The sequence below is a fragment of the Streptomyces fulvoviolaceus genome (genome assembly GCF_000718165.1).
Taxonomy (GTDB): Bacteria; Actinomycetota; Actinomycetes; order Streptomycetales; family Streptomycetaceae; genus Streptomyces; species Streptomyces fulvoviolaceus.
Genome location: NZ_JOEY01000034.1, coordinates 1 through 57,671, shown reverse-complemented (window position 1 = coordinate 57,671; position 57,671 = coordinate 1). Strand labels below are relative to the sequence as shown.

The following is a 57,671-nucleotide window of genomic DNA, read 5'->3' as shown; positions in this document are numbered from 1 at the left end:
ATCGCACGACCCGGCTGCCGGAAGGCACTCAACTCGTCGCGCCGGACGTCTCCTTGGAGACGGTGCCGGTGCCGATGCTCGGCCACGTCACCTCCAGCTACCACAGCCCGGCCCTCGGCCGCCCCTTCGCCCTCGCCCTCGTGGCCGGCGGGCGGGCCAGGATCGGCGAGACCCTGCTCGCCCCGGTGGGCGAGGACCTGGTGCCCGTCGAGGTGGCCGACTTCGTCCTCTACGACCCCGAAGGGACCAAGCGAGATGGCTGAGCCGATCACCGCACTGCGCACCAGCCCCCTGGCGCACCTGGAAGAGCGGATGCGCTCCGCCACGGTCACGGGCGCCCGCGGCGTCACGCTGACCGAGTGGCCGTTCGTCACCATGGTGAACCTGCGCGTCGACCCCGCTTCCGAAGCGGCCGACCGTGTCGAGAAGGCCCTGGGGGCGCCGCTCCCGCGGCAGTGCGGCGACACCGCCGCATCCGGCCCCCACACGGTCGTCTGGCTCGGCCCCGACGAATGGCTCGTGCTGTCCCAGGCCGAAGAGACCGCTGTCGCCGCCGAGTTGCGGGAGGCACTCGGCGGCGACCCGGGCTCGGTCGTGGACGTCTCGGCGAACCGCACCACGCTGGAGCTGAGCGGCCCGGCCGCCCGGCAGGTGCTGGAGAAGGGCTGCCCGCTGGACCTGCACCCCCGGGTCTTCGGTCCCGGCCGGGCGGTGTCGACCACGGTGGGCCCCATCGCGGTGCTGCTCTGGCAGGTCGACGAGACACCGACGTACCGGCTGTTCCCACGGTCCTCGTTCGCCGACCACCTGGCGCGCTGGCTCATCGACGCGATGAGCGAGTACCGCGGCCCGGAGGTGCCCTGATGGACACGTCACCGAATGTCGAGCACGTCCTCACCCTCGACTGCCCCGAGGCTCCCGGCATCGTCCTCGCCGTCTCGCGGTTCCTGGTCGAGCACGACAGCGACATCATCGACAACCAGCAGTTCGGCGACCGCCGCGACGGCCACTTCTTCATGCGGGTGTACTTCGCCGCCTCCGGCGGTGAGAGCGCCACGGAGACCCTGCGCCGCGACTTCGCCGCCGTGGCCGCCACCTTCGCCATGCGGTGGCACCTCGAACCGGTCAGCACCCGGCGCCGCGTGCTGGTCATGGTGTCCCGCTACGGCCACTGCCTCAACGACCTGCTCTTTCGCGCCCGCAGCGGTGACCTGCCCGTCGACGTGGTCGGGGTGGTCTCCAACCACCGCGACCACGAGTCGCTCGTCGCCTGGCACGGCATCCCGTTCTTCCACGTGCCGGTCACCGCCGCGACCAAACCCGAGGCCGAGACCCGACTCCTGGAGATCATCGACTCGTTCGACGTCGACCTGGTCGTGCTGGCGCGCTACATGCAGGTGCTCTCCGACGACCTGTGCAACCGACTGGCCGGCCGGATGATCAACATCCACCACTCGTTCCTGCCGAGCTTCAAGGGCGCCAAGCCCTACCACCAGGCCCACGACCGCGGCGTCAAACTCGTCGGCGCGACAGCCCACTACGTCACCGCCGACCTCGACGAAGGCCCGATCATCGCCCAGGAAGTCATCGGCGTCGACCACAGCCACACACCCGACGACCTCGCCGCCATCGGCCGCGACGCGGAATCGGCAGCCCTGGCCCGAGCGGTCCGCTGGCACTGCGAAGGCCGGGTGTTCGTCCAGGGGAGGCGCACGGTGATCCTGCGCTGACAAGGCCGGCCGGGACCGCGGGGGAACAGGACCACGGGGGAACAGGACCACCAACTCGGCGACGGCCACTCCTGCGGGTGGAGACGGCGCCGCCCGTCCGTCCCCGTGTTCTCCTACGGCGTCTGCATCAAGGGCACGGTCAAGGAGACCGTCGGGCCGATGGCCGAACCGGTGCTGATCGGCGGCGAGATCGTCCGCCCCGGAGACGTGGTGTGCGCGGACGCCGACGGCGTCGTGGTCGTGGTCGTGCGGTGTGAGGACGCGGCCGACGTCGTGCGCAGGAGCCAGGAGCGCATCGGCGCCGAAGAGGCGTACATCGCCGTCTACCGCTCCGGAAAGAGCACGGTCGAGGTGAGCGACCTGGCCGCCGTACGGGAAGCCAAGGGGCTCGTCATCGACGCGTGGTGCTTTCCGTGTGGGCCGCGGTCTCGCCGAGGAAGTCGAGCAGCAGGCTGTTGACCCGGTCCGGTGCGTCGAGCTGCATCCAGTGGCCGGCGCCGTCGATCCGCTCGTAGCGCCACCGCCCGTCGACAAACGCGGCGGTGCCGGTGAGCGCCTGCTCGGTCACCGCGACATCGCCGTCGCTCCACACGCCCATGGTGGGCGCCTGGATCGGCGGGAGCTGCACGGGCGGGGCGATCAGCGACTCCGGGGGCAGGACGGCGCGGTACACGCCGAGGCTTGCGGACAGTGCTCCGGGGTCGCGGAGCCGGGCGATCACCGCGTCGGCGTCCGGATGCCGGGCCCAGTCGCGGAAGTTGCGGAAGTCGTCCTGCGACAGCCACTGCTCGGCCACGCCCGGGAACTGGAACAGCAGCATGTACCAGGACTTCTCACGCTGCGTCAGGCCCGCCGCGCCGAACGCCCCCGGATGCCCGACCGACAGACAGGTGAGGCCGGTCACCCGCGCGGGCGCCATCGCCGCGAACACCGCGCCGATCGCGCCGCCCCAGTCGTGGCCGAGCACATGGACCCGGTCCACGCCGAGGTGGTCGAGGACGCCGATCAGGTCGCCGATGAACCTCAGGATCCCGTAGTCGGCGATCTCGGCCGGCTTGTCGGAGTCGCCGAAGCCGCGCAGGTCGGGGGCGATCGTCCGGTACCCGGCGGCCGTCAGCGCCGGGACCTGGTGGCGCCAGAGGTCGTGGGTGTCGGGCCAGCCGTGGAGCAGCAGTACGGCGGGGCCCTCGCCGGTGTCGTGCACGTTGATCCGGACGCCGTTGACGTCGATACGGGTGCCGGTGGCCGGGCCGTCGGGCACGGTCTGCGCGGTGGGCCGGGTGGTCCGGGGCACGGCGAGGTCCCTCGTCACGGTGCCGGTGGGACTGTCCTTCACGCCGATGGCGGCCAGCAGCTCGGCCCGGCCGGGTCCCGGCAGCGGGTACTGCGGCGCGTTGGAGCCGAGGGCCAGCACCTTGTCCATCACGCCCGGCCAGGAGAGGACCTCCTGGGGCGTCGCGAGCAGCGACGCGATCGAGGTCCGAGCCCGCAGTACATCCGGGTCGCGCAGCACCGCGGCGTCCATCGCCTTGGTGATCGCCCAGGCGGGGTCGGCGGTGCGGTACGGGCGGCCGGTGATGTCGCCGTCGATCTCGGCCAGTCGGTGCCGGTCGTAGGCCAGGGTCGCCCGGTAGTAGGGGGCGACGGTGGCCTCGGTGACCTCGTGGAAGCGCAGCGCCAGTTCCTCGGGCTTGCCGGTGTCGGTCTCGCGCAGCAGGTCACGCAGTGCGCAGGCGTGGAGCACCCCGATCGACGAGCCCCGCCCAAGAGAGGGGTTGGTGCACGCCCAGGCGTCGCCCACGGCGAGCAGCCCCGTGGCCACGGGGGTGCCGTCCACGACGTAGCTGCGGTGGCGGTCCTCGATGCCCGCGATCACCTGCACACCGGTGATCGGCTCGCCGTCGCCCCAGTGCGCGAGGGTGGGGAACAGCGCGAGCGCCCGCTCCCACTGCTCCGGGTCACGCAGCGCCCGCAGTTGAGGGTCCCGGGAGGAGGCGATCAGCCCCACGCCCCAGGTGCCGGAGTCGCAGGGCAGGGTGAGTGCCGAGACGCTGTCGAAGTGCTGGAGCACCGAGGCCCGGGCCTCGGGCCCGCCGCCGTTTCCGCTTCGGGAGCGGTAGTGGCGGGTGTAGTAGACGAAGCCCGCGTCCTCCCGCTCCTCGACCGGGCGGCGCCCGCCCACGGCGTCCAGCATGCTCGTCACCGGTGAGCGGCGACCCGTCACGTCGACGACCAGGTCGGCGCGGAACGTCCGCCCTCCGTCCGCCATGACCCCCGTCACGTGCGGGACGCCCGGGGCCGACTCGGCGCCGGTCAGCAACCCGGTGACCGTGACACCCCGGTGGACGGTCACCCCTCGGGTACGGGCCGCGACCGCGGACAGCGCGGCCTCCACGATCGGACGGCGGGCCGTCACCGTCTCGAAGCGGTCGTCGTCCGCGCGGAGGGCGCCGGTCAACTCGCCGGGCAGCACGCCGAGCAGGTTCACCCGGAGACCGCCGAGGGCCTCCAACTCGCTGATCACCTCCGGGAGTTCGCGCCCGATCTCCGCCCGCCAGCGCGGCAGCATCAGATGCAGCAGCCGGAACTGGCTGACCCCCGGGCGCTCCCAGCTCTCCCACAACGCGTCGCTGCCGCCGCCCGGTTCGCCGCCGTCCCGCTCCAGCACGGTGACGCGGTGTCCGTCGCGGGCGAGGAGCATCGCGGTCGTCAGTCCGTTGAGTCCCGCTCCGAGTACGAGTACGTCTGCCATGGGCCAACTCCCCCTGGTTGATGGCGCATTCCGGTCCCCCGGAGCATCGGACGGCGGGGTGTTCACCTGCCAGGCCAGTTCCTGCCCAATCGCTGCCCACCCCGAGGCCCGAGGCCGGCTCACCTCTCTCCCAGCCGCACCTCTCCGATCTCCACCGCCCAGAGCAGGTCCGTGAGCCGCTCGACGGCCTTGCCCAGATGCCGCCGGTAGGTGGAGAACGGCAGACCGAGCACCTCCGCCGCGGCCTCCTGCGTGGGCGCGGGCCGGACGAAGGTCCGCTGCAGCACCCGGCACAGCGCCTCCGCGCGCGGCTCACGGCCGACCTGCTCGATACCGCCGATGAGGGTGGCCCGCAGCCGCTCCGCCGCCCGCTCCGGCCCGGCGCCCTCCTCGAAGTCGAAGCCCACCGCCAGCCCCGAGCCCGTCAGGGGGCTGGCCTTCAGCCGGTCCGGCGCGTGCAGATCGCGCAGCGCGGCGCGCACCGCCTCGTCGAAGCGGGCCCGGTCCAGCGGCGGCGGGCGCAGCAGTTCGGGAGGCGGCGGGCCGGTGGCACCGGTGAGTTCACGCTCCGCCATCAGCTCCAGCCAGGCCTCGACGGGGCAGCGCCGCCAGTCGATCCCGAAGACCGTGTAGCGCAGGCCCTCGAACTCCGCCTCGAACTCCGTGGTCAGGCCCAGGTATTGAAACGCGGGCCGCCAGAACTCACAGTCGAGCACCGCGCAGAACGACCAGGCCAGCGGGCGCGTCAGCCAGGTGACCGTAGATCCGACCGAGGCCACGAGGACGGCGTGGGCATCGCGCTGGTGCCCGTCGGGGCCGCCCACGAAACGGGCGACGGTGATCTGCTCCCCCGGCCGGGCCGGGGAGATCCGCGCGGCATGGTCCAAGGCGGTCCGCACGACGGGGTCGGCCGCGCACAGCGCCGGGTCCGTCGGGTGGACCACCTGGAACATGAACCCGACGACCCCGCTGGAGTGCCGCATCACCATCAGGTTCTGCGGCTCCGCGTCGAGCCACCGCTCGGCGACCGCCGCGCTGGGCCCGCCCTCGTACCGCTCGATCACCTCCAGCACCTCGCGATGGTCCTCCGGACGCCCCGCGACCACGGCGGCGGACCCACGCTCACGCAGCGCCCAGAACGCCGACGCGAACGGGCTGCGGCGGTGCAGATAGAGCTTCTGATACGCCCACAGCCGCTGGTCGGTGGCGTGATGCCGACGCATCCCGGCGACCGCGAGCTCGTGGACGATCCGGTTGACCCGCCGGAACGTCTCCGGCGAGCGGCTGCGCAGATCGGCGTCCAGCACATCCCGCACCAGCTCGTGCGGATACAGCCCGTCGGCTCCCCGGGTCACCCACGGCTGCGCCTCCAGCCACGCCCACACCTCCGGAGCGCGGTCGCCGACGGCGCTGCGCAGCAGGTCCTCGGTGGTGAGCCAGGCATGGGCGCACAGCGCCAGCCCCAGCACATGGGCCTCGCCGGGCGCCTCGCCGACCACCTGCGCCACCAGGGTGGCGACCAGGTCGGGCAGCTCGGCCAGATCGTCGGGCACCCTTCCGGAGGCCGTCGCGTCCGCCAGCAGCGCCAGGGTCAGCGGATGCCCCTGGCCGAGGGCCGCCAGACGGCACCGGAACCCGTCGGGAACCTCGGCGCGCGCCAGCAGTTCCACGCTCTCCGCCTCGGTCAGCACGGGCAGCGGATGTACGGCGGTCACGGCACGCCACCCGGGATCCGTCCGCCACGCCGCACTGGGCGCGTCGCGGCCGAGCAGGACCACCACCGCCCCGGCGTCGAGGGAGGGCAGCAGCTCGTCACGGACCCAGCCGTCGATCGGGCCGAACCGGTCGTACCCGTCGAGCAGCAGCACCTGCGACCGACCGTTCCCGCCCCGGGAGGAGCCCCGGGACTTGGCCAACGCATCGTCCAGCGCCGACCGCAGCCCCTCCGAAGAGCAGTCCACATCCCGCCCGTCCACGGTGACGGCGACCCGCCCGCGGGCCCTCGCACGCCTCCGGAACTGATGGAGCAGCGCCGTCTTCCCGATGCCGCCCGGACCGTACACGAACAGCACTCTGCGCGAAGGCCCCGCCGCGTCGGCGGTCAACGCCCGCTCGAAACTGGCGAGTTCGACGTCCCGGCCGACAAAGGCGCGCGTACGGGCCTCGTCGATGACAGCAGCGAGATCAAGGGCCATGGCCATCTCCGCACATCCGGCCGGAGTCCCCCGACACCCGGCCCGGCCAGACTACTCGCGCGCTGGGCAGCATGGCCCCGAGGATTTTCCGGAAGGCCGGCGGCGCTGTTCGGTGCGGCCGCGCTGCTGATGGGCGGGGCCGCGGGCAACGCGCACGCGGCGTCGGCGACGTTCGCCGAGACGACGGCGATCGGCACGCACAACGCGTACGAGAAGGACAAGTACACGTACTTCGCCCAGGCGTTGGACTCGGGCGCATCCCTCCTGGAGCTGGACGTCTACACCGACAGCGTGAGCAAGCGCTGGCGGGTGTCCCACAGCAACCCGCTGGCCAACGACAACAACTGCGAGTACGCCGACATCGCCGCCTGGCACCAGCTCCACTCCGACCACTCCCCCATCATCTTCAAGGTGGAGATGAAGAACGGCTTCGACAACGACGCGGGCCTGGGGCCGGACGAGTTCGACACGCTGGTGTCCCAGAAGCTCGGCAGCAGCGTCTACAAGCCGTCGAACCTGCTCGGTTCGTCGTACTCCACACTGGACGCGGCGGCCAAGACCGACGCGTGGCCGACGCGCGACGCCCCTCAAGGGCAAGTTCGTCCTCGAGCTGATCCCCGGGACGGTCGAGGAGTCGAACCCCCTCGACACCTACTGGACCGGCGAGGAGTACGGCGACCACCTGCGCGACCTGTACACGGCCGGCACCATCTCCTTCGCGCAGGCCTTCCCGGCGGCGCTGGGCGCGGAGTCGGGCGACCCGCGCGCGAGCCGCTACTCCGACGCCACGATCCGGCCTGGTTCGTCTTCTTCGACGGCGACGCGGCGACGTACGTCAACAACGCCTACGACACGTCGTTCTACTCAACAAACCACTACATCCTGATCATGACGGACGCTTGCGGAGCGTCCCCCGCAATCTCCTCGACCGATCCCACGGACGCGGAGGTCGACGCACGACTGTCCCTGCTGGCGGCGGACCATGCGAGCGTCATCACCTCCGACTGGTCGGCGAAGTCGGCGACGGTACTCGGATCGGTGACCACGAGAAACTGATGTTCCCGCGGGGCGCGTGTGGGGCATCATCAACTCCCGTCCCCCCACTTCACACTTCAGGGAGCCCCCACATGCTCCGCGGCATAGATGTCAGCGCCTACCAGTCCTCCTCCTACGACACGGACAACATCTCCTTCGTCTTCATCAAGGCGACAGAGGGCCGTTCGTACGTCAACCCCAAACTCTCCGCCCAGACGAAGCGCGCCCGCGACGCCGAACTCGTCGTCGGCTTCTACCACTTCCTCTGGCCCGGCAACCTCACGGCCCAGGCCGAGTACTTCGTCAAGCACGCCCCCGAAAAGGCGGGCGACATCCTCGCCGTCGACTGGGAGACGACGAGCGACGGCACGCATGCGAGCAACGCGGAGAAGGATCTGTTCATTCGGAAGGTGAAGGAGCTTCGGCCGAATAATCCGGTCATTTTGTACTGTAACCGCCACTACTGGTTGAATGTGGACAGTACGTCCTACGCCGGCGACGGCCTCTGGATCGCCGACTACGTCACAGCCGCCAAGCCCCGCATCAAGGCGAAGTGGCGCTTCCACCAGTACACGGACGACCCGCTGGACAAGAACGTCGCGGACTTCAGCAGCAGGGCCGCCCTGCGCGAATGGGCCAAGGACGTCTGACCGGAGCACCCCTTAGGCTCTGACCTGCGGCGCAGCAGTCGCCATACGGAAGAGGGGAGCTTCTTGGCATGGGTGGGTCGGTCAGTGCGGTCAGTAGCAACGGGACGTACTCCTTCACCAAGCCGAACCGGGAGAGCATCACGTTGCTCGCCGGGCTCGGGGTCGAGGGGGACGTGCATGCCGGGGCGACGGTGAAGCATCGGTTTCGGATGGCGAAGAATCCCTCGCAGCCGAATCTTCGGCAGGTGCACCTCATTCACGAGGAGTTGTTCGAGGAGGTGCGCCGGGCCGGGTTCGAGGTGGCGGCCGGGGAGCTCGGGGAGAACGTGACCACCCGGGGGATCGATCTGCTGGGGCTGCCGACGGGGACGCTGCTGCGGCTCGGGGACGAGGCCGTCGTCGAGGTGACCGGGCTGCGGAATCCCTGTGCGCAGATCGACAACTTCCAGAAGGGGCTGATGAAGCAGGTCGTCGGGCGGGACGGCGAGGGCAGGGTGCGGTTCAAGTCCGGGGTGATGAGCGTCGTCCTCAGCGGGGGTGTGGTGCGGCCCGGGGATCCGGTCGTCGTCGAGCTGCCGGCCGGGCCGCACGTACCCCTGGAGATCGTGTGAGTCGACCCCTCAGGCCTTGAAGTCGGGCGTGCGCTCGGGCGAGGCCTCCGCCAGTGCCTTCGTGACCGCGTCGACGCCCTCCTGAAGGCCGTACACCGGCGTCTCCGGCTGCTGGCGCCAGGACTCGTCGAGCCCACCCGCGTCGACCGTGTCGAAGCCGAGTTCGTCGATGAGGGACCGTACCTTCGCCTTCGCCGGCCCGTCGTCGCCCGCGATCGGGAGGGCGATGCGGTCGGGGTCACCGGCCGGGCAGGGGGCGCACGGGGGTCGAATTAGCTCGATCGTGTGATGGTCGACTTTCGGGCTTGTGGTGCCCTGCGCTGTTCGGGTTAGCGTGATCGTGCGATCTGGGACGCCGGGTACGGCGCCAGTGTGCGGGGCCCCTGCTCCACCGGAGTGATGGTTCAGGGCCTCCCCGTCGCCTCTGGCCGTACCCACCTGGCCAGGTCGTGAGGGAGCTGGCCTCCCGGGATCGGACCACGCACGGGATGCGTGTCGCCGCCCCGGGGTCGAGTACGCCGGGGACCAGTGCGCCCAAGACCGTTCGGGGCGTGCGGCTGAGCGGGCTCACCCCTGCCCAGTCCACAGGAACGGTAGTAGTTGCCGGTGTCGATGATGCCGATCTTCATGACAGGCCCGCGCCGATCCGGGGTTGATGCACATACATGCATCTGGCTGGCGTCAACCTCGCACCGGCGCGGGCCATTCCGGTACCGCGGCAAACGGGTGAGCGCCCTCAGACCCGTACGACGATCTTGCCCGTGTGCCGGTTCGAGTCCATCAGGCGGTGGGCGTCCGCGATGCGATCCAGGCCGTCGAAGACCTCGGCGACGACCGGACGGAAGCCGCCGTCGGACAGGCCGGCGTTGAGGAAGGCGGTGGAGCGACGGCGGCCGCCCGGTGTGGTGGTGAGGGTCATGTTGGCGTAGGTGTGAAGGGTGAAGGGCCAGTTCCAGGGGATCTCGGCGGGCCGGCGGTCCAGCCAGCCGTAGACGACCACGGACCCGCCCTCGGCGAGTGCGTCGGCGAGCGGGCGGAAGGCCGGGCCGCCGATCGCGTCGAAGATCACCTCGACACCGCGGCCACCGGTGAGCCGCCGGGCCTCCTTGGCGACGAGCTCCGAGCCGTCCGCCTCCCCCGTCACGACGACCTCAGCCGCGCCCAGGTCCAGCAGTCGCTGCCGCTTGGCCTCCGTGCGGGTCGTCGCGAGCGGGATCGCGCCGATGCGGCGGGCCACCTGGATCGCCGCGGTGCCGACCCCGCTGGACGCGCCGGTGACGAGGACGTGGTCGCCGGGCTTCAGGCCCGCGGTCTCCAGCAGGGCGCCGTACGCCGTCGTGTACGTCAGCCAGGCCGCGGCCCCGGTGACCGCGTCCACGGACGCGGGCCGTCGTACGACCGCGGTCTCGGGGAGCACCACCCGCTCCGCGTACACGCCCTGCGCGCTCATCTCGATCCCGGGTCCCGTCATCACCGGGTCTCCGACGGCGAGTTCGGTGACCCCCTCGCCGATCGCCTCGACGAGGCCGGAGGCCTCGTAGCCGAGGCGGGAGGCGGGGAGGGCGGGCTGGTAGTAGTAAGTCCCGGCGCGGAAGAGGGACTCTGCGCGATTCAGCCCCAACGCCTCGACACGGACGGCGACTTGGCCCGGGCCGGGGTCGGGGACGGTGACGTCCTCGATGGTCAGCACCTCGGGACCGCCGATCTCGTGAAAGAGCACTGTGCGTGCGGTAGTTGACATGCCGTCGACGCTATGCGCGGTCCACGAGACGATCCATGTCCATCGGTCTCCCCTTCCTGTCCGTACGTCTTCACCCTCAACCAAGCGTCTACGGTACGGACATGGACGTACTCAGCGACGCCGTGGCCGCGATGCGCACCGGGCGCCCGCACTCCTCCCGCCGGGACTACCACGCACCCTGGGGCACCCGCTTCGACCCCTCGGACGGGGCCGGGTTCCACGTGGTGCTGCGGGGGTCGGCGTGGCTGGTGCCGACGGAGGGGGAGCCGGTCGCGCTGGGGCCGGGGGACGTGGCGTTCCTGGCGCACGGGCGCGGGCACGCGCTGGTCAGCGCGCTGGAGGTGGAGCCCGAGGCCGTACGGCTGGGGCCGGACGGCACATGGCCCGAACCGCCGCTCCCCGCCAGGGACTCGACCCCGGACACGGTCACGCTGTGCGGCGCCTACCTCCTCGACCGCACCCGCGCCCATCCCCTCCTCACCGAGCTGCCGGAGGTGGTGCACCTGCCCGCCCGGGTCGGCGCCCACCGTGCGCTGCGGGCGGCGGTGGAGCTGCTGGGGATGGAACTGGAGGAGCCGCAGCCGGGGTCGGACATCATCGTCACCTCGCTCCTGGACACCCTGCTGCTGTACATCGTGCGCGCCTGGTGGCAGCGCGAGCGGCGCGGCGGCGCCGGGCATCCGACGGGCTGGTCGGCCGCGCTCGCCGACCCGGCCGTCGCGGCGGCGCTGCGCGCCATCCACGGCGCGCCGGACCGGCCCTGGACGGTCGAGGAACTCGGCGCCCACGGCGGCCTGTCCCGCGCGGCCTTCGCCCGCCGGTTCACCACGCTGGTCGGCGAGCCGCCACTGACGTATCTGACCTGGTGGCGCATGACAACGGCGGGCCGCCTACTGCGCGAGGACGACCTGTCCCTGCGCCAGATCGCCCAACGGGCCGGTTACACCTCGGAGTTCGCCTTCGCCAAGGCCTTCAAGCGGGAGTACGGGGTGCCGCCGGGCCAGTACCGCAGGCGGGCTTCCTGAAGCCTGTCCGCTACGGTTCGGCAACGCCCTGAAGGGGCGCGGGGCTGTATCGATCTGCGGCTCCGCCGCGTGGGCGCGACCAGCCACAACGGCGCCGCAGACGATCAACACACAGCTCACCCCCCGAAGGGATCCTCCAGCTCCGCTCGAAGGATCTCCGCCGCGGCCTCCGCGTCCCCGTCCGCGACCGCCCCGACCAGCGCCGCGTGGGCGTCATCCGCGGTGTTCGGATCGTCGGTCCGCAGACCGGTCAGGGCCAGCAGGTCGACCAGCCCCTTCCGCAGGACCGGCGTGAACTCCGTGAACAGATCGGCGAGTACGGGGTTGTGCGCGGCGGCGACCACGGCCGCGTGGAAGGCGATGTCGGCGTCGACGAAGGCCACGTCGTCCGAGGCCGAGGCGGCGCGGCGCCCCGCCAGCGCCAACTCGAGCGCCGCGACGTCCTCGGACGTACGGCGCCCCGCGGCCAGCCGGGCCGCGTGGACCTCCACGGCCATCCGGACCTCGTACACGTCCGTCACCGCGGCCCGGCGCAAGCGGGCGGGCCAGTCCTCGACGGACTCGGTGGCGATGACGAAGACGCCGGCGCCCTGGCGCGGTTGGACGAGGCCGGCTCCCGCCAGCGCGCGCAGCGCCTCGCGGACGGTGGAGCGGCCGACGCCGAGTTCCTTGGCGAGGGTGGTCTCGCCGGGCAGCCGGGTGCCGACGGGCCAGTCGCCGCCCGTGATCTGGGCGCGCAGGCGTTCGGCGGCCTGTTCGACCAGGGGACTGGGGCGGACGGACCCGAGCGGCGGCATGGATGCACCAACTTGTCTGAGGAGCTGAGCTATTTCACTTGTCTGAGGACCTGAGCAGTGGATAGCGTACCGATATGACGCATCGCGGTCTCCTTCTTCTCGGCTGCCGCGGCGGGGCCTGACGCGACCGGCACCCCGCCGCGGGTCGCCGTGCTGCCGGTCACACCCCGACCCAGCCGAAGGCAGTGACCGCCCATGAGGACCGGCATGACGACCCCTGTGACCCCGTTCTGGAACCCTCAGCAGCCCAGCCCCATGCCCCACCACCGCTACCGCCCCTTCGAGCAGCGGGTGACCGTCCCCGCCGCCGACCGCGACTGGCCCTCCGCCCGTATCGAACGCGCCCCCCTCTGGGTCCCCGTCGACCTGCGCGACGGCAACCAGGCGCTGGCCGAGCCGATGGACACCCCGCGCAAGCGCCGCTTCTTCGACCTGCTGGTCGCGATGGGGTTCAAGGAGGTCGAGGTCGGCTACCCGTCCGCGAGCCGTACGGACTTCGACTTCGTACGGCACCTGGTGACCTCCGGCGCGGTACCCGACGACGTCACGCCCGTCGTGTTCACCCCGGCCCGGCGGGACCTGATCGACCGGACCTTCGACTCGATCGAGGGGCTGCCGCGGGCGGTCGTGCACCTGTACATCGCGACTTCCCCGGTGTGGCGGGACGTCGTCCTCGGCCGGGACCGCGCCGAGGTGCGGCGGACTGTGCGGGAGGCGGCCGCGCACATGGCCCGCAGGGCCGCGGACGCGCCGGGCGTCCGCTTCCAGTTCTCGCCCGAGACCTTCAACCTCACCGAACCGGACTTCGTCCTGGAACTGTGCGACGAACTGACCGAGCTGTGGGACGCGAGCCCCGACCGCCCGGTCACCCACAACCTGCCCGCGACGGTCGAGATCGCCACCCCGAACGTCTACGCCGACCAGATCGAGTACTTCCACCGCCACCTGTCCCGCCGCGACTCCGTCATCCTCTCCGTCCACCCGCACAACGACCGCGGCACCGGCGTCGCCTGCGCCGAACTCGCCGTACTGGCCGGCGCCCAGCGCGTCGAGGGCTGTCTGTTCGGCAACGGCGAGCGCACGGGCAACGTCGACCTGGTGACCCTGGCGCTCAACCTGTACGCCCAAGGGGTCGATCCCATGGTCGACTTCAGCGACATCGACGCGGTGAAGGAGACGGTGGAGCACTGCAACCGGCTGCCGGTGCACCCGCGCCACCCGTACGCCGGCGATCTCGTCCACACGGCCTTCTCAGGCACCCACCAGGACGCGATCAACAAGGGGTTCATCCAACACGCCCGCAGGGCGGCGGAGTCGGGGACCCCCGCCGATCAAGCCCCCTGGGACGTCCCATATCTGCCGATCGACCCGGCCGACGTGGGCCGTTCCTACGAGGCGGTGATCCGCGTCAACTCCCAGTCGGGGAAAGGCGGAATGGCGTACCTGCTCCGCACGCACCACGGCATCGACCTGCCGGCCCGTATGCGGCCCGACTTCTCCCGGGTCGTCCAGGAGGCCACGGACGACAGCGGGCGGGAGATGACGCCGAAGGAGCTGTACGACCTGTTCCGGGCCACATATCTGGCGGAGGGTGCGGTACGGCTGCACACCTGGTCGGCGTACGAGGAGACGCCCGGCGTCCACCGCTTCGTCTGCACGCTGGAGGTCGACGACCGCGTCGGCGACTACGAGGGCACGGGCAGCAGCCTGCTCTCCGCCTTCGTCGACGCGCTCGCCGGCGCCGGGTACGACGTGGCCGTTGTCGACTACGCCGAGGACGCGACGACCGCCTACGCCGAGTGCCGGGTGAACGGCGTCACGGCCTGGGGAGCGGGCGAGGGCTCGACGGCGTCGGTCCAGGCGGTGCTGTCGGCGATGAACCGCACCGCGAGCACCGCATGACGAAGGGGCGCCCCTCCGCAGCCGGACGGGCGCCCCTTTCGTGGGTGTCACTTGCTCAGGAACGCCCAGAACTCGTCGAACGACAGAAGCTTGTCGCCGTTCAGGTCGCGGCTCTTGATGATCGCCTCGGCCACGGACTCGGTGACGTTCCAGTCGCCGCCCTGGGCGAGAGCGGTCTTGAACTCGGCGGGCGTGATGAAGCCGTCACCGTCCGCATCGATCCTGTCGAACTGCTTGCGTGCTTCCTCGATGTCCGCCACCGATCCGCCCCTTCATAACGCATTACCGCTTGTTGACGGAGGCCAGATTAACCGGCGACCCGAGCGCGCAGTGCGGCGACCACCCACGAGAACTCCGCACGGTGCGCGGCCCGGGGCCCCGCGCCCTTCACCGTGGTCAGCAGCTCCCGGTACCGGGCGAGCCGGTCGTTGGACGCCGACTCCATGCGTTCGAGTACGACGGACGGGTCGCCGTCCCCCAGAACCTCCCGCAGGATCGCCTCCGCCTCCGGCGACTCGGGAGCGATTCCCCGCTCGCGGGCCTCCGCTCCCAGCTGGACCAGGCGCATGGGAAACCACGTGGCCCGCCCCGGGGCCGCACTGCGGTCCTGGTCCGCCGCGTTGAACTCGACCACCTGCCGCATCCCCGCACGGAACTCCGGGTCCTGGACCAGCTCCGCCAGCTCCACCCAGGCATCCACCTGCTCGGGGGTCGGCTCCTCCGGCAGGTCCACCGCAATGGAGCGCATCCGGTCCCGGATGGCCGGATCCACGGAGTCGAGCCCGTGGAACAACTCCTCCACGAACTCCTCCATGATCCGCCTCCGCTCGGCCGCCGACAGCCGCGCCAACTTGTTCATCAACGTCATCTCCTCCGCACTCGAACCGCGTCGCGCCACGCTCGACAGCACCGCACGGGTCACCTTCAGGTGGGGGTCCCCCCAGGCCCTTAAGGCACTGGGGGAGGATCTGGGCGTCCAGCGCGGCCACATGCGCGGCCGCCACGGAAGCGACGTCCTTCTCGCCGCTGACCACCTCGCGTACGGCGTCCAGGCCGAGGCCCAGCTCCCGCAACGTGCGGATCAGCTCCAGGCGGGCGGCGGACTCGGCGTCGTAGAGCCGGTAGCCGCCCGTGGAACGGGTCACCGGGGTCAGGACGCCCTCGTCGGACCAGTAACGGATGGTCCGCACGGTCAGTCCGGTGGCCCGGGCCAGCTCTCCGATGGTGAAAAGTCCGGTGCCGTCATCGATCATGTCTGCGAGTCTGGGCCTTCCAGTGGGTGGAGACTCAAGGAGCGCGGTGGTGGAGACTCTTCGGGACATTCTCGACGCGGCGGCCCGCGGTGTCTTCCCCCCGGCGGACGGCCGTACGACGGTCGTGCCGCAGGCCTCCCACCGGGATGCGGGCGTGCTCGCCTTCACCGCGCACTCGGTCGTCTTCACGGACGAGGATCCACAGTGGGTGTACGACACACTGGACGCCGTGCCGTGCGACGCCCTCGCGGCGACGATGAACGCGCGGTTCCTGGCGGCCTTGATGGAGCGGACGGGCCGTACGGCCGAGACGATCGACGCGATGCTGGTCGGCTCTCCCCTGCCGGGCGAGCCCCCGCTCGCGCTGACGGAGATCGCGGACGCCGGGCACCCGCGGATCGTGTACGCCCGCGGGCGGCGCGACGACGTGCGCGCGTGGACGGCGGACGGCGGTGTGCTGGTCATGGGGCGCGGGATCGCCGGGCGGCTGGAGGTCTCCGTCGAGGTGGACGACTCCGAACGGCACCGGGGCTTGGGGCGGTTGCTCGTGACCGCGGCCCGGCATCTCGTCACGGAGCCGGTGTGGGCGCAGGTGGCGCCGGGGAACGCCCGCAGCACGCGGGCGTTCCTGGCAGCCGGTTACCGTCCCGTGGGCGCGGAGGCGCTGCTGCTCAGTGCCAGGCCTCGAAGTGCGGGTTGCTCTGGCAGCCGCTCATGATCTCGACCTTGGTCGTCTTGTTCACCGGGCAGACGCCGATGATGTACTTCCGGGCGATACCGCCGGGGAAGGCGACCTCGACCTGGTCGGCCCACTTGTGGGTGTCGCCGATGGTCTTGTTCACGTCCACGCCGCCCGGGGCGTCGATGTAGTAGTTGTAGCCCGACTTCCACCACGTCTTGTACAGGTCGTGGTCGTACGTCGTGGAGACGTACGGGGAGGGCTGGTTGACCAGGACGTACTGCTCGATGTCGTACTGGCCGTTGACCACGTCCTTGGGCTTGAAGCCCTCCGCGAAGACGATCTCCGGGCCGCGGCCGTCGCTGCGGTAGAGGGTGCCGCAGGTCTTGCGCCAGGCCGGCTCGGGAGTGATGCGGTCGACATCGACGTCGCGGTTGACGGCCGCCTTGATCGGGTCGTCGAACTGGGGACAGGCGGGGGCTGCCTTGGTGGGCGTGGTGGCTGCCTTGGTGGGGGTGGTGGCCGCCGTGGTCGCGAAGACGGCCGCGAGGGACAGGACGACGGCAGCGGCACGCCGCCGCAGGCGAGTTGTGATCATGGGTGCACAATCGCGGCTCCGCTGCGGCCGGTTGTGGATCATCACTCGTACGGCGGCGTGTCAACTGAACAAGTGTCAGCGGAAGATGCCCGTGTGGCCCAGCGAGTAGCGGCCCGGCTGCGGATACACCGCGAGGCCGTGCGGACCGCTGCCGACCTTGATGCGGGCGAGCTGGCTTCCGGTGCGGGTGTCGATGGCGTAGACCTCGGCGTCGTAGCGCCCGGAGAGCCACAACACCTTGCCGTCGGCCGAGACGCCGCCCATGTCGGGGCTGCCGCCGTCGGGCAGGTGCCACTTCTTGGTGAGTTTGTTCTGGGTGAAGTCGAAGACGGAGATGGTGCCTTCGCCGCGGTTGGAGACGTACATCTCGCGGGAGTCGCGGCTGACGTACAGGCCGTGGGTGCCCTTGCCGGTGGGCAGGAGCTTCGGCTTGCCGAAGGTGTCGCCGTCCAGGACCCACATGCCGTCGGCCATCATGTCGGCGACGTAGAACCTCTTGCCGTCGGGCGAGATCTTCACGTCCTGCGGCATCGCGCCCTCGAAGGGGAGCTTCTGCTGCCCGACGACCCTCATCTTCTCGGTGTCGACCTTGAGCAGTTCGCCGCTGAACTCGCAGGAGACGATGAAGTACCTGCCGTCCAGGGAGAAGTCGGCGTGGTTGACGCCGTAGCAGGTGACCGGAACGGTCTTCTCCCGCTCCATGGTGTGCGGGTCGCGGAAGACGAGTTCGCGGTCGAGGGAGGCCATGACGACGGCGTACTTGCCGTTGGGCGTGAAGTAGAGGTTGTACGGGTCGTGCACCTCGACCGGCTTGCCCGCCTTCCCCGTCTTCGGGTCGATGGGGGTGAGCGTGTGGCCGCGGTTGTTGTTGACCCAGAGGGTCTTCATGTCCCAGGAGGGGACGACGTGCTGGGGCTGCCGGCCGACGTGGATCGTCTCGATGATCTCGTACGTCTTCGGGTCGATCACGGAGACCGTGTCGGACTCGGTGTTGGGGACGTAGACCCGGGACGGGAAGTCCTTGACCACCGGGGAGAGCCGGTTCGGGCGGTCGGCCGCGTACACGTCCTGCGGGTCGAGGACGGGCGGCATGCCGGGCAGGCCCTGGACCGGCTTCTCCTTGGGCGGGGCGGGGATGGCGGCCTGGGTGGCGCGGTGTTCGGAGGGGGGCCGGTCCCGGGTCTCGGTACCGCAGGCGGCGAGGGCGGCGAGTACGGCACCCGCGGCCAGGGTGTGCTTCACGAGGTTGCGGTGCATCAGCTGAACAGCTCCGTGGTGGTCACGGCGGCCAGGCCGCGGCGGTCGAGTTCTTCCAGTACGGCGGGGAGGGCGGCGACGGTGTCGTCGTAGCCGAAGTGCAGGCTCACGACGGATCCGTTACGGACCTCGCCGAGGACCTTGCGGGCGACGGCCGGGGCGCCGGGCGAGGTGAAGTCGAGGGAGTCGACGTCGTAGGAGAGGACGTGCGGGTAGCCGGCGCGATGGGCCAGGCGTTCGACGAGGGGGGAGGCGCGGGCCGTGCGGGAGGGGCGGAACCAGGTGCCGATCGAGCCGGTGAGGCGTCTGAGACGGTCGGCGCAGCCGGTGATCTCCTGGGTGGCCTCGGCCTCGGACATCGCGTTGATGTCGAGGTGATGGAGGGTGTGGTTGCCGAGGTCGTGGCCGCCGTCGAGGATGCGGCGGGCGAGGTCGGGGTGTGCGTCGAGCCAGGTGCCGACGGCGAGGACGGTGACGCGGGCGCCGTGTTTCTCGGCCTCGGTGAGCAGTGCCCGGGCGATGGCGGGGTCGCCCTGGCCGTGGAAGGTGAGGGCGACTCGGGGGTGGGTGCGGGGGCCGTGGGTGAGCTGGGCGGGCTGGCCGGAGAAGTGGCGGGGCCCGGCAGCGGGGGGCTTGCCGGACGCGTGGGTCGTGGGGGCGGGGTGGGCGACGGCACCGCTCGTGGCGCATCCCGCGGTGAACGCGCCTGCGGTGAGGAGCCCTGCGGTCGCGCGGAGCGCCGTGCGACGGTCGGTCGTGGTCACCCGCACCATTTAAGGGGGGTTGGGGAGGAAACCTGGTGATTCACCCATTCAGGGGCTCCGCCCCCGCCAGGGGGTTCAGCGGTCCGCCACCCTCATCTCGAACCACGTCGTCTTGCCGCGCGGCAGCAGATCAACGCCCCACCGGTCCGACAGCTTGTCCACCAGGAACAGCCCCCGCCCGCTGATGTCCATCTCCTGCACCGGCATCAGACACGGCAGCCCCCGTGAGGGGTCGCGGACCTCGACGCGGATCCAGCCGCGGCGGCGGCGCATGCGGAGGCCGAAGACCCGGGCGCCGGTGTGGCGGACGGCGTTGCCGACGAGTTCGGAGACCAGTAAGACGGCGTCTTCCGTCATCTTGGGGGTCAGACCCCACTGCCGCAGGACGATCACCTGCGTCAACCGGCGTGCGGCGGCGGCCGATTCGGGGCGGGACGGCAGCGGGACCTCCGCCTCCGTGGGATTGCCGAACAGTTCGAGTGCCTTGAGTGCGTGTTCGTCCTCGACCGCTGGAGACCAGCGCGCCGCGGTCACACGGCCATCTCCCCGCGGCTGTTCGATACCCTCCAGCCCCGCCATGCCCCCATCATGGCCGCCCATGCCGCCCTCCGGGGCCGTTCCGGACGAATACGCCCCCCGGAATGCGTCGTTCCGAGGAAGTCGATCGGCATATGACAGAGGCACTTCGGAGCCTTCAACAGCCCATCTGACCTGCGGCGGAGGCTCAGTTGGAGGCAATCGACGGACTCCCTCGGCAAGGCAGACTTAAGGTTGGCTTAAGGCTCCCATAAACCGCCCCAACGAGGGACCCGGATCAGACATCACGTCAATTGCAAGCGGTTCAGAGGAATTTCGCCTTGCCGGGTCCCTCCTCGACGAAGCTCTTCATGCCGCGCTCGCGGTCCTCCGTGGCGAACAGGCCCGCGAACCAGTTGCGTTCGACCGCGAGGCCCGTCTCGATGTCCGTCTCCAGGCCCGTGTCGATCGACTCCTTCGCCGCGCGCAGCGCGATCGCCGGCCCCTGCGCCAGCTTCGCCGCCCACGCGTGCGCCTCGGCGTACACCTCGTCGGCGGGTACGACCCGGTCCACCAGGCCCAGGCTCAACGCCTCGTCGGCCTTCACCATGCGGCCCGTGAAGATCAGGTCCTTCGCCTTGGAGGGGCCGATCAGCCGGGACAGGCGCTGGGTGCCGCCCGCGCCCGGGATCAGGCCCAGCAGGATCTCCGGCTGGCCCAGCTTGGCGTTCTCGGCGGCGATGCGGAAGTCCGCGCACAGCGCCAACTCGCAGCCACCGCCCAGCGCGTAGCCGGTCACGGCCGCCACGACCGGCTTGGGAATGCGGGCCACCGCCGTGAACGAGTCCTGCAGGGCGCGGGCGCGCAGGACCATCGCCGTATGGTCCATCGCCTGCATCTCCTTGATGTCCGCGCCGGCCGCGAACACCTTCTCCCCGCCGTACAGGATCACGGCGCGTACGTCCTCGCGCCGGGTCGCCTCCTCGGCGAGCTCCTTGAGCCGGTCCTGTGTGGCCACGTCCAGCGCGTTCATGGGCGGGCGGTCCAGACGGATCGTACCGACGCCTGCGGCGACTTCGAGATTCACGGTCATGCCAGCAGGTTAACGGGGACTAACGGCAACCGGCCGGGTGCGGTCGCTCACACTCGGCCGGGGGTCTGGGGGTTGCCCCCAGACAGACACAGCACGGGGACTAACGGCAACCGGCCGGGTGCGGTCGCTCACACTCGGCCGGGGGTCTGGGGGTCCGGGAGGTCCGGGGGGTCCGGGGGTCCGGGGGTCGCCCCCAGGCAGACACGGCACGCGGACTGACGGCAGCGGCCCCGGTGCCGTACCTCGCACCGGGGCCGTGACGTCGCCGTAAGACTTACGCCTTCCACTTCTCCCACGACATGTTCCAGCCGTTGAAGCCGTTGTCCGCGGCGACCGTCGCGTCGTCGGAGTTCTTCACGACCACCACGTCGCCGATCATCGAGTGGTTGAAGAACCACGCGGCCGGCACGCCGCTGTCGTAGCCGCCCTGGACGTCGCGCAGGCCGATGCAGCCGTGGCTGGCGTTGTAGTTGCCGAAGGCGCCGCCGCCCCAGTAGTTGCCGTGGATGAAGGTGCCGGAGTTGGTCAGGCGCATGGCGTGCGGTACGTCCTTGATGTCGTACTCGCCCTTGCCCTCGGCGTCGGTGTAGCCGACCGTCGCGCCGTTCATACGGGTCACCGTGAGGCGCTCGCTGATGACCATCTGGCCGTTCCAGGTCTCCATGCCGGGCTTGCCGGTGGTGACCGGGATGGTCTTGACGACCTTGCCGTCCTGCATGACCTTCATCGTGAGCTTCTTGGCGTCGACCACGGAGACCTGGTTGCGGCCGATGGTGAAGGAGACGGTCTTGGTCTGGTCGCCGTAGACGCCGTCGCGGCCCTCGACACCGTCGAGGTTGAGCCCGACGGTGACCTTGGTGCCTTCCTTCCAGTACTTCTCGGGACGGAAGTCGAGGCGGTCGTTGCCGAACCAGTGGCCCGCGACCTCGACGGCCGGCTCGGTCTTGATGGTGATGGCCTTCTCGACGTCCTCGGGGTGGGTGATACCCCGGGTGAAGCGGATCGAGAACGGCATTCCGACGCCGACCTTGGAGCCGTCCTCGGGCGTGAAGTTGCCGACGAAGGTGTTCTGCGGGGTGAGGGTGGTGAAGCTGGAGTCCTCGGCGGCCGTACGGCCCTCGGAGTCCTTGGCGACCGCGTGCACGGTGTACTTGGTGCCGGAGGCGAGATGCGTGGACGGCGTCCAGGCGGCGCCCCCGCCGGTGATCTTCCCGGCTATCTCGGTGCCCTTGCCGTCCTTGACCGAGACCTCGGTCAGCGTGCCCTTGGCGGCGCCGACCTTGAGCGCGCCGCTGGTGTCGACGGACTTCGCGCCGTTCTTCGGGGCTATGGAGACGACCGCCTCCGACTGCTTGGTCTCCGCCTGGGAGGAGTCCTTGCCCTTGTCCTTCGCGTCGGACGCGGCGTCCGAGCCACCGCCCCCGCCGCACGCGGTGACAGCGATCAGCAGCACTCCCGACGCAAGCGCCAACAGCGCCTTACGGCCATGCCCCCGCGCGTCAACCGACGCCCCCGATATCGGTCGCACGTTCAAGTCCTTCTCCCCTCGCCGGGCCTGGTCCGGGCCCGCCACCCCTACGCATCCCGCGCTGTTGGCGCATATTAACCGCAAGATCAGGGCCGTCGGCGGGGTGCGATTGTCACCGTTCGGTCCCAACCGCGCTCGCCCGTCCGAGGCCCTCATCCCGTCCCCACCTGGTTACTTCACCACGCTGCCCGCCTTCCACTCCTTCCATCCCATATTCCACCCTCCGAGGCCGTTGTCAGGAGCGACCTTTTTGTCATTGCTGTGGACGACCTCGACGACGTCACCGATGAGGCTGCGGTCGAAGAACCAGCCCGCGGGCGTGTCCGAACTGCCCCCCTTCACGTCCCTCAGACCCACGCAGCCATGGCTGACATTGACCTTGCCAGGGGCGTTCGGCGCCCAGTAGTTGCCGTGCAGGAAGGTGCCGGAGTCGGTGAGGCGCAGGGCGTGCGGGACGTCCGGGATGTCGTACTCGCCGCCGAAGCCGACCGTGCGGCTGTTCATGCGGGTCACTTCCAGCATCTCGGTGACGACCATCCTGCCGTTGTACGTCGTGGTCTTCGGGGCGCCGGCCGTGATCGGCACGGTGGCGAGGAGCTCGCCGTCGCGCCGGACCTGCATGGTGTGTTCGGCCGCGTCGACGAGGGAGACCTGGCTGCGGCCGACGGTGAAGGAGAACGTCTTGTACTGGAGCCCGTAGACCCCGGGCGCCCCTTCCACGTCGCGCAGTCTGAGCGAGACCGTGACCCGGGTGCCGGGCTTCCAGTACTGCTCGGGACGGAAGTCGAGGCGGCCCTTGGCGAACCAGTGCGGGCGGATCTCGACGGGCGGCTTCGCGGTGACATGGACGGCGCGTTCGACGGCGGCGCGGTCCTCGATCTCCCGGTTGAACTCCAGGGAGACGATCATCCCGGTGCCGACGGTGGAGCGGTTCTCGGGGGTGACGTACCCGATGAAGCGCTCCTCCGGGACGTACGTGGTGAAGGTGGTGTGCCGCGCGGACCGCCGCCCGTGACCGTCCAAGGCCACGGCGTCGACCGTGTACTTGGCGGCCAGCGCGAGTTTCTCCTCGTCGGGCTCCCAGCGCAGGCCGTCGTCGGAGATGTGCCCGGGCACCGGGGACTCCTGTGCGTCCTGGGACTTGACGACCTTCACCGACTCCAGGCGCCCGCTGGGCACTCGGACCCGGAGCTTCTCCTCGGGTGACACTCCCTTGGTCTGGTCGTCCGGGACGATCCGGATGACGTCCTCGGGCGCCGGGGGTCTCCCCAGCGCCTCGTCGATTCCACCGCCGCCCGAAGTACAGCCCGCCAGCAGTCCTGCCCATGTCAGTACGGCGGCCAGTGCGGCCCCCACGCGCCGCGCGCGCCCTTGTGCATGCCTCACGGGGTGCCCAACGACCGGGCCCGCCCCGGGGAAACGTGAGCGCAAGCGGCCTCGGGGAAGTGCAGGTGCGTTCCCGTGGCGTTCGGTGCGTGCTCTCGGCGTGCCGGACGAAGGTCCTCGTGGCGGAGTCACGCGGGGCCTTTGACCGGTGCGGCGAGAGTGCGTGCCGGGCGTCGTGGGGGCGTGCCTGCACTTCCCCGGGGTCGCTTGGGCAAGTGCTGGGCAGAACAGTGGGGAGGACGACGTGAGGGGGGTGCCGCGGCCGGGACGCCGTACGCCCTTCTAACCGTCGTTCCACGAGCCGTGGGAGGCTGACAGAGGTGTCCAGCGCAGCCGAGCAGGAGGCGGTGGCCGACGGGCGTGCCGTCGAGGAGGAGCGCCCCGCGGGCGTGAACGGCACGCGGCAGCGCAGGGCCCCCGGCGTACCCGTGTGGCCCGGTGCGCCGATGCCGTTGGGTGCCCGGTTCCGGGTCGGTCCGGACGGGGTGGCGGGCACCAACTTCGCGCTGTGGGCGGGCGGGGCCGAGGCGGTCGAGCTGTGTCTGTTCGACGAGACCGGCAAGGAGACCCGGGCCCGGCTGACCGAACTCACGCACGAGATCTGGCACGGCTTCGTGCCGGGTGTCATGCCCGGTCAGCGCTACGGCTACCGGGTGCACGGCCGCTGGGACCCGTGGACCGGCGGCCGCTGGAACCCGGCGAAGCTGCTCCTGGACCCGTACGCCCGCGCGGTGGACGGCGACTTCAGCCTGCCGCCCGAGGTGTACGGGCACGTCCGCGACTGGCCGCAGCAGCAGGTCGCGGACACCGTGCGCGACGACCGGGACTCGGCGCCGTACGTCCCGAAGGGCGTCGTCGTCCACGACGACGCCACCGACGACGAGTGGATGGACGACCGCCGGCCGAAGACGCCCTGGGCGGACTCGGTCATCTACGAGCTGCACGTACGGGGCTTCACACGGCTGCACCCCGACATCCCCGAGGAACTCCGGGGGACGTACGCCGGACTGGCGCACCCGGCGGCGATCGAGCACCTGGTGAAGCTGGGCGTGACGGCCGTGGAACTGCTCCCCGTCCACCAGTTCGCGCACGAGGATCACCTGCTCAGGCGCGGGCTCAAGAACTACTGGGGCTACAACTCCATCGGCTACTTCGCCCCGCACGCCGCCTACGCCGCCTCCGGCACGACGGGACAGCAGGTCGGCGAGTTCAAGCGGATGGTGCGCGCGCTGCACGCGGCCGGGATCGAGGTCATCCTCGACGTGGTCTACAACCACACGGCGGAGGCGGGCGAGTTGGGCCCCACGCTGTCGTTGAAGGGCATCGACAACCGGGGTTACTACCGCCTGCAGTCGGACGCACGCCGGTACGCGGACTACACGGGCTGCGGCAACACGCTCCACGTCGTACAGCCGCACGTGCTGCGCCTGATCACCGATTCCCTGCGCTACTGGGTCACGGAGATGGGCGTGGACGGCTTCCGCTTCGACCTGGCGGCCGCGCTGGCCCGTTCCATGCACGACGTCGACATGCTCTCCCCCTTCCTGGCGGTCATCGCGCAGGACCCGGTACTGCGGCGGGTGAAGCTGATCGCCGAGCCGTGGGACGTGGGGTCGGGCGGCTATCAGGTCGGGGCCTTCCCTCCCCTGTGGACGGAGTGGAACGACCGGTACCGCAATGCCGTACGGGACTTCTGGCGGGGCGCGCTGCCGGACGTACGGGACCTGGGCTACCGCCTGTCGGGATCGAGCGACCTGTACGCATGGGGCGGTCGCCGCCCCTACGCCTCGGTCAACTTCATCACCGCGCACGACGGTTTCACCCTGCGGGACATGGTGTCGTACGAGCGCAAGCACAACGAGGCCAACGGCGAGGGCAACCGGGACGGCACGGACGACAACCGGGCATGGAACGGCGGGGCCGAGGGCGAGACGGACGAGGAGCGCGTACGGGCGCTCAGGCGCCGCCAGTTGAGGAACCTCCTGACGACCCTGCTGCTGTCGACGGGCGTGCCGATGCTGGTCGCGGGTGACGAGCTGGGGCGCACCCAGCGGGGCAACAACAACGCGTACTGCCAGGACAACGAGATCAGCTGGCTGGACTGGAGCCTGCTGGAGGAACCGGGATGGAAGGCCCTCTTCGACCTCACCTCCCGACTGATCTCACTGCGCCACCAGCACCCGGTCCTGCGCCGCCGGGCCTTCTTCTCCGGCCGGGCGCACTCCGCGGACGGGCTGCGCGACCTGGCCTGGTTCACGGCCCGCGGCACGGAGATGACGGAACGGGACTGGTACGCGCCCGCGGCCACGCTCGGCATGTACTTGTCCGGCCGTGACATACCGGGGCGGGACGAACGCGGCGCCCCCATCCTCGACGACAGCTTCCTCGCCGTCCTGCACGCCGGGGACCGACCGGCGAGCTTCGTGCTGCCGGCGGCACCATGGGCGGAGCGGTACGAGGTGGTCGTCGACACCTCCCGGGAGGAGCAGGGAGAAGCGCCGGGTGAGGTGCACCGGGCGGGGGCGGCGATCACGGTGCCGGCGCGGGCCGTGTTGCTGCTGCGAGTGGAGTGACGGGTGTGACATCGGGTCGGAATTTCGCCAACACCCTTTTATGAAAAGGCAGTTCAGGGGGCATATACACACCGATACCCTCCTCGCGTGAGCGGACAGATCGACAAGCTGCTGCCATACGGAATCGGCGGGGTCGCTGCGCTGGCCTTCCTCCTTTTCGTGGCACGGCCGTACTTCACGACGCTGGCGGGCGACGCGGCGAAGGCGACACCGGGGGCCGCCGGAAGGCTGTACCGGCGACTGCGCCCCGTCGGCGGCCGGAAACTGCAGCGCTACCGGAACCAGGTCAGGGCCGAGAACTCCAAGGTGCGGCTGGGACTCTCCCAGGCATCGGGCAGCAGCGGCCAGGCGGCCCCCGGCCTGCGGGACGTCTATGTGCCGCTCCAGTGCGAGGTGGACGGCGGGCGCGGCGACGCCACCGCCCTGTTGCGCGCCCATCACCGGACCATGCTGCTCGGCGCCCCGGGTGCCGGCAAGTCACTGTTGCTCAAGCACGAGCTGCTGAACTGGGCCGAGGGCAAGGACGACAGGGAACTGCCCGTCATCGTGCACCTGCACACGTGCAACACGGCGCAGGAGCCGTTCGAGGAGCTCATCGCAAGGCGGTTCGAGAACGCCGGCATCTCCAAGGCGAGGGCCGCCGACATGCTGCGGACACGCCTGGAGACGGGCGGACTGCGGGTGTTCTTCGACGGCCTGGACGAGGTGGGCACCGACCACTTCGAGCGCGTGGTCAGGGAACTCAGGGACTTCGCGGTGCACTACACCGAATGCACCATGGTCGTCTCGTGCCGGACCGCGGCCTACGAGCAGCAGTTGCAGGACGTCTTCCACCAAGAGGTGCACGTCGCCGAGTTCGACGACGTCTCGATCCTGCGCTTCCTGTCCAAGTGGCCCGACCTCAAGGATCAGGTGACGGCGGCACGGATCTTCCAGGCGCTCCAGGAGGATCCCGAGCTGAAGGTGCTCGCGCGCAGTCCCCTGATGCTGACCATGATCGCGTACCTACAGTCCGGCGACCGCCCCGAGAGCGTGGGGCCGCTGCCCAACTCACGCGCCTCGTTCTACGAGATGGCGGTGGCCCATCTGCTGGACCGGGACCGGCTGCTCAACCGCAGCGAGGCGATCGGTACCTACCGGGCCGGACGCAAGACCCTGGTCCTGCAGCGGCTCGCCCTGGCCCAGCTGAGCGCGTCGTCGGCACGAGGCGACCGGCAGGAGATCACTCGCGCCCAGTTCGAGACCGTGATCGAGGCGCTGCTGCCCGGCTTCGACCTGGAGCGCAGCCCCCACCTCCAGGGCATGCTGAACGAGATCGTCGCGCGCAGCGAACTCCTCAAGGACATCGACCGCGGACGGCACTACCAGTTCACCCACCTCACCCTGCTGGAATACCTCGCCGCCTGTGAACTGCGCACCGACGGACAGCAGTTGATGGAGCACTACCGGCGCGCCCCGCAGCCGTGGCGGGAGACCGTCCGCATGTGGTGCGCGGTCACGCACCTCGACTGCACCCCGGTGGTGCGCGAGGTCTTCGAGGACACCGACATGTGGCGGAAGGTGCTGGCCCTGCAGTGTCTGGCCGACGCGGTCCACATCGAGGAATCGCTCGCGGAGGAGATCCTCACCTTCTTCCTGGAACGGCTCGGCACCCCGGGCGACACGGAGGGGGACGTCGCCAAGGGGTTCGGCGCTCTGGCCGCGAGCAGCGGGCTGCGGGGGCGGCGCGTGCGCGAGGCGCTCATCGGCACCGCCCGGGGACCGCTCACCCCACGCCGCTCGGCCGCGGTGCGCGCCCTGATCGTCTCCGGCCGACAGGAAGCCGCCGCGACCCTCGCCCAACTCGAGGACGACGAGGCTCGCGCGGCACTCCAGGCGATGGGCGACGTGGCGGTGCCCGCGCTGGCCCGGGCGGCGGAACGGGGTGAGACATGGGCCGTGCGTTCGCTGGGCGCCGTGGGGACTCCGGCGGCGGCGCTGCGGCTGGCCGGGCTGCTCTGGACCGGGGCGGACGGCTTCCGCCCCGCCTTCGCGTCCGACACGGCGAGCGCGGCCGCCTGGCATCTGGCCGCCCTGATGCGCAATCCGGACGTACGCAACGCACTCACCGACTTCGTGCTGCCTCCGAACGCCTCGCAGCACGATCAGCACCTCTGGATCGGAGAGGCCTTCCGGCCCACCGGTGTACTGCAGGCCCTGGCAGCCCGGGCCGCCTGGCTGATGGACCATGGCGCCCTGGACGCCGCCGGAGAGGTCCCCGGCATCCATCCCTACATCGGGATACCGCTGTTCGCCTGTGCTCCGTTCGGGACTCCGCCCTCGGGCGATGATCAGGAGGCCTGGCAGGAGATTGCCGACGGAATCAGGGGCAGCTCACGCTCCAACATGCGCTTCTACATGCAACCGGACCCAGTCAGTGACCACTCCCTGCGGCTTGCACTCCACCGGCTCTGGCGTGAGGAAGAGGCCGCAACCGAGACGGGCCGATCCCTTCTGGAACCGCTGCGTGACGTACTCCTCGAACGCTTCGGTGTCGCGGGCCCGCAGCGGGCCGCCCTGCGGGCGCTCCCGTGGCACGTCCAAGCGAAACTGCTGAGCGTCCGGTTCGGTGGCAACCATGTCAAGTGGTCGAATATGGCCGGGTCGGACCAGACCCGATGGCGCACGATCAATGAGCAGGTCGAACCACCCCGCGTATTCAGCGCTCTCGCGTGGGCCACAGGACTGCCGCTGTTGGGCCTCGATATCGGGCTCGGAGCCACACGTCTGCTGAGCAGAGTCTTCGGCTGGCATCCCGGAGGAATGGCTCTCTGGGGGCCTTCTTGGCTGGCCATCACGGTCGGCAGCGTCATCGTGCTGGCCGTGGCGGGGCTCTTCGGGGGGATCTGGATCGACGACAGATCCTCCATGGACTCCGACGTGGGGGAGTACATGATGCTGACTTCCTTCTTCGTCGCAATGGCCGGTGTCACCTACCTGTGCTTCCTTGGTCTGGTCTCGGGCCGGGATCTGTTCGGCTGGCCCGTGACCCTGGCCGTGACCGGCACGCTGGCCGCCCTCACGACGGCGGCGATCTTCGCCGTCGCCCACATCGATAGCAAGATCAACAATCCCTTGCGCCTCATCGCCCTAGAGGCGCACGCGGCACCTTGACGCACCGCACGTCGAACTGGCACCGTCCATGGTCATGAGGCTCCCCGCCGACCACCCCCGCGCGCTCGTCGCGCTCGTGGAGCGACGCCACGTCGATCTATGCCGGCAGTCCAGCGCCATCTGTCGCTGAGCCGTAGCCCCTCTCCCTTTCTTCTCCCCCTTTGGCGTGCCCTGTTGCTACGGGTGCGCCGATTCCGAGGATCCCTTATGCCTGAAATATCCCGCCGTGCCTTCGGTGGTCTCGTCGGCGGTGGCGCCGTGACCGCCGTCGCCGGTACGGCCGCTGCCGCGGAGGCCGCCGCTCCCGCCGAACGCCCCTTCAAGGCCCGTGCCTCCGCCGCTTCCGGCAAACAGCCCAACATCCTTGTCATCCTTGGTGACGACCTCGGGTGGGCCGACCTGTCGTCGTACGGCGCGCCGCACATCAGGACGCCGAACCTGGACCGGCTGGCCCGGCAGGGCGTGCGGTTCACCGATGCCTACTCGGGGTCGGCGACCTGCTCGCCGACGCGGTTCAGTCTGTACACCGGGCGGTATCCGGGCCGTACGCCGGGCGGCCTCGCCGAGCCCATCGCCAACAAGACGCAGGGGCTCGACCCGAACCACCCCACACTCGCCTCCCTGTTGAAGAAGGCCGGTTACGACACCGCGCTCATCGGCAAGTGGCACTGTGGCTGGCTGCCGGACTACAGCCCGACCAAGTCCGGCTGGGACGAGTTCTTCGGCAACCACGGAGGCGTGCTGGAGTACTTCTCCAAGCTGGGCCAGCTCGGCGACTACGACCTCTATGAGGGGGACGCCGAGTACAAGGACCTGCGGTACTACACGGAGGTCCTCACCGAGCGGGCCGTCGAGTACGTCGGCCGGGACCACGACAAGCCCTGGCTGCTGAACCTCAACTTCACCACCCCGCACTGGCCGTGGCTGGCGGAGGGCGACGAGGAGACCGGCGCCGAGATCGAGGCGAAGGTCCGGGCCGCGAAGACCCAGGCCGAGGTCAGCAAGGCGCTCAACCACTACGACGGCGGCTCCGTCGAGAAGTACACGCAGATGGTGGAGAGTCTGGACGCGGCCGTCGGCGAGGTGCTCGCGGCCCTGCGCCGGTCCGGGCAGGAGGAGAACACGCTGGTGCTGTTCGCGAGCGACAACGGCGGTGAGCGCTGGTCGTACCTGTGGCCGCTGAGCGGCGAGAAGTTCGTCCTCCAGGAGGGCGGTATCCGGGTGCCCACCATCGTGCGCTGGCCCGCCCGCCTCGACGGCAACCAGGTCAGCCAGGAGCCGAACTTCTCCCCCGACTGGACCGCGACCCTGCTGGAGGTGGGCGGCGCCCGGCCCGACCCGGCGTACCCGCTGGACGGCACGAGCCTCGCCGGGTACCTGCTCAAGGGCGAGGAACTGCCGGAACGGGACCTGTTCTGGCGGGTGCGGGCCAACCGGGCTCTCAGGCGCGGCGACTGGAAGTACTACCAGGACGACGCCAAGACCGATCACCTCTACGACCTGGCCGCCGACTCCCGCGAACAGGCCGATCTCGCCCCCGACAAGCCGGAGTTGCTCGCCGAGCTGAAGGCGGCCTGGGAGAAGATCGCGGACGGGCTCCTGCCGTACCCGCCCGCCTAGCTAGCCGAGGATCCCGCGGTCGTACGCCGTGGCCACCGCGGCCGCGCGGTCCTTGACGCCCAACTTGGCGTACAGGTGGGTGAGATGGGTCTTCACGGTCGCCTCGCTGATGAACAGCTCACGGGCGATCTCGCGGTTGGACGTGCCCCTGGCGACCAGGGCCAGCACCTCGCGCTCGCGCGCGGAGAGCGGCTCGTTGCCGGGAGCCCGGGGAGTACGGACCGCGGAGACCAGACGGGAGGCGACGGCCGGGGACAGCACCGTGCGGCCCTCGGCCGCCGCGCGGACGGCCGTGAACAGCTCGTCGCGCGGGGCGTCCTTCAGCAGATAGCCCGTCGCGCCCGCCTCGATGGCGGGCAGGGTGTCGGAGTCGGTGTCGTACGTCGTCAGGACGAGGACCTTCGAGCGGGCGGACCGCCGGGTCAGCTCGGCGATCGCGTCGACTCCGCCGCCGCCCGGCATCCGCAGGTCCATCAGGATCACGTCGGGGTCGAGCGCGGCGGCCCTCTCCAGCGCCTCGACGCCGTTCGACGCCTCGCCCAGGACCGTGAACCCCGGCGCGGACTCGAACATGCCGCGCAGGCCGTCCCGTACGACGGGATGGTCGTCGACGATCAGCACCGAAATACCCACGTCACTGGTCATGGCGCACCAACGGTACGCGAGCCGACAGCGCCGTGCCGTGACCCGGCTCGGACTCGACGGTGAGGGAGCCGGCGATGCGTTCGGCGCGGGCGCGCATGCCGTCGAGGCCGAAGCCGCCGGTGCGGGTGCGTTCCGGGAGGGCGAGGGGGTCGAAGCCGCGGCCGTCGTCGCGGATGTCGAGGATCACCTCGTCACCGAGGTAGGAGAGGGTGACGCCGACGCGGGTGGCCCGGGCGTGCCGGGCGGCGTTGGAGAGGGCCTCCTGGACGATGCGCAGGAGCGTCGCCGCGACCTCCTCGTGGAGCTGTTCCGCCGTGCCGGTGAGCGTGAACTCGGCGCGTACGCCGGTCCGTTCGCCCCATTCGGCGACCGTCTTCTTCAGGGCTTCCGGGAGTCCGGCGTTCTCCAGGGCCACGGGGGCGAGGTTCTGCACGGAACGGCGGGCCTCGCCGAGGCTGTGCCGGGCCAGGTCCGACGCGCGTGCGAGGTGGGTGCGGGCGATGGTCAAGTCGGGTGCGTTCGCCACGACTTGGAGCTGGGCGATGATCCCGGTCAGACCCTGGGCGATGGTGTCGTGGATCTCCGCGGCCAGCCTCCGGCGTTCGTCGGCGACTCCGGCTTCCCTTGCCTGGACGAGGAGTTGGGCGTGCAGGGCGGCGTTCTCGTCGAGGGCCTGCTGCAACGCGGTGTTGGTGCGTTCGAGTTCGGTGATGGTGACGGCCCGGTCGCGGGAGCGCTGCTCCTCCTGCTGGGCGAGATGGCCGGCCAGCCCCAGCAGGGCGGTGTTCGTCAGCAGCATCACGCCGAACAGCGGCCACTGGACCGCGCTGTGGAACGGCAGCCCGCCGGCCTGCGTGCCCGCCAGGACGACGGCGGTGGCGAAGAGACCGATCCGCTGCCGCCATGGTCCCGGGATCGTCTCGTCGCTGTCGAAGTAGCCGCAGGCCGCGTAGAAACCGAAGAACGGGTTGATCCAGGTGAGGGGAAAGGAGATCGCCCAGCGCAGGACGTAGTAGACGGTCCCGCGGCGGGACGGGGTCCGGCGGCCGTGGCGGGGCCCGTGCCACAACTGGAGCGCCACCGCGGCGAGCACCAGCGCCCCGGCCGCGTACCACTCGGCGGGGCTCCCCATCAGTTCGCTCGAGACGACCGCGAGGAGGATGGAGACGACGAGCAGCCCGTAGACACCCCAGGTGTGGAACTGGTCCTGACGGTGCTCGAGGTGGTCGGCCGAGGTCATCTCCCCAGTCTGCACGGGTCTTCTCCCCTACTCCCAGCGGAACCAGCGCGACGCGGCGGCCGTGAGCAGCACCGTCCAGGCGACGAGGACACCCAGGTGGGTCCAGCCCGGCCAGTCGCCGGCCGCGGCCCGGTTCAGGGCCTCGGCGGCCGCCCCGAAGGGGGTGTACCCGACGATCCGGGCGAGGACGTCAGGCATGGTCTGCACCGGCGCCCACAGGCCCGCGCAGAACATCGCCGGGAAGAACACGGCGGACCCGATGGCGCCGGCGATCTTCGTCGTCCGGGACAGGGCCGAGATCACCGCACCGAGCGCGAGGGCGACCAGGACGGCCAGGACCAGGGCGAGCAGGTATCCGAAGAGCTGCTCGGGCAGTCGTACGTCGAAGGCGAGCCGGCCGACGACGAGGGCGAGCAGCGCGGACGCCAGGGCGGCACCGCCGTAGACGAGCATCTGCGCGGACAGCAGGGCGGACGGCCGGACCGGGGTGGTGGACATCCGGCGCAGGATGCCGCGCTCGCGGTAGCCGGTGAGGGTCTGCGGCATGGCCTGGAGGCCGCCCACGATCAGCCCCAGCAGTACGGCCACGGGGACGTAGACGTCGATGGTCCGCAGACCGCCGAGGTCGGCCTCGTGGCCGCGGAAGGACGGGATCGAGCCGAGGATCACCAGGAGCAGGGTCGGGAACAGCAGGATCCAGAAGAGGGCGCCGGGTTCGCGGCGGAAGAGACGGACCTCGGTCTTCAGTACGGCGGCGTTCATGCCGTTGCCTCCTGTGTCAGGTCGAGGAACGCGTCGTCGAGGGTGGCGTCGACGACGCGGAGCTGGTGGGCGGTGACGTGCCGGCGGGCGAGCAGTGTGATCACGGCGTTCACGGTCGCGTCGGTGCCCGACAGGGTGAGGCGGCCGTCCTTGTGCTCGGCCGACGCGAGTGCGGGCAGCGCGTTCAGGTCGTGTTCGTCGAGCGGGGCGGACGGGGTGAAGCTGATGACGGTGGCGCCCGCCGAGCGTTGGATGAGGCCGGCCGGGGTGTCCAGGGCGGCGATCCGGCCCTTGTCGATCACGGCGATCCGGTCGCAGAGCCGTTGCGCCTCCTCCATGAAGTGGGTGACGAGGAGGACGGTGACGCCGCCCGCGCGGACCTCCTCGATCAGCTCCCAGGTGTCCCGGCGGGCGCGCGGGTCGAGGCCGGTGGTGAGCTCGTCGAGGACGACGATCCGGGGGTTGCCGATGAGTGCGAGCGCGATGAACAGGCGCTGCTTCTGGCCGCCTGAGAGCTTGCCGAAGCGGGCGTCGAGCCGGTCGGTGAGGCCGAGGCGCTCGGCGAGGGGGCGCCAGTCGGCGGGCCTCTCGTGGAACGCGGCGTACAGCTGCAGCGCCTCACGGACGGTGAGCTTGGCCTGCAGCTCGCTCTCCTGGAGCTGGGCGCCGAGGACGCGGGCCACGCGCGCGTGGTCGGCGACGGGGTCGAGGCCGGTGACGCGGACGCGGCCCGCGTCGGGCACGCGCAGGCCCTCGACGCACTCGACGGTGGTGGTCTTGCCGGCGCCGTTCGGGCCGAGGATGCCGAAGATCTCGCCTTCCTCGACGGCGAAGGAGACGCCGTCGACGACGGGGCGGCCGCCGTAGGACTTGCGCAGATCGCTTACTTCGATGAAGGACATGGGTCCAGGGTTCCGGCGGGCGGGGGCCCGGCACATCGGCCGTCGCGCTCGAGACGGCATCAACCGATCGGTTGATGCCGTCGTACGACCTCCCCGGCTCCCTTTGTACGATCCCTCGAACGCGCAGGTCGTAGGACCAGGGGCCGATCCCGGTCCGGCCAAAACTCGGTGGGCGTTGTCAGTGCCGATCCGTAGGCTCGCTGCTGATGTCCACGACACGTGCAACCACCAAGGAACGCTCTGCGGTAAGAACCCTTCTTCGACTGTGGCCCTACGTCCGGCCCGTGCGGGTACGGCTGTTCGGCGCCGCGCTCGTCGCGGTGCTCGCCTCGTGTGTGGGACTGGTGATCCCGCTCGTCCTGAAGTGGATGGTGGACGGGCCCGTCGCCGACCGGGATCCGGCGGGCGTGTGGCTGGGCGCGCTGTACCTGCTGCTGCTCGGGGTCGCGGAGGCGCTGCTGTTCGGGCTGCGGCGGTGGCTGGTGGCGCGGCCGCTGTCGCACGTCGAGGCGGAGATGCGGGCGGGTCTGTTCCGGCATCTGCAGCGGCTGCCGGTGGCCTTCCACGACCGGTGGTCCTCGGGGCAGTTGCTGTCCCGGGGGACGGCAGACCTGAGTCTGCTGCGGATGTTCCTCGCCTTCCCGCTGACGTTCCTGCTGGTCAACAGCGTGACGATCCTCGTGGGCGTGATCATCATGCTGCTCCAGGACTGGACGCTCGGGCTGGTGATCCTGGGACCGGCCATCCCCGTGATGGTCACGTGTGTGGTCTTCGAGAAGCGGTACCACCACGTGGCCCGGCTCGCCCAGGACCAGGTCGGCGACCTGACCACGGTCGTCGAGGAGAGCGTGCTCGGCATCCGCATCATCAAGGGGTTCGGACGGCACCGCAGCCAGGCACGGACGTTCCGGGAGCTGTCCCGGACCCTCAGGGGCACCGAGCTGCGCAAGGCGGGGCTGCTGGCGACGATCTGGGGCGTCATCGTGACGCTGCCGGAGGTGGCCATCGGGGCGGCGCTGGTGCTGGGGACCGTGCAGGTGGCGGACGGGGAGTTGTCCGCGGGGACGTTGGTGGCGTTTCTGTCGACGGCACTTGCGTTGCGGTGGCCGGTGGACTCGATCGGCTTCCTGCTGGCGATGAGCCAGGAGGCGGCCACTGCTACAGAGCGGTATTTCGAGGTGATGGATGAAACGCCGGAGCTGGAAGCGCCCTTTAGGGGCGCGGGGAACTGCGCGACCAGCCACAACGCACCCGCAGCCGACAACGAAGGCATCCACTTCTCTGCTGTCTCGTTCCGCTACCCCGATGCGCCGGAAAGCTCCCTCCCGGTCCTCGACCGCATAGACCTCCACATCCGCCCCGGCGAGTCCATGGCATTGGTCGGCGCCACCGGAAGCGGCAAGACAACCCTCACCGCGCTCATCCCCCGGCTGCATGAGCTGACTTCGGGCCGCATCACGCTGGACGGCGAGGACATCACAGCGATGCCCCGGGAAACACTGCGCGAACTCGTCGCCGTAGCCTTCGAGGAGCCGACCCTGTTCTCGGCCAGCGTCGGCGAAAACGTGCTGATGGGGACCGCCGAGTCCGCGGGAGAGCGGGAGTTGGAGCGGGCGCTGGCCGTCGCGCAGGCCGACTTCGCACACAGCCTCCCCCAGGGCACCGACACCCAGGTGGGCGAGCAGGGGCTCAGCCTCTCCGGCGGGCAACGACAGCGGCTGGCGCTGGCCAGGGCCGTGGTCGGGCAACCCCGGTTCCTCGTCCTCGACGACCCCCTGTCCGCCCTGGACGTACACACGGAGGCCGCCGTAGAAGCCGCCCTGCGGCACGTCCTCGCGGACACCACCGCGCTCATCGTGGCCCACCGCCCGTCGACCGTGCTGCTCGCCGACCGCGTCGCCCTGCTGTCCGACGGCCGGATCACCGCCGTGGGCACGCATCACGAACTGCTGCGCACGAACGCCGAGTACGCCCATCTGATGTCCGGCACCGGGGAAGCGGAGGACGAGCGATGACGGCCCCCACCACCACCGTCCCCTCGGCGGACGACGACCCCGACCTCCCTCGCCAGAAGGGCGTCGTGGATCCCTTCGACCACGACGTCCTGCCCACTCCCCCGCGCGCCACCTCCCTCCTCCTGCGCTCCCTGCTCGCCCCGATGAGGGCCCGCGTCGCCGTCACGACGCTCCTGCTGCTGCTCCAGCAGGCGGCGGTGCAGGCGGGCCCGCTCCTGGTGGCGTACGCCATCGACCACGCCGTACCCGCGTTCCGCGCGCACGACAACGGGCCGCTGATCGCGGTGGCCGTCGGCTATCTGCTGTGCGCGCTCGTCTCCGGCGGGCTGCAGTACGCGTTCATCCTCGCCTCGGCCCGCGTCAACCAGGACGTGCTGCTCGACCTGCGCGGCCGTATCTTCCGCCACGCGCAGGCGCTGAGCATCGACTTCCACGAGCGCTACACCTCGGGCCGGCTCATCTCCCGGTCGACGGCCGACGTCGAGTCCCTGCGCGAACTGCTCAACGAGGGCCTGCAGGAGCTCATCACGGTCTTCCTGTCCTTCGCCTACATCTCGGCCCTGCTGCTCTGGCTCGACCTGGGCCTGGGCGCGGTCGCGGTGGCGTCCTTCGTGCCGCTGTATCTGCTCGTGCGCGTCTACCAGCGGCGTGCGGTGCGGGTGTACCGGAGGCGGTCGACCGCGATCGCCGCCGTCATCGTGAAGTTCGTCGAGACGATGAACGGCATCCGGCCGGTGCGGGCGTTCCGCCGCGAGGCCGTCAACGACGCCGACTTCGGCGTACTCAACAAGCGGCACGAGCAGGTCAACGGCGACGCGCTCCTGGAGATGGCCCGCTATGTCGTCGGCTCCCGGCTGGTCGCCAACACGGCCGTCGCGGGGATCGTGCTGTGGGGCGCCTACCGGGTGGCGGAGGATGCGCTGGCGCTGGGTGTGCTGGCGGCCGCGGTGCTGTATCTGCGGCGGCTGTACGACCCGATCGACCGACTCGGGATGTTCCTGAACTCCTACCAGTCGGCGGCGGCCTCCCTGGAGAAGATCGCGGGGCTGCTCGCCCAGACACCGACCGTCCCGGAGCCCTCAACCCCCCGACAGCTCCCGGCACTTGAATCGGAGCACCCCGGCCGTGAGGTCGTCTTCGACGGCGTCCGGTTCGGCTACCGCACCGGCGGCGAGGTCCTGCCCCGCTTCGATCTCACCCTCCCCGCCGGGCAGACGGTCGCGGTCGTCGGCTCGACCGGCGCGGGCAAGTCGACACTGGCCAAGCTGCTCGCCCGCTTCTACGACCCCTCCGAGGGCCGCGTCCTCCTCGACGGCGTCGACCTGCGCGAGCTCGCCGTGCCCGAACTGCGGCGCGGGGTGGTGATGGTGACGCAGGAGGCGTTCCTGTTCTCCGGCACGGTCGCCGAGAACATCGCGATCGGGCGGGCGGACGCGAATCGCGAGGAGATCGAGCAGGCCGCGAAGGCGATCGGCGCGCACGACTTCATCAGCGCGCTGCCCGACGGCTACGACACGGACGTACGCAAGCGGGGCGGCCGTATCTCCGCCGGGCAGCGCCAACTCGTCGCGTTCGCCCGGGCGTTGCTCGCCGACCCGGCCGTGCTGATCCTGGACGAGGCGACCAGCTCGCTCGACATCCCGGGCGAGCGGGCCGTGCAGCGGGCGATGGCGACGGTGCTGCGCGGGCGTACGGCGGTCGTGATCGCGCACCGGCTGTCGACCGTCGAGATCGCGGACCGGGTGCTGGTGATGGAGCACGGGCGGATCGTCGAGGACGGCAGCCCGGCCGAACTCATCGCAGGGACAGGCAGGTTCGCGGATCTGCACCGGGCGTGGCGGGACAGCTTGGCGTGAGCTTCCGAGGGGATATCAGGTGATCGACGCGTACGAGGATCCCGGCACGCCCGACCGTCGCGGCGGCTGGCGGTATCTGTGGTGGCTGGTGCGGTGCCAGCCGGGCCGGTGTGCCGCCGGTGCGGTGCTGGCCAGCGTGTGGATGGTGCTGCTGGCCGCGACGCCGTACCTGATGGCCAAGGCGATCGACGAGGGGCTGGAGCCGGGCGACTTCGCGGCGCTGACCGGGTGGTCGGTCGCGCTGTTCGTGGTGGGGTCGTTCAACGCGTGGCTGAGCATCATGCGGCACCGCACGATGACCCGGGTGCGGATGGACGCCAACTTCCGCACGGTGAAGGTCGTCGTCGGGCACGCGGTCCGGCTGGGCGCCGCGCTGCCGCGGCGGGCGGGGGCCGGGGAGGTCGTCACGATCGGGGTGGGCGACGTGCAGACGATCAGCCAGTCCCTGACCGTGGTCGGGCCCGGCGTGGGCGCGGTCGTCGCCTACCTCGCGGTCGCCGTGCTGCTGATATCGGTCTCGCCCCTCATCGCCGCGGTCGTGCTGCTCGGGATGCCGACGATCGTCGTGCTCGTCGGGCCGCTCCTGACCCGCCTGCAGGGCACCGAGACCGAGTACCGGGAACGACAGGGCGTCCTCACCGCCCGGATCGCCGACCTCGCGGGCGGGCTGCGCGTCCTCAACGGCCTCGGCGGCAAAGGCCTGTTCGCCGACGCCTTCCACCAGGACTCCCAGCGACTGCGGCGACAGGGCTACCGAGTCGGCGCCGTGACCAGCTGGGTCCAGGCCCTCGGAGTCGGCCTGCCCACCCTGTTCCTCGCCGTGGTGACCTGGCTCGCGGCCCGCCTGGCCGCCCAAGGGGACATCACCGTGGGCGAGTTGGTCTCGGTGTACGGCTATGTCGCGGTCCTGGTGGGCCCGGTGGCGTTCTGGGTCGAGTGCGGCTACCAGCTCAGCCGGGGCGTGGTGGCGGCACGACGCGTCGTACGCTTCCTGCGCCTGGAGCCACTGGAGGACACCGGCACGAGGGACGCACCCGCGGAACCCTCGGTCCTGCACGACCCCGAGTCGGGCGTGCGGGTGCTCCCGGGCCGCCTGACAGCACTGGCGGCAGCCCGCCCCGCGGACACCGCGCTGGTGATCGACCGCCTGGGCCGATACACCCCGTCGACGGTGACCTGGGGAGGGGTGCCACTGGACGAGATGGCGCTGGCGCAGGTCAGGGAACGAATCCTGGTAGCCGACCACGAGGCGGACCTGTTCGCAGGCACGCTAAGCGATGTAATAGGCGGCGCGGAGAAGACTTTTAGGGGCGCGGGGAACTGCGCGACCAGCCACGACGCACCCGCACACGCCAAACGACCATCCGAGGCACCCCCTGAGGCGCACATGACCCAGGCCCTCCACACAGCCGCCGCAGACGACATCGTCCAGGCCCTCCCAGACGGCCTCGCCTCGGAAATAGACGCCCAGGCCCGCAACCTCTCCGGCGGCCAACGTCAACGAATCCGCCTGGTCAGGGCACTGACGGCCAACCCGGAGGTACTGCTCGCCATAGAACCCACCTCCGCCCTGGACGCCCACACCGAAGCCCGCGTCGCCTCACGCCTCCGCGCCGCACGCGACGGCCGTACGACAGTGGTCACCACCACATCCCCCCTCGTCCTGGACCACATGGACACCGTCCACTACCTGGTGGACGGCAAGGTCGCAGCAACCGGAACCCACCGCGACCTGCTGGACAGCGAACCGGGATACCGCGCCCTCGTCGCGAGGGACACCGACGCAGAGGAGGCCGTACGGTGACTTCCGGCCACCTCCCCGTCGCCGAACCCGCAGACGTACGACACGCCGCACTCCGCCTGATCAAGGCAGACAAGCGCGCTTTCACCGCCGCCCTCGCCCTCAACGCACTCGCCGCGGTAGCCGGTCTCGCGGGCCCCTGGCTGCTGGGCCGGATCATCGACGAGGTACGAAACGGGGACGGCGTGTCGGCCGTGGACCGACTCGCCCTCGTCCTCCTGGTGTGCGCGCTCGCAGAGCTACTGCTCGCCCGCTGGGCGAGGTTCGTGGGCCACCGCTTCGGCGAACGCACCCTCGCCCGCGTCCGCGAGGAGTTCGTGGACCGGACCCTCGCCCTGCCCGCGTCGGTCGTGGAGCGGGCCGGCACCGGCGATCTGACGGCGCGCGGTACGGCCGACGTGGCCACCGTCGGCACCACGCTGCGCGACGCCGGTCCGGACCTGCTCATCAACTCCGTGCGCTGCCTGTTCGCGCTCGTCGCGGTCTTCGTGCTCGACCCGCTGCTCGGCATCCTCGGGGTGCTCTGCCTGACGCCCATCTGGTGCGCGCTGCGCTGGTATCTGCGCCGGGCACGGGACGGCTACCTCGCCGAGGGCGCGGCCACGTCGGACGTCGCCGAGATCGTCGCGGCGACCGCGTCCGGGGCCCGCACGGTGGAGGCGCTGCGGCTGGAGAAGCGGCGGATCGGGGCGAGCCGCGATGCCCTGGAGACATCCCGACGCACCCGCTTCCACACCCTCTACCTCCGCTCCGTGTTCTTCCCCGCGGTGGAGGTGTCGTACGTCCTCCCCGTGGCCGGCGTACTGATCATCGGCGGGGTGCTGCACGCGCACGGGTCGATGAGCCTGGGCGCGGTCGTGGCGGCCGCGCTGTATCTCCAGCAGCTGACCAGCCCGCTCGACCAGATCCTGGTCCGGGTGGAGCAACTGCAGAGCAGCGGCGCCTCGTTCGCCCGGGTGGAGGGGCTGGCCCGCGCCCCGCGCGCCACCGAGGCCGACTCCCCCGTCCCCGCCGACGACCGCATCGACGTCACCGACGTGCGCTACTCCTACGGCCGTGGCGGCGAGGTGCTGCACGGCGTCGACCTGACCGTGCGCCCCGGCGAACGGCTGGCCGTGGTCGGCCCGTCCGGCGCCGGCAAGACCACCCTGAGCCGGCTGCTGGCCGGCGTCGACGCGCCGAGCGCGGGCACGGTGACGGTCGGCGGTGTACCGGTGATGGACCTCGGCCCCGAGCAACTGCGGCGCCAGGTCGTCCTGGTCACGCAGGAGCACCACGTCTTCCTCGGCACGGTCCGGGACAACCTGCTGATCGCCGAACCCCTGGCCGGGGACGAGGACTTGTGGTCGGCGCTGGCCGCGGTCGGGGCGGACACCTGGGTCCGGGAGCTGCCCGACGGGCTCGACACCGCACTCGGCGACGGCGGTTGGCGCACCGACGGCTCGCAGGCCCAGCAACTCGCCCTGGCCCGGGTCGTGCTGGCCGACCCGCACACGCTGATCCTCGACGAGGCGACGGCGTTGCTGGACCCGACGACCGCCCGGCACACCGAGCGCGCCCTGGCCGTCGTACTCGAAGGCCGCACGGTCATCGCCATCGCCCACCGTCTGCACACCGCCCACGACGCGGACCGGGTGGCCGTGATGGAGGACGGCCTGCTGACCGAACTCGGCACCCACGAGGAGCTGGTGACGGCGGACGGGGCGTACGCGGCGCTGTGGCACTCGTGGCACGGGGACCGGCCGACGTGACGGACCTCGAACCGACCGACGCAACAGACCTCGAACCGACCGACGCAACAGACCTCGAACCGACCGGCGCGATGCGCTTCAGGTGCCGTATGCCCTGAGGAAGGTGTCGACGGCCGCGTCGGCCACGGCCCGCGTCTCCGGGGCCGTGACCTTTCGGGTGCCCAGACGGCTGCGCGCCTCCAGCGGGCCGGTGAGCAGCGCGAGGAACTGCTGGGCGGCGAGGGCCGGTTCGCACGGCCGCAGCCGTCCGGCGAGCACGAGGCGGGCCAGCCGGTCGGCCAGCGCCTCGGTGAGCCGGTCCGAGGTGCGGGACTGGACCGCCTCGATCAGGTCGGGAAAGCCGCCGACCTGGGAGTACGTCAGCCAGCGCAGCGCGCTCGAGCGTTCGCCGCCGCACACCTTCAGCAGCCGGTGCCCGGTGTCCTCCAGCGCCGCGCACAGGTCGTCGCCGGGGTCCCGCAGCCGCTCGACGACGGCGAGGTTCTCCGCGAGGACCGCGTCGGCGGCGGCCTCCAGGGTGTGCCGGAACAGGGTCTCCTTGTCGCTGAGGTGGTTGTAGACCGTCGGCTTGGCGACACCGGCATCCTCGGCGATCTCCTTCACACAGGCCTGGGCGAGACGCTGCGCGGCCAAGCGTTCCGCTGGAAGTCCAGTGTGTCGACCGCGGGTCCGTCGTGGCTGGTCGCGCAGTTCCCCGCGCCCCTTTGGGGCAGTGCCCTCCCAGCCACCCGCCGTACCCCGTTGCGGCCGAAGGTGCCCACAACATCGCGGCGCCCCCCCTGGAAGGCACCGCGGCGATGCGGCGCACGGCGTCGGTCGAGTCGGCCGCGTTCGGGGTCGTGGGCCAGGACATCGGCCCGGACGACGGCTACACGCACACCTACTGCGCGGCCGTACCGGACCTCCCCGCCCTGGAGCGGTACATGCACGACCCGGTCCATCTGGTCGGGGACGACGTGATCATGCCGCACATCCAGCGCATCACGGCCGTCCGCTTCTCCGACGACATGGATCCGGGCCTCGGCGCGAAGGTCGGCGAGGTGGCCCTGGCGAAGGTCGCCAAGTACCCCGAGTGGGCACGGCAGTTGGAGGCGATCCCCGAGGCCCGCTTCTGACGGCGAACTCCACCTCACGGATCCGTATACCGAACACCAACTCCCGGACAACGGACGATTTCCAGCCAACTCTCTGACGCGCCCCTGACAGAAACCGCAATCTCCTGGCACTCTTCCCACGGCCACGTCACAGCAACCCCACAGCAATCACACAACGCTGTGCCACGGCCGAACTCCCGCACGCGCTTTTGCGTTACGCCCCGTTCTGCCCGGACGGCCCACCCGCCGACCGGTCTCCCCCGGCCGTGCGATCCACGGCCCGCAGAAGGAGTCAGTGTTGAGAGAGAGTTCCTCCCACAGACGCACCTCCCACATGCGCACCACCACGCACCGCAGGGCCGCCGCAGTGGCCCTCGTCGGTGTCTCCGCCCTGATCGCCACGGCCGTCCAGTCGGGCGCCGCCACCGCAGCCCCGGAGAAGGCACCGTCGGCCGCGGGCAAGGTCATACCGGGCGCCGAGTCGGTCAAGCTCTCCCCCGCCCAGCGCGCCGCGCTGATACGCGAGGCCAACGCCACCAAGGCGGACACCGCGAAGGACCTGGGCCTCGGCGCCAAGGAGAAGCTGGTCGTGCGTGACGTCCTCAAGGACGGCGACGGCACGGTCCACACCCGCTACGAGCGCACCTACGACGGACTGCCGGTCCTCGGCGGCGATCTGGTCGTGGAGAGCACGAAGGCCGACGCGACCGAGGCCGTCGTCAAGGCCACGACGAAAGCCATCAAGGTCACCTCCGTAAAGCCGCAGGTCACCGCCGCCAAGGCCGAGAAGCAGGCACTCGCCGCCGCCAAGGCCGAGGACGCCAAGAGCCCCGACGTCAACCGCGCCCCGCGCAAGGTGATCTGGGCGGCCGACGGCAAGCCGACCCTGGCGTACGAGACGGTCGTGGGCGGCTTCCAGCACGACGGCACCCCGCAGGAACTGCACGTCGTCACGGACGCGGCGACCGGCGCGAAGCTGTACGAGTGGGAGGCCATCGAGACCGGCACCGGCAACACGGTGTACAGCGGCACGGTCACCCTGGGCACCACGCAGTCCGGGTCGACGTACAACCTCACGGACGGCGCGCGCGGCAGCCACAAGACGTACAACCTCAACCGCGGTACCTCCGGCACCGGCACGCTGTTCTCCGGCTCGGACGACGTCTGGGGCAACGGCAGCCCGTCGAACCTGGAGTCGGCGGCGGCGGACGCGCACTACGGGGCCGCGCTGACCTGGGACTACTACAAGAACGTGCACGGCCGCAGCGGTATCCGCGGGGACGGTGTCGGCGCCTACTCCCGTGTGCACTACGGCAACAACTACGTCAACGCCTTCTGGTCCGACAGCTGCTTCTGCATGACGTACGGCGACGGCTCGGGCAACACCAACCCGCTGACGTCGATCGACGTGGCCGCGCACGAGATGACCCACGGGCTCACCTCCAACACGGCCGGCCTCAACTACAGCGGCGAGTCCGGCGGTCTGAACGAGGCGACCTCCGACATCTTCGGCACGACCGTCGAGTTCTACGCCAACAACTCCTCCGACGTCGGTGACTACCTCATCGGCGAGGAGATCGACATCAACGGCGACGGCACGCCGCTGCGTTACATGGACCAGCCGAGCAGGGACGGCTCCTCGTACAACAACTGGACCTCCAGCATCGGCAACGCCGACGTGCACTACTCGTCCGGCCCCGCGAACCACTTCTTCTACCTCCTGTCCGAGGGCAGCGGCGCCAAGACCATCAACGGCGTCAGCTACAACTCGCCCACCGCGGACGGCCTCGCGGTCACCGGCATCGGCCGGGACAAGGCGGAGAAGATCTGGTTCCGCGCGCTGACCACGAAGTTCACCTCGACCACCAACTACGCGGCGGCCCGCACCGGCACCCTCGCGGCGACGGGTGAGCTGTACGGCACGACGAGCGCCGAGTACGCGGCGGTGCAGGACGCGTGGGCGGGCGTGGCGGTCGGTGCGCGTTCCGGTGGCGGCGGAGGCGGTGGCGGCACCTCCTTCGAGAGCGCGACCGACGTATCGATTCCGGACAACGGTGCGGCGGTCACCTCGTCGATCACCGTCTCCGGCCGGACGGGCAACGCGCCGACGAACCTCGCCGTCGCGGTCGACATCGTGCACACCTACATCGGTGACCTCCAGGTGCAGCTGGTCGCCCCCGACGGCACGGCGTACACGTTGAAGGCGTACGGCACCGGCGGGAGCACGGACAACCTCAACACCACCTACACGGTGAACGCCTCCTCCGAAGTCGCCAACGGCACCTGGCAGTTGAGGGTCCAGGACAACGCGGCCGTGGACACCGGCTACATCAACAGCTGGAAGCTCACGTTCCCGTAGCCCGTACGGCCTTCGGGCCCCCACGGTCTCTTGAACAGGGCGCCGCCCCGGTGGTTCGACTCCCCGGGGCGGCGCCCTCTTTTTGCCACCCCATTGCCGACGACTTGTTGGGCCTTTACCCAGGTCAAGTCGCTTTACATTGCCGCAATGTTCACCCAGTAGTCGACTTTCAGCCAACATCACCCAGGGGTCATGACATGTACGCGGCGTCGATGCCACGCTTCCTCACACCCGCCGCACAACTTCACAACTACCCCGGACGGTTGCCCCACGGCCGTCCGGATCCCCCACAAAGGAGCTTGTGTGACCTCCGTCTACGCGCGTCACAAGCGCACCACTCTGGCCATCGCGACCGCCGTTGCCGCCGGAGCCCTGCTCACCACCGGCCTGACCGCCGGTGCCGCTTCCGCCGAGACCCCGGCGGAAGCCTCCGGCAAGACCACCCTCGCCGGCGCCCCGCTCCAGCTGTCCACGGCCGCGCGCACCTCGCTCATCAAGAAGCAGCAGGCCGGTGCCGCCGACACGGCCCAGGAGATAGGCCTCGGCACCAAGGAGAAGCTGGTCGTCAAGGACGTCGTGAAGGACGTCGACGGCACGGTTCACACCCGCTACCAGCGCACCTACGCCGGCCTCCCCGTCCTCGGCGGCGACCTCGTCGTCCACACCACGAAGGCCGGCGCGACCGAGGGCATCACCAAGGCGACGAAGGCCACCATCAAGGTCGCCTCGCTCAAGCCGCAGATCACCACCGCCAAGGCCGAGAAGCAGGCGCTGACCGCCGCCAAGGCCGCGGGCTCGGACGAGACCGCCGCCGACGGCGCGCGCAAGGTGATCTGGGCCGGCTCCGGCAAGCCCGTCCTCGCCTACGAGACGATCGTCGGCGGCCTCCAGGACGACGGCACCCCGAACCAGCTGCACGTCATCACCGACGCCGCCACCGGCAAGAAGCTCTTCGAGTACCAGGGCATCGAGAACGCGACCGGCACCGGCAAGAGCCTGTACTCGGGCACGGTCAGCCTGGACACCACCCTGTCCGGCTCGACGTACAACCTCACCGACGCCACGCGCGGCAGCCACAAGACGTACAACAAGTCCCACGGCACCAGCTCCTCCGCGGGCACGCTGTTCACGGACGCCGACAACACGTGGGGCACCGGCGCCGCCTCCAGCTCCACCACCGACCAGACCGCGGCGGTCGACGCCACCTACGGCGCCCAGGAGACCTGGGACTTCTACAAGGACACCTTCGGCCGCAGCGGCATCAAGAACAACGGCGTCGGCGCCTACTCGCGCGTCCACTACGGCAACGCGTACGTCAACGCGTTCTGGGACGACAGCTGCTTCTGCATGACGTACGGCGACGGCGAGTCCAACACGCACCCGCTGACCTCGCTGGACGTGGCCGGCCACGAGATGAGCCACGGCGTCACCTCGAACACGGCGGGCCTGGACTACAGCGGTGAGTCCGGCGGTCTGAACGAGGCGACCTCCGACATCTTCGGCACGGGTGTGGAGTTCTACGCGGCCAACTCCAACGACGTCGGTGACTACCTCATCGGCGAGGAGATCGACATCAACGGCGACGGCACGCCGCTGCGCTACATGGACAAGCCCAGCAAGGACGGCGGCTCGGCGGACTCCTGGTCCTCGTCCGTCGGCAACCTGGACGTCCACTACTCGTCCGGCGTCGCGAACCACTTCTTCTACCTCCTCTCGGAGGGCAGCGGCTCGAAGACGATCAACGGCGTGAGCTACAACTCGCCGACGTCCAACAGCTCCACGGTCACCGGCATCGGCCGGGACAAGGCGCTGCAGATCTGGTACAAGGCGCTGACCGAGTACTTCACGTCCACCACCGACTACTCGGACGCCCGCGCGGGCACCCTGTCGGCAGCGGCGGACCTGTACGGCTCCAGCAGCACCGAGTACTCGACGGTCGCGGCCGCCTGGTCCGCGGTCAACGTGAGCAGCTGACCCGAGGGGGGTTGGCGGGCGGCACCCGGGACGAAGGCATTCCCGGGTGCCGCCCTACTCTTGGTTCCCATGTCCTTCACGTACGACGACGTCGGCGCGACCCGTGAGAACGGCTTCTGCCCCCCGGGCTTCCACCCCCTCCACGTCCGCTCCCGCATCGGCGAGGGCGAGGAGGTCTTCCGAAAAGCCTCCGAAGCGGTCCTGACCTGGGAGATGCACCGCGCGATGGGCGTAGGCATCGACGCGACGGCGTCCCGCGCGGCCCCGGACGTCGACGTGACGGTCACCCTCGCCGGCATGATCAAGGCCCCCTGCCGCGTGGTCTGGACGGTGGAGGAATACCGCCGCGCGGGCTGGGCCTACGGCACCCTTTCCGGCCACCCGGAGTGCGGCGAGGAGTCCTTCGTCGTGGAGAGGACGGGCGACGGCACGGTCTGGCTGACGATCTCGGCGTTCAGCCGCGGCGCCAAGTGGTACGCCCGCGCGGGCGGCCCGGCGACGCGTGGCCTGCAGCATGCGTATGCGCGGCGGTGCGGGGTGGTACTGCGGCGGTTGTGCGGCGGGGAGGAGGCGGGCTGAGGGCCGGCGCCCGCTTTACTCGTACACGCGCGCGGCCATCACCATGCCGGCCAGCAGATTCCAGTCAGGCACTCCTCGGGCCGGTTCCGGAGATCGACCAGCACGTCGCCGAGAAACCGGGCGAAGTCCTCACTGGTCCGCACGCCGGCCGCCTGCTCATGCAGCCCCACAGTCACCGCCCCCCTGTCATCCGGTACCTCGAAGCACAACAGTGACCGGTTCGGTCGTCAACAGCTCGACCACGCACTGGACTTCACGCATGTCACGCGGAATTGGCACGTCCAGCCTCCGCTCTGGCACTCTGGCCATCCAAGACCACGGCGCTGCGCTGCGCGTCGGCAATGGGGGACAGATGCCCGAGGAACTGGAACTGGCTACTGCCGTACAGCTCGTCCGGGACGAGCTGCTGCGGGCCTCGGCCGCCGCCGCGCACGAGAACCTGCGCTTCGAAGTGGGCCCGATCGGGATGGAGTTCACGGTCGAACTGCGCCGGGACGTGACCGTGAAGACCGGTTTCAAGGCCTGGGTGGTCTCCGCCGACGCGGAAGGGAAGGCCGGCCGGACCCGTACCCACAAGGTCTCCCTGACCCTCGTCCCGAAGCGCTCCGACGGCACCTCGGTCGAGATCTCCCACGACGCGACGAACCCCGGTACTGGCGCCGCAGACGACGACACGGCCCTGTTCGTCCCGCCCGACCAGGCATGAACAGAAGTCGTCTGGTCGCCGTACGCACCAGCGTCAAGGGCAAGCACGCGCGCCTGAGTTCGGGCTGCGTGATCGCGCCCCGTCTCGTGCTGACGGCGGGCCACGCCCTGCAGCCGCAGGGCGCCGCGATGGCGGCCGGTGGTGTGCACGTTCAGGTGCAGCTGTTCAGCAGCACGAGGCTCGTGCCCGCCCGGATCGTCTGGGACGGCCGCACGGCGGGCCTGGACGCGGCCCTGCTTCAGGTGGAGCCACAGCACTGGCCCCGCGACATCGCCGACTTCCCCGTGCGGTTCGGCCAGTTCGTGACCCTGCGGGCCGCCCAGTCCGCCGGCGTCCTCGGCTTCGCCCGGGTGCAGGGAGCGCGGCGCCCCGACGGGCTGGAGACCGCCCAGGTCTCTGGCACGGTCAGTCCCGGCGACGGGATGGTCTCCGAGCAGTGGGAACTCTCCGTCGGCCAAGTACCGGATGATCTCGGCCCCTCCCCGTGGAGCGGAATGTCGGGAGCGGCGCTGTGGAGCGGACAGCTGCTGTGCGGGGTGGTCGCCGTGGATCTGGCGCACTGGCGGCACGGCAAGCTGCAGGCCGTACCTGCCCACCGGCTGCTGCGCGAGAACGGGCTGCGGTCGTTGCTGGCACGGGAGATCGGGCACGTTCCGGTCGCCGAGGCAGTGGAGCTGGAGGCCCTGTGCGAACCGGCGGTGCCCACCCGCAGCCCGCGTCTGCCGTCACAGCTGCTGCGCCCGCAGGCCGAGGCGGTGCCGTTCACCGGGCGGGAGGAGGAGCTCGGGGAGTGCCTGACCTGGTGCACGGACGGCGGCGGCCTCGCCACCCGGCTGATCACCGGGCGCGGTGGCCAGGGCAAGTCACGGTTCGCCCGCCAACTCGCCGTGACCATGGCGAGCCGCGGCTGGGTGACCGCACAGCTGCGCGAGTCGGCCGCGGAACGGGCCGAGCTGGTCCGTGGGCTGCAGGCGCTGACCGAGGTCGATCAACGGATGCTGCTCGTCATGGACTACGCCGAGACCAGCCCCGAGCTGGTCGGCAACGTGCTGGAGACTCTGGAGGCACGTGGCGGGCACCGCCCGGTCCGCATGGTGCTCATCGCCCGCAGTGCGGGCGAGTGGTGGGAGCAGCTGCCGGGTGCGACACCGCGCAGCGCGGGCGTTCTCAGCGGGGCCCGCACCATGGAACTGCACGACGTGGCCACGACCCCCACGGAACGCGCCCGGATGTACCGGGAGGCGGTGCAGGCACTGGCCGGCAGGCTGCCCGCGCTCAAGGAGCTGACGGAGTACGACCGGGTCGACTGGGCCTCCATCGCGCACGCGGTACTGGCCAGGCCACACGGCGAGTTCACGAACGGCTCCGCGCTGCATCTGCACATGCGGGCCCTGCTGGATCTCCTGACCGCGGCCGACCGACAGCTCACGACCGGCCGGGCGCAGCCCCGCCGGGAGACACGCACCCGGCCGAGCCCCGAACCGGATGTCCAGGCAGAGCTCCTCGGCCACGAGCGGCGGTACTGGAAGCGCACCGCGGGCTCCTGGCCCAAGCTGGAGGGCGTCGACCAGGGCGCCCTCGGCGACGCAGTGGCGGTGGCCACCCTGACCCGGGCCGTCGATCCCCACCGCGCCGCCGAGCTGCTGTCCCTGCTGCCGGACCTGCCGGACGAGCGGGGCTCCGCGGCCGCGGAGTGGCTGCACGAGCTGTATCCCCCGGTCGAGGGGTCGTACTGGGGTGCTTTGGAGCCCGATCTGCTCGGCGAGTACCAGGTGGCCCTGCGGGCGCGGGACAACAGCCTCCTGCTCCCGGGACTGCTGCCTCGGCTGCGGGGCCGGGAGGCCGAGCGGGCGCTGACCGTGCTGGCGCGGGCCGCGGCCCAGGCCGGCTGTCCCTGCCCCGATCTGGCCGGGCAGGTCGCCGAGCTGATCGTCCGCCACCCCGAGGCGCTCGCCGTCCCCGCCATCGTGGTGGCGGGGCGCTCGGAGAACCCCGGCTTCCTGCTGGACGCGCTGCGCCGTCTCGTCGGGCGGAGCGATCTGCCGTACGACCTGCTGGAGACTCTGCATGCGGCGGTGCCCGACCGCAGTCGGCTGCTGGGCGAGCAGGCGCTGGGCATCGCCGAGCAGCTGGTCCGGGTGCACCGCCGCCGGGCCGGCCTCGCCGGCGGCCTGGCACTCGCCCCAGCCCGTGTGAGGGCCGATCTGGCCCGCACCGAGCACAATCTCGCGGTCCGGCTGAGCTCCGTACGACGATGGACGGAGGCTGTGGAGTGCGGCGGGCGGGCGGTACGGCTGTACCGCAGGCTGGCCCGCGTCCGACCCACCGAGTACCTGCCGCTGCTCGCCGAATCGCTGGGCGTGCGCTGGGCCGCCCAACACGAACTCGGTCGGTACCGGGAAGCGCTCGCGGACTGCGCGGAGGCCGTACGGGTCAACCGGCGGCTGGTGGAGGGCGAGTCGGGTGCCCGGACACCGGTCGAGACCATGCCGCACCGGGCCCGGCTGGCCCAGGCGCTGAACAACCTGTCCGTGGTGCTGGCCGCGCGGGATCTGCACCGGGAGGCGCTCGTCGCCGGGGAGGAGGCCGCGGAGATCCTGGAACAACTGGTCCACGAACGTCCCACCCGTGAGCACCTCGCCCTGCTCGCCGGGGCGTTGCACAACCTCGCCAACCGCCGTTCGCCCGGGCAGAGCGCCCTGGAGACGGTGACACACGCGGTACTGATCCGGCGCCGGCTCGCCCAGGTCCACGCGGACGCGTATCTGCCCAGCCTGGTGGAGTCGCTGAACAACCAGGCGCTGGAGCTGGCCACGCTGGACCGCTACACCGCCGCCCACCGGGTGAGCGACGAATGCCTGCGGGTGACGTTGCAGTTGGTGGAGGACCAGCCCGCCATCTACCGACCGACTCTGGCGCGGGTGCTGCGGACCCGGGCCGGGGTGCTCAACAAGAACGGCGGACGCATCGAGGCGGTGCGGACCGTCTTCCGCGCGCTGCTCATCTACCGCGAGCTGGCCGGGGAGCGTCCGACCGAGTTCGCCGAGGCCCTCGAGGCGACGCTGCGGCAGGCCGCGTGGCTGGCCTGGGACGCCTTCGCGAACTGGGACCGTGGCGCCGGATCCGTCTGGTTGGTGGACCTGCTGCGGGAGGCACACGACCTCACCGGCGAGCGCCACGAGCTCGAGCGACAGGAGCGGTTGCACCAGACCCGCTGGCCCCGCTTCCGGGCGAGGCTGCGCCAGCCGGCCGGGGTCCGGGTGCGCGTGTACCGGCCCGAGGGTCCGACCGGTGCCGGCAAGAAGACGTTCCCCCTCCGGGTGAGCGTGACAGTTCCCCAGGTCCGTCCCGTCCATGTGGAAGACGACCGCTCCCGCGACCAGCGCGAGTTCACGAGGCTGATCGAGCTGGGCGGCCTGATCAGGCTGAGCCCCACGCAGGCCCGGGAACCCTGGGTACCGCCCGGATACGACTGGGCGGTCGCCCTCCCCCCGGAACTGGAGCAGCTGTTGGAGACGCTGGGTCCGTTGACGTACGAGGGCGACCTGGGACAGTTCGCCGACGAGGACAGCCTCTGACGGCATGGTCCGACAGCGCCCGCCGTCGGACCCGAGCCGTCATCCCGTCACTGGTCTCACCGCATCAACACCCCTGCCCCCTCCACCACATCCTCCGTAGGCACCGTCACCAGCCCCAACTCCGCACCGGACGCCAGCAGTCGATGCGCGGGCAGGATGCGGACCGTGTAGCCGAAGGGGCCGGCGCGGTCCAGGGACAGGGGGCCCTCGTAGACCCAGCGGCCCTCCAGGTCCGGGCCGCCCGCCGGTTTCAGCGGGACCGTCGCGGCGTCCGCGATGCGGTCCTCCTCGTCGACCCGGCCCGAGACCGCCTGGATCTCGATGTCGTCCGGGCCCAGGTCGCCCAGACCGACCCGGACCCGCAGGCCCAGCGTCGTGCCCAGCTCCGCCGTGGCCGTCGCAGCGGTCGTCTCGACGTGGTCGACCGTGACGCCGTGCCAGGCCGCGCGTACCCGGGACTTCCACTGAGACAGTTCGCGCGCCTCGTCCGGGGCCATCGTGCGGTGGGCGTGGGCTGCGGGGGCGTAGAGGCGTTCGACGTACTCGCGGACCATGCGGCCGGCCAGGACCTTCGGTCCCAGCAGAGTCAGCGTCTGGCGGACCATCTCGATCCAGCGGTCGGGGAGGCCGCCCTGGCCGCGTTCGTAGAAGCGGGGGGTGACTCGCTGTTCCAGAAGATCGTACAACGCCGCGGCCTCTATGTCGTCCCGGCGGTCGGGGTCCATCCCCGCGCCGTCCGCCGTCGGGACCGCCCAGCCGAAGTCGGGCTGGAACCACTCGTCCCACCAGCCGTCCAGGACCGAGAGGTTGAGGCAGCCGTTCAGGGCCGCCTTCATGCCGCTCGTGCCGCAGGCCTCCAGCGGCCTCAACGGGTTGTTCAGCCAGATGTCGCAGCCCGGGTAGAGCTTCTGGGCCATCGCCATGCCGTAGTCCGGGAGGAAGACGATCCGGTGGCGGACGCGAGGGTCGTCCGCGAACCTCACCAGCTCCTGGACCAGGCGTTTTCCGCCGTCGTCCGCCGGATGCGCCTTGCCCGCCACCACGATCTGGATCGGGCGCTCCGCGTGCAACAACAAATCCATCAGGCGGTCTCGGTCGCGGAGCATCAGCGTCAGGCGTTTGTACGACGGGACTCGGCGCGCGAATCCGATCGTGAGGACGTCGGGGTCCAGCACGCCGTCGATCCAGCCCAACTCCGCCGTACCCGCGCCCCGTTGGCGCCACGAAGCGCGCAGCCGCTCGCGCACCTCCATCACCAGCTGGTCACGCAACACCCGGCGCAGCTCCCAGATGTCCTGGTCGGCGATGTCGGCGACCGCGTCCCAGCGCTCCGAACCGCCGACGGTCAGGGCGTCCTCGGTGCGCTGGGCGCCGATCTGCCGGGCGCCGAGGCGGAAGACCTCGGGGGCCACCCAGGTCGGGGCGTGCACACCGTTCGTCACGGAGGTGATCGGCACCTCCTCGGGGTCGAATCCCGGCCAGAGTCCGGAGAACATCTCGCGGCTGACCTGGCCGTGGAGCAGCGAGACGCCGTTGGCGCGCTGGGCCAGGCGCAGGCCCATCACCGCCATGTTGAACAGGTTGGGTTCGCCACCCGGGTAGGTCTCCATGCCCAGGGCCAGGATGCGGCCGACGTCCATGCGCGGGAGTTCGGCGTCGGGGCCGAAGTGGTTGGCGACCAACTCGCGGTCGAAGCGGTCGATTCCGGCCGGGACGGGGGTGTGGGTGGTGAAGACCGTCCCCGCGCGCACCGCCTCCAGTGCGGCGTCGAAGTCGAGGCCCTGATCGCCGAGTTCGGCGATGCGCTCCAGGCCGAGGAAGCCGGCATGGCCCTCGTTGGTGTGGAAGACCTCGGGGTCGGCATGGCCGGTGAGGCGGCAGTACGTCCGCACCGCGCGGACCCCTCCGATGCCGAGCAGCATCTCCTGCAGCAGCCGGTGTTCGCTGCCGCCGCCGTAGAGCCGGTCGGTCACGCCGCGTTCGCCGAGGTCGTTCTCCTCGACGTCGGAGTCCAGCATGAGGAGGGGCACGCGGCCGACCTGGGCCAACCAGATGCGGGCGCGCAGCTGCTTGCCGCCGGGCAGGGCCAACGACACCTGGGCGGGGGTGCCGTCGGCCTCGTTCAGGAGCGCCACCGGCAGTTCGTTGGGGTCGAGGACCGGATAGTGCTCCTGCTGCCAGCCGTCCCGGGACAGCGACTGGCGGAAGTAGCCGTGCCGGTACAGCAGGCCCACCCCGATCAGGGGTACGCCCAGGTCACTGGCCGCCTTGAGGTGGTCGCCGGCCAGGATGCCGAGGCCGCCGGAGTACTGGGGCAGCGCGGCCGTGATGCCGAACTCGGGCGAGAAGTAGGCGACGGCAGCGGGGAGTTCGGCGGGCTGGGTCTGGTACCAGCGGTCGCCGGTGACGTAGTCGTGGAGGTCGTCGGCGACCGCGGTGAGCCGGCGCAGGAAGCGGCGGTCCTCGGCCAGCTCCGCGAGGCGCCCGGGGCGCACACCGCCGAGGAGCCGTACCGGGTCGCCGCCCGAGGCGGCCCAGTGTTCGGGGTCGACCGACTGGAAGAGATCGCGGGTCTCCGCGTGCCAGGACCAGCGCAGGTTGCGGGCCAGATCGCTGAGCGGGCGGAGGGGTTCGGGGAGCATGGGTCGGACGGTGAATCGACGGATCGCCTTCACATTCCACCTCGGCGGGCGTGTGGAGTGGGACACACGGCGGTGTGCGTCCCGTCGTCAGCATCGACGGTATCGGTGCGGAGGGCTTCGCAACTACGGCGCGTTTGTCGGCGGACGTATGCGGTGATCTTCCCTCGACCTCCCCCGGCTCCCTTCGACCTCCCCCCGGCTCCCCTTCGACCTCCCCCCGGCTCCCGTCCGGCTTCCCCCGGCTCCCCTCCGGCTTTCCCCCGGCTCCCGTCCGGCTTCCCCCGGCTCCCCTCCGGCTTTCCCCCGGCTCCCCTCCGGCTTTCCCCCGGCTCCCCTCCGGCTTTCCCCCGGCTCCCCTCCGGCTTCCTTCGCCGTCTACATCGATCTCCGTCTGAAAATCACCGCAACCTCCACACATCCCCCATGGCCGACATGGCCGATTCCGCCCCCGTAGGCCCCCTTGTGGGTCCTCTACACCGCACGAGAGGCTGCCAAGTGGCGTACCGGCCGGCGCCAGGTGCACCCGGCGGACCACGGCTGCCGTACGCCGAGTTGAGGAGGGGAACTCAAGCCATGGCACGGACGCGAACACGGCGTCTGCGCTGGGCAGGGGGGCTGACCGCGGTGACCTGCGCCGCGGCGCTTTCGGCCATCACCCTGCCCGCGCAGGCCGCACCTCAGGGGCTGATACTCGGGGCCGGAGAGCCCGGTTCCGTCAGCGGAAGTTACCTGGTGACACTCAAGGGGGGAGCGAAGGCTCCGTCGGCGACCGGAAAGGGCATCGCCGAGAAGTACGGGGCGAAAATAAGCCACACCTACGGCACGGTCCTGAACGGCTACGCGATCAAGGCCGATGAAAGACAGGCCAGGCAGCTGGCCGCGGACTCGCAGGTCGCCTCGGTCGTCCAGGACACCCGCGTGACGCTGGAGCACACACAGAAGAACCCGCCGTCCTGGGGCCTGGACCGCATCGACCAGATGAGTCTGCCGCTGGACAAGAGCTACACCTGGCCGGAGTCCGCGGGGGCCGGGGCGACGGTGTACGTGATCGACACCGGCATCCGGATCTCCCACAAGGACTTCGGCGGCCGCGCGAGGTACGGCTGGGACTTCGTCGGCAACGACAAGTCCGCGGGCGACGGCAACGGCCACGGCACGCATGTGGCGGGCACCGTCGCCGGCAAGAAGTACGGCGTCGCCAAGCAGGCCGACGTCGTCGCCGTACGCGTCCTCGACAACGAGGGCGCGGGCACCACGGCCCAGGTCATCGCCGGGATCGACTGGGTCACCAAGAACGCCCGGAAGCCCGCGGTCGCCAACCTCAGTCTGGGCGGCTATCACAACGCCCAACTGGACGCCGCCGTACGCAACTCCATCGCCTCCGGCGTGACCTACACGGTCGCGGCGGGCAACGACGGGCTGCCGGCCGCGCTCTACTCGCCGGCCGACGTGAAGCAGGCGATCACGGTCGGCGCGACCGACAGGAAGGACGCCCGGGCGAGCTTCTCCAACTACGGCTCGGCCCTGGACCTGTTCGCGCCAGGTGTGAACATCACCTCGGCGTCCTACGCGAGCGACACCGCCAAGGCGACCTACTCCGGTACGTCGATGGCGACCCCGCACGCGGCGGGCACGGCCGCGCTCTATCTGGCCGACCACCCGAAGGCCACTCCCGCGCAGGTCAGCAAGGCGCTGGTCCGCCTGGCGGCGTCCGGAAAGGTCTCCGGACGGGGCCTCGGTTCACCGAACAAACTCCTGCAGGTGCCATCCTCGTAGTGGCAGAGCGCAGGCACCGGCCCCGTTCGTCACGGACGGGGCCGGACTTGTGTGTAGACATACGCGTGAGTAGTTAACAAAGTGCCGGATTGCCCACCCGAATAGGGTGGGAAGGCTCCTCCGGTACACCCCCGTAGGTACAACACAGGCACTCCACAGGGGCGCCACGCAGGACCCACCTCCCCACAGCCATCCGCCCACCCACGTTGACGCGGACAGGAGCGGTCATGCCCGCCACGCACCACTCGTCAGCACCCCCGACACCGAGCACCGACGCACCCCCCGTGCGCTCTGCCGACGCCGGTCCGCCGACCCCGGAGCCACCCTCCACGGGCGACGCCACCGGCATCGGGCGCATACCCGTCCTCGACGTCCGCCCGGTCGTCCAGCACGGCCGCAGGTCCGCCAAGGCGGTGACCGGCGAGACCTTCGAGATCTCGGCGACCGTGTTCCGCGAGGGGCATGACGCCGTCGCCGCCAACGTCGTACTGAAGGATCCGGACGGCCGTCCCGGCCCGTGGACGCCGATGCGGGAGCTGGCCCCGGGCACCGACCGCTGGGGCGCCGAGGTCACCGCCGGCGAACCCGGCCGCTGGACCTACACCGTGGAGGCCTGGGGCGATCCCGTCGCCACCTGGCGGCACCACGCGCAGATCAAGATCCCGGCGGGCATGGACACCGAGCTGGTCCTGGAGGAGGGCGCGCGGCTGTACGAGCGGGCCGCCGCCGGCATCCCCAAGAAGGGCAAGCGCACGGTGATCCTCGCCGCCGCCGAGGCCCTCCGGGACGAGACCCGCCCGGCAGCCGCCCGTCTCGCGGCCGGGTTGACGCCTGAGGTGGACGCGGTGCTGGCCCGGTATCCGCTGCGGGAGTTCATCACCCTCTCGGACACCCTGCCGCTGCTGGTGGAACGCGAGCGCGCGCTGTTCGGCGGCTGGTACGAGTTCTTCCCGCGCTCCGAGGGCACCCCGCAGCAGCCGCACGGCACCTTCCGCACCGCCGCGAAACGGCTGCCCGCGATCGCGGCGATGGGTTTCGACGTGGTCTACCTGCCGCCGATCCACCCGATCGGCCACACCTTCCGCAAAGGCCGCAACAACACCCTCTCCGCCGGCCCGGACGATGTCGGCGTG

Annotated in this window: 44 protein-coding genes and 2 pseudogenes (1 of these 46 running past the window's edge); 26 read left to right on the top strand and 20 right to left on the bottom strand. The window is 70.7% G+C overall.

Translation table 11 applies throughout. The annotated features are described in order from the left end of the window. The 4 genes from IG08_RS0133215 to IG08_RS57615 form a co-directional block, all read left to right on the top strand. Positions 1 to 263: the final stretch of a sarcosine oxidase subunit alpha family protein gene (locus tag IG08_RS0133215; RefSeq protein ID WP_030611115.1), read on the top strand. The gene continues 2,599 nt to the left of window position 1, outside the view; only the last 263 of its 2,862 coding nucleotides appear in the window; its start codon lies beyond the left edge, outside the window; the stop codon is at positions 261 to 263. Next, entirely contained in the window at positions 256 to 864 is a 609-nt protein-coding gene (locus IG08_RS0133210) for a sarcosine oxidase subunit gamma (RefSeq protein ID WP_030611113.1), read from the top strand. The genes IG08_RS0133215 and IG08_RS0133210 overlap by 8 nt, the downstream gene beginning before the upstream one ends. Beyond that, positions 864 to 1,730 carry a formyltetrahydrofolate deformylase gene (purU, locus tag IG08_RS0133205; protein ID WP_030611111.1) on the top strand — a complete coding sequence of 289 codons (867 nt, stop codon included), beginning with the start codon at positions 864 to 866 and terminating at the stop codon, positions 1,728 to 1,730. The genes IG08_RS0133210 and purU overlap by 1 nt, the downstream gene beginning before the upstream one ends. Positions 1,731 to 1,835: 105 nt before the next feature. Further along, positions 1,836 to 2,189: an RraA family protein gene (locus IG08_RS57615; RefSeq protein ID WP_078655843.1), complete on the top strand. Its 354-nt coding sequence runs from the start codon at positions 1,836 to 1,838 to the stop codon at positions 2,187 to 2,189. On the opposite strand, the gene IG08_RS60785 is transcribed toward IG08_RS57615, so the two are convergent. After that, positions 2,122 to 4,482, bottom strand: a complete 2,361-nt coding sequence (locus IG08_RS60785) for an alpha/beta fold hydrolase (RefSeq protein WP_199820945.1) — start codon at positions 4,480 to 4,482, stop codon at positions 2,122 to 2,124. The two genes, IG08_RS57615 and IG08_RS60785, sit on opposite strands and share 68 nt — an antisense overlap. Before the next feature lie 119 nt (positions 4,483 to 4,601). Then, entirely contained in the window at positions 4,602 to 6,677 is a 2,076-nt protein-coding gene (locus tag IG08_RS0133185) for an AAA family ATPase (protein ID WP_030611107.1), read from the bottom strand. A gap of 129 nt (positions 6,678 to 6,806) precedes the next feature. Here IG08_RS0133185 and IG08_RS54650 point away from each other — a divergent pair, with 129 nt between their 5' ends. The 3 genes from IG08_RS54650 (at position 6,807) to IG08_RS0133170 (ending at position 8,973) form a co-directional block, all read left to right on the top strand. Next, entirely contained in the window at positions 6,807 to 7,733 is a 927-nt protein-coding gene (locus IG08_RS54650; RefSeq protein WP_234343031.1) for a PI-PLC domain-containing protein, read from the top strand. Between the two features lie 71 nt (positions 7,734 to 7,804). Then, on the top strand, positions 7,805 to 8,362 hold the full coding sequence (locus IG08_RS0133175; RefSeq protein ID WP_030611105.1) for a GH25 family lysozyme: 558 nt from the start codon (positions 7,805 to 7,807) through the stop codon (positions 8,360 to 8,362). A 68-nt stretch (positions 8,363 to 8,430) separates the two neighbouring features. Further along, positions 8,431 to 8,973 carry an MOSC domain-containing protein gene (locus tag IG08_RS0133170; RefSeq protein WP_030611104.1) on the top strand — a complete coding sequence of 181 codons (543 nt, stop codon included), beginning with the start codon at positions 8,431 to 8,433 and terminating at the stop codon, positions 8,971 to 8,973. 9 nt (positions 8,974 to 8,982) lie between these two features. On the opposite strand, the pseudogene IG08_RS54645 reads toward IG08_RS0133170, so the two are convergent. After that, positions 8,983 to 9,228, bottom strand: a pseudogene (locus tag IG08_RS54645) (NADP oxidoreductase); the annotation flags it as partial. A gap of 481 nt (positions 9,229 to 9,709) precedes the next feature. Beyond that, the gene (locus tag IG08_RS0133160; protein ID WP_030611102.1) at positions 9,710 to 10,714 is read right to left on the bottom strand and encodes a zinc-dependent alcohol dehydrogenase family protein; all 1,005 of its coding nucleotides are present in this window, start codon (positions 10,712 to 10,714) and stop codon (positions 9,710 to 9,712) included. Between the two features lie 101 nt (positions 10,715 to 10,815). On the opposite strand from IG08_RS0133160, the gene IG08_RS0133155 reads away from it, so the two are divergent. Continuing rightward, positions 10,816 to 11,739: an AraC family transcriptional regulator gene (locus IG08_RS0133155; protein WP_030611101.1), complete on the top strand. Its 924-nt coding sequence runs from the start codon at positions 10,816 to 10,818 to the stop codon at positions 11,737 to 11,739. A gap of 116 nt (positions 11,740 to 11,855) precedes the next feature. Here the strand turns inward: IG08_RS0133155 and IG08_RS0133150 are convergent, their stop codons facing one another. Next, a complete protein-coding gene (locus IG08_RS0133150) occupies positions 11,856 to 12,536 on the bottom strand; it encodes a FadR/GntR family transcriptional regulator (RefSeq protein ID WP_030611100.1) in 681 nt (226 codons plus the stop codon). A 207-nt stretch (positions 12,537 to 12,743) separates the two neighbouring features. Between IG08_RS0133150 and IG08_RS0133145 the strand changes: the two genes are divergently transcribed. Next, positions 12,744 to 14,438 (top strand): 2-isopropylmalate synthase, encoded by a 1,695-nt coding sequence (locus tag IG08_RS0133145; protein WP_030611099.1) that lies wholly within the window; start codon positions 12,744 to 12,746, stop codon positions 14,436 to 14,438. A 47-nt stretch (positions 14,439 to 14,485) separates the two neighbouring features. On the opposite strand, the gene IG08_RS0133140 is transcribed toward IG08_RS0133145, so the two are convergent. After that, positions 14,486 to 14,698, bottom strand: a complete 213-nt coding sequence (locus IG08_RS0133140) for an EF-hand domain-containing protein (protein WP_030611098.1) — start codon at positions 14,696 to 14,698, stop codon at positions 14,486 to 14,488. 47 nt (positions 14,699 to 14,745) lie between these two features. Beyond that, positions 14,746 to 15,691, bottom strand: a pseudogene (locus tag IG08_RS54640) (MerR family transcriptional regulator). A 49-nt stretch (positions 15,692 to 15,740) separates the two neighbouring features. On the opposite strand from IG08_RS54640, the gene IG08_RS0133130 reads away from it, so the two are divergent. Beyond that, on the top strand, positions 15,741 to 16,409 hold the full coding sequence (locus tag IG08_RS0133130; RefSeq protein WP_030611097.1) for a GNAT family N-acetyltransferase: 669 nt from the start codon (positions 15,741 to 15,743) through the stop codon (positions 16,407 to 16,409). On the opposite strand, the gene IG08_RS0133125 is transcribed toward IG08_RS0133130, so the two are convergent. The 7 genes from IG08_RS0133125 to IG08_RS0133095 form a co-directional block, all read right to left on the bottom strand. Then, a complete protein-coding gene (locus IG08_RS0133125; RefSeq protein WP_030611095.1) occupies positions 16,363 to 16,968 on the bottom strand; it encodes an ADP-ribosyltransferase in 606 nt (201 codons plus the stop codon). The genes IG08_RS0133130 and IG08_RS0133125 overlap by 47 nt on opposite strands. Before the next feature lie 75 nt (positions 16,969 to 17,043). After that, the gene (locus tag IG08_RS0133120; protein WP_030611093.1) at positions 17,044 to 18,225 is read right to left on the bottom strand and encodes a YncE family protein; all 1,182 of its coding nucleotides are present in this window, start codon (positions 18,223 to 18,225) and stop codon (positions 17,044 to 17,046) included. Continuing rightward, positions 18,225 to 18,998 carry a polysaccharide deacetylase family protein gene (locus tag IG08_RS0133115; RefSeq protein ID WP_030611092.1) on the bottom strand — a complete coding sequence of 258 codons (774 nt, stop codon included), beginning with the start codon at positions 18,996 to 18,998 and terminating at the stop codon, positions 18,225 to 18,227. The genes IG08_RS0133120 and IG08_RS0133115 overlap by 1 nt, the downstream gene beginning before the upstream one ends. 66 nt (positions 18,999 to 19,064) lie before the next feature. Continuing rightward, a complete protein-coding gene (locus tag IG08_RS0133110; protein ID WP_030611090.1) occupies positions 19,065 to 19,568 on the bottom strand; it encodes an ATP-binding protein in 504 nt (167 codons plus the stop codon). A 262-nt stretch (positions 19,569 to 19,830) separates the two neighbouring features. Continuing rightward, complete coding sequence (locus IG08_RS0133105) at positions 19,831 to 20,598, bottom strand: enoyl-CoA hydratase/isomerase family protein (protein ID WP_030611088.1); 768 nt, start codon at positions 20,596 to 20,598, stop codon at positions 19,831 to 19,833. A gap of 274 nt (positions 20,599 to 20,872) precedes the next feature. After that, a complete protein-coding gene (locus tag IG08_RS0133100; protein WP_030611086.1) occupies positions 20,873 to 22,132 on the bottom strand; it encodes a L,D-transpeptidase in 1,260 nt (419 codons plus the stop codon). A 165-nt stretch (positions 22,133 to 22,297) separates the two neighbouring features. Further along, positions 22,298 to 23,512 carry a L,D-transpeptidase gene (locus tag IG08_RS0133095; protein ID WP_030611084.1) on the bottom strand — a complete coding sequence of 405 codons (1,215 nt, stop codon included), beginning with the start codon at positions 23,510 to 23,512 and terminating at the stop codon, positions 22,298 to 22,300. Positions 23,513 to 23,832: 320 nt separating this feature from the next. Here IG08_RS0133095 and glgX point away from each other — a divergent pair, with 320 nt between their 5' ends. The 4 genes from glgX to IG08_RS0133080 all read left to right on the top strand — a co-directional run bounded on the left by glgX (position 23,833) and on the right by IG08_RS0133080 (position 30,858). Next, the gene (gene glgX / locus IG08_RS0133090; protein ID WP_030611082.1) at positions 23,833 to 26,085 is read left to right on the top strand and encodes a glycogen debranching protein GlgX; all 2,253 of its coding nucleotides are present in this window, start codon (positions 23,833 to 23,835) and stop codon (positions 26,083 to 26,085) included. A gap of 87 nt (positions 26,086 to 26,172) precedes the next feature. Continuing rightward, positions 26,173 to 29,238, top strand: coding sequence for an NACHT domain-containing protein (locus tag IG08_RS0133085; protein ID WP_030611079.1), 3,066 nt, complete (start codon positions 26,173 to 26,175; stop codon positions 29,236 to 29,238). Positions 29,239 to 29,266: 28 nt separating this feature from the next. Then, positions 29,267 to 29,368, top strand: coding sequence for a putative leader peptide (locus IG08_RS63120; RefSeq protein WP_420823301.1), 102 nt, complete (start codon positions 29,267 to 29,269; stop codon positions 29,366 to 29,368). A 77-nt stretch (positions 29,369 to 29,445) separates the two neighbouring features. Then, positions 29,446 to 30,858 (top strand): sulfatase family protein, encoded by a 1,413-nt coding sequence (locus IG08_RS0133080; RefSeq protein WP_030611076.1) that lies wholly within the window; start codon positions 29,446 to 29,448, stop codon positions 30,856 to 30,858. Here IG08_RS0133080 and IG08_RS0133075 read toward each other — a convergent pair whose 3' ends face one another. The 4 genes from IG08_RS0133075 to IG08_RS0133060 are packed head-to-tail and all read right to left on the bottom strand — an operon-like array spanning position 30,859 to position 34,407. Further along, positions 30,859 to 31,503, bottom strand: coding sequence for a response regulator (locus IG08_RS0133075; protein ID WP_030611073.1), 645 nt, complete (start codon positions 31,501 to 31,503; stop codon positions 30,859 to 30,861). Further along, complete coding sequence (locus IG08_RS0133070; RefSeq protein ID WP_030611069.1) at positions 31,493 to 32,743, bottom strand: sensor histidine kinase; 1,251 nt, start codon at positions 32,741 to 32,743, stop codon at positions 31,493 to 31,495. Before IG08_RS0133070 ends, IG08_RS0133075 begins: the two co-directional genes overlap by 11 nt. A gap of 27 nt (positions 32,744 to 32,770) precedes the next feature. Continuing rightward, a complete protein-coding gene (locus IG08_RS0133065) occupies positions 32,771 to 33,505 on the bottom strand; it encodes an ABC transporter permease (protein WP_030611067.1) in 735 nt (244 codons plus the stop codon). Further along, positions 33,502 to 34,407, bottom strand: coding sequence for an ABC transporter ATP-binding protein (locus IG08_RS0133060; RefSeq protein ID WP_030611064.1), 906 nt, complete (start codon positions 34,405 to 34,407; stop codon positions 33,502 to 33,504). The genes IG08_RS0133065 and IG08_RS0133060 overlap by 4 nt, the downstream gene beginning before the upstream one ends. 206 nt (positions 34,408 to 34,613) lie before the next feature. Here IG08_RS0133060 and IG08_RS0133055 point away from each other — a divergent pair, with 206 nt between their 5' ends. Genes IG08_RS0133055 through IG08_RS0133040 form a run of 4 tightly spaced genes read left to right on the top strand, consistent with a single transcriptional unit; the run spans position 34,614 to position 41,830 of the window. Continuing rightward, positions 34,614 to 36,422, top strand: coding sequence for an ABC transporter ATP-binding protein (locus IG08_RS0133055; protein WP_030611061.1), 1,809 nt, complete (start codon positions 34,614 to 34,616; stop codon positions 36,420 to 36,422). Then, the gene (locus IG08_RS0133050) at positions 36,419 to 38,278 is read left to right on the top strand and encodes an ABC transporter ATP-binding protein (protein ID WP_030611058.1); all 1,860 of its coding nucleotides are present in this window, start codon (positions 36,419 to 36,421) and stop codon (positions 38,276 to 38,278) included. Before IG08_RS0133055 ends, IG08_RS0133050 begins: the two co-directional genes overlap by 4 nt. Before the next feature lie 19 nt (positions 38,279 to 38,297). Next, a complete protein-coding gene (locus tag IG08_RS0133045; protein WP_030611056.1) occupies positions 38,298 to 40,082 on the top strand; it encodes an ABC transporter transmembrane domain-containing protein in 1,785 nt (594 codons plus the stop codon). After that, positions 40,079 to 41,830, top strand: a complete 1,752-nt coding sequence (locus tag IG08_RS0133040) for an ABC transporter ATP-binding protein (protein WP_030611053.1) — start codon at positions 40,079 to 40,081, stop codon at positions 41,828 to 41,830. The genes IG08_RS0133045 and IG08_RS0133040 overlap by 4 nt, the downstream gene beginning before the upstream one ends. A gap of 78 nt (positions 41,831 to 41,908) precedes the next feature. Here IG08_RS0133040 and IG08_RS0133035 read toward each other — a convergent pair whose 3' ends face one another. Next, the gene (locus tag IG08_RS0133035; protein ID WP_234343030.1) at positions 41,909 to 42,463 is read right to left on the bottom strand and encodes a TetR/AcrR family transcriptional regulator C-terminal domain-containing protein; all 555 of its coding nucleotides are present in this window, start codon (positions 42,461 to 42,463) and stop codon (positions 41,909 to 41,911) included. Between the two features lie 164 nt (positions 42,464 to 42,627). On the opposite strand from IG08_RS0133035, the gene IG08_RS0133030 reads away from it, so the two are divergent. The 6 genes from IG08_RS0133030 (at position 42,628) to IG08_RS0133000 (ending at position 52,120) form a co-directional block, all read left to right on the top strand. Further along, on the top strand, positions 42,628 to 42,945 hold the full coding sequence (locus IG08_RS0133030; protein WP_030611051.1) for an antibiotic biosynthesis monooxygenase family protein: 318 nt from the start codon (positions 42,628 to 42,630) through the stop codon (positions 42,943 to 42,945). A gap of 313 nt (positions 42,946 to 43,258) precedes the next feature. After that, a complete protein-coding gene (locus IG08_RS0133025) occupies positions 43,259 to 45,283 on the top strand; it encodes a M4 family metallopeptidase (protein ID WP_420823300.1) in 2,025 nt (674 codons plus the stop codon). A 303-nt stretch (positions 45,284 to 45,586) separates the two neighbouring features. Then, the gene (locus tag IG08_RS0133020; protein ID WP_030611049.1) at positions 45,587 to 47,257 is read left to right on the top strand and encodes a M4 family metallopeptidase; all 1,671 of its coding nucleotides are present in this window, start codon (positions 45,587 to 45,589) and stop codon (positions 47,255 to 47,257) included. Positions 47,258 to 47,326: 69 nt separating this feature from the next. Next, a complete protein-coding gene (locus IG08_RS0133015; protein WP_030611048.1) occupies positions 47,327 to 47,836 on the top strand; it encodes a DUF1990 family protein in 510 nt (169 codons plus the stop codon). A gap of 352 nt (positions 47,837 to 48,188) precedes the next feature. Beyond that, complete coding sequence (locus IG08_RS0133005) at positions 48,189 to 48,542, top strand: trypco2 family protein (RefSeq protein WP_052424969.1); 354 nt, start codon at positions 48,189 to 48,191, stop codon at positions 48,540 to 48,542. Continuing rightward, the gene (locus tag IG08_RS0133000) at positions 48,539 to 52,120 is read left to right on the top strand and encodes a tetratricopeptide repeat protein (RefSeq protein WP_030611044.1); all 3,582 of its coding nucleotides are present in this window, start codon (positions 48,539 to 48,541) and stop codon (positions 52,118 to 52,120) included. Before IG08_RS0133005 ends, IG08_RS0133000 begins: the two co-directional genes overlap by 4 nt. A 56-nt stretch (positions 52,121 to 52,176) precedes the next feature. Here the strand turns inward: IG08_RS0133000 and glgP are convergent, their stop codons facing one another. Beyond that, positions 52,177 to 54,795: an alpha-glucan family phosphorylase gene (glgP, locus tag IG08_RS0132995; RefSeq protein ID WP_030611029.1), complete on the bottom strand. Its 2,619-nt coding sequence runs from the start codon at positions 54,793 to 54,795 to the stop codon at positions 52,177 to 52,179. 540 nt (positions 54,796 to 55,335) lie between these two features. On the opposite strand from glgP, the gene IG08_RS0132990 reads away from it, so the two are divergent. Together IG08_RS0132990 and IG08_RS0132985 are read left to right on the top strand one after the other, a co-directional pair. After that, positions 55,336 to 56,538, top strand: a complete 1,203-nt coding sequence (locus IG08_RS0132990; protein ID WP_030611026.1) for a S8 family peptidase — start codon at positions 55,336 to 55,338, stop codon at positions 56,536 to 56,538. A gap of 227 nt (positions 56,539 to 56,765) precedes the next feature. Further along, the coding region (locus IG08_RS0132985) for a maltotransferase domain-containing protein (RefSeq protein ID WP_030611023.1) at positions 56,766 to 57,671 on the top strand (906 nt) is incomplete at its 3' end.

What these genes read in the sequence shown, in the direction of transcription:
- IG08_RS0133210 (WP_030611113.1), top strand. Translation starts at nt 256, where the DNA reads ATGGCTGAGCCGATCACCGCACTGCGCACCAGCCCCCTGGCGCACCTG.
- purU (WP_030611111.1), top strand. Translation starts at nt 864, where the DNA reads ATGGACACGTCACCGAATGTCGAGCACGTCCTCACCCTCGACTGCCCC.
- IG08_RS60785 (WP_199820945.1), bottom strand. Translation starts at nt 4,482, where the DNA reads ATGGCAGACGTACTCGTACTCGGAGCGGGACTCAACGGACTGACGACC.
- IG08_RS0133185 (WP_030611107.1), bottom strand. Translation starts at nt 6,677, where the DNA reads ATGGCCCTTGATCTCGCTGCTGTCATCGACGAGGCCCGTACGCGCGCC.
- IG08_RS54650 (WP_234343031.1), top strand. Translation starts at nt 6,807, where the DNA reads ATGGGCGGGGCCGCGGGCAACGCGCACGCGGCGTCGGCGACGTTCGCC.
- IG08_RS0133175 (WP_030611105.1), top strand. Translation starts at nt 7,805, where the DNA reads ATGCTCCGCGGCATAGATGTCAGCGCCTACCAGTCCTCCTCCTACGAC.
- IG08_RS0133170 (WP_030611104.1), top strand. Translation starts at nt 8,431, where the DNA reads ATGGGTGGGTCGGTCAGTGCGGTCAGTAGCAACGGGACGTACTCCTTC.
- IG08_RS0133160 (WP_030611102.1), bottom strand. Translation starts at nt 10,714, where the DNA reads ATGTCAACTACCGCACGCACAGTGCTCTTTCACGAGATCGGCGGTCCC.
- IG08_RS0133155 (WP_030611101.1), top strand. Translation starts at nt 10,816, where the DNA reads ATGGACGTACTCAGCGACGCCGTGGCCGCGATGCGCACCGGGCGCCCG.
- IG08_RS0133150 (WP_030611100.1), bottom strand. Translation starts at nt 12,536, where the DNA reads ATGCCGCCGCTCGGGTCCGTCCGCCCCAGTCCCCTGGTCGAACAGGCC.
- IG08_RS0133145 (WP_030611099.1), top strand. Translation starts at nt 12,744, where the DNA reads ATGACGACCCCTGTGACCCCGTTCTGGAACCCTCAGCAGCCCAGCCCC.
- IG08_RS0133125 (WP_030611095.1), bottom strand. Translation starts at nt 16,968, where the DNA reads ATGATCACAACTCGCCTGCGGCGGCGTGCCGCTGCCGTCGTCCTGTCC.
- IG08_RS0133120 (WP_030611093.1), bottom strand. Translation starts at nt 18,225, where the DNA reads ATGCACCGCAACCTCGTGAAGCACACCCTGGCCGCGGGTGCCGTACTC.
- IG08_RS0133115 (WP_030611092.1), bottom strand. Translation starts at nt 18,998, where the DNA reads ATGGTGCGGGTGACCACGACCGACCGTCGCACGGCGCTCCGCGCGACC.
- IG08_RS0133110 (WP_030611090.1), bottom strand. Translation starts at nt 19,568, where the DNA reads ATGGCGGGGCTGGAGGGTATCGAACAGCCGCGGGGAGATGGCCGTGTG.
- IG08_RS0133105 (WP_030611088.1), bottom strand. Translation starts at nt 20,598, where the DNA reads ATGACCGTGAATCTCGAAGTCGCCGCAGGCGTCGGTACGATCCGTCTG.
- IG08_RS63120 (WP_420823301.1), top strand. Translation starts at nt 29,267, where the DNA reads ATGGTCATGAGGCTCCCCGCCGACCACCCCCGCGCGCTCGTCGCGCTC.
- IG08_RS0133080 (WP_030611076.1), top strand. Translation starts at nt 29,446, where the DNA reads ATGCCTGAAATATCCCGCCGTGCCTTCGGTGGTCTCGTCGGCGGTGGC.
- IG08_RS0133075 (WP_030611073.1), bottom strand. Translation starts at nt 31,503, where the DNA reads ATGACCAGTGACGTGGGTATTTCGGTGCTGATCGTCGACGACCATCCC.
- IG08_RS0133070 (WP_030611069.1), bottom strand. Translation starts at nt 32,743, where the DNA reads ATGACCTCGGCCGACCACCTCGAGCACCGTCAGGACCAGTTCCACACC.
- IG08_RS0133065 (WP_030611067.1), bottom strand. Translation starts at nt 33,505, where the DNA reads ATGAACGCCGCCGTACTGAAGACCGAGGTCCGTCTCTTCCGCCGCGAA.
- IG08_RS0133060 (WP_030611064.1), bottom strand. Translation starts at nt 34,407, where the DNA reads ATGTCCTTCATCGAAGTAAGCGATCTGCGCAAGTCCTACGGCGGCCGC.
- IG08_RS0133055 (WP_030611061.1), top strand. Translation starts at nt 34,614, where the DNA reads ATGTCCACGACACGTGCAACCACCAAGGAACGCTCTGCGGTAAGAACC.
- IG08_RS0133050 (WP_030611058.1), top strand. Translation starts at nt 36,419, where the DNA reads ATGACGGCCCCCACCACCACCGTCCCCTCGGCGGACGACGACCCCGAC.
- IG08_RS0133030 (WP_030611051.1), top strand. Translation starts at nt 42,628, where the DNA reads ATGCGGCGCACGGCGTCGGTCGAGTCGGCCGCGTTCGGGGTCGTGGGC.
- IG08_RS0133025 (WP_420823300.1), top strand. Translation starts at nt 43,259, where the DNA reads ATGCGCACCACCACGCACCGCAGGGCCGCCGCAGTGGCCCTCGTCGGT.
- IG08_RS0133015 (WP_030611048.1), top strand. Translation starts at nt 47,327, where the DNA reads ATGTCCTTCACGTACGACGACGTCGGCGCGACCCGTGAGAACGGCTTC.
- IG08_RS0133005 (WP_052424969.1), top strand. Translation starts at nt 48,189, where the DNA reads ATGCCCGAGGAACTGGAACTGGCTACTGCCGTACAGCTCGTCCGGGAC.
- IG08_RS0133000 (WP_030611044.1), top strand. Translation starts at nt 48,539, where the DNA reads ATGAACAGAAGTCGTCTGGTCGCCGTACGCACCAGCGTCAAGGGCAAG.
- IG08_RS0132990 (WP_030611026.1), top strand. Translation starts at nt 55,336, where the DNA reads ATGGCACGGACGCGAACACGGCGTCTGCGCTGGGCAGGGGGGCTGACC.